Source organism: Shewanella sp. ALD9 (assembly GCF_002836315.1).
GTDB lineage: Bacteria > Pseudomonadota > Gammaproteobacteria > Enterobacterales > Shewanellaceae > Shewanella.
The window spans coordinates 1-57,671 of record NZ_PJCD01000005.1 but is presented as its reverse complement, the minus strand read 5'-3'; the positions used below and the strand labels follow the sequence as shown (position 1 = coordinate 57,671).

General features: G+C 41.6%; 50 protein-coding genes (1 of these 50 running past the window's edge). 30 read left to right on the top strand and 20 right to left on the bottom strand.

What is annotated here, in order from left to right; genetic code table 11:
- The 3 genes from yidC to CXF88_RS13560 form a co-directional block, all read left to right on the top strand.
- Positions 1-1,185, top strand: the 3' portion of a protein-coding gene (yidC, locus tag CXF88_RS13570) for a membrane protein insertase YidC (RefSeq protein ID WP_101087362.1). It extends 444 nt beyond the left edge of the window; the window shows 1,185 of its 1,629 coding nt (coding positions 445-1,629); its start codon lies beyond the left edge, outside the window; it ends in the stop codon at positions 1,183-1,185.
- Between the two features lie 81 nt (positions 1,186-1,266).
- On the top strand, positions 1,267-2,628 hold the full coding sequence (gene mnmE, locus CXF88_RS13565; protein ID WP_101087361.1) for a tRNA uridine-5-carboxymethylaminomethyl(34) synthesis GTPase MnmE: 1,362 nt from the start codon (positions 1,267-1,269) through the stop codon (positions 2,626-2,628).
- A gap of 25 nt (positions 2,629-2,653) precedes the next feature.
- Positions 2,654-3,268, top strand: a complete 615-nt coding sequence (locus tag CXF88_RS13560) for a 3'-5' exonuclease (protein ID WP_101087360.1) — start codon at positions 2,654-2,656, stop codon at positions 3,266-3,268.
- Here the strand turns inward: CXF88_RS13560 and CXF88_RS13555 are convergent, their stop codons facing one another.
- Entirely contained in the window at positions 3,269-4,135 is an 867-nt protein-coding gene (locus CXF88_RS13555; RefSeq protein WP_101087359.1) for a LysR substrate-binding domain-containing protein, read from the bottom strand.
- Positions 4,136-4,276: 141 nt separating this feature from the next.
- Here CXF88_RS13555 and CXF88_RS13550 point away from each other — a divergent pair, with 141 nt between their 5' ends.
- Positions 4,277-5,407: an S-(hydroxymethyl)glutathione dehydrogenase/class III alcohol dehydrogenase gene (locus CXF88_RS13550; RefSeq protein ID WP_011639464.1), complete on the top strand. Its 1,131-nt coding sequence runs from the start codon at positions 4,277-4,279 to the stop codon at positions 5,405-5,407.
- Between the two features lie 73 nt (positions 5,408-5,480).
- On the top strand, positions 5,481-6,329 hold the full coding sequence (gene fghA / locus CXF88_RS13545; RefSeq protein WP_101087358.1) for an S-formylglutathione hydrolase: 849 nt from the start codon (positions 5,481-5,483) through the stop codon (positions 6,327-6,329).
- Between the two features lie 103 nt (positions 6,330-6,432).
- Here fghA and CXF88_RS13540 read toward each other — a convergent pair whose 3' ends face one another.
- Positions 6,433-7,746: an alanine/glycine:cation symporter family protein gene (locus CXF88_RS13540; protein WP_242445161.1), complete on the bottom strand. Its 1,314-nt coding sequence runs from the start codon at positions 7,744-7,746 to the stop codon at positions 6,433-6,435.
- A gap of 169 nt (positions 7,747-7,915) precedes the next feature.
- On the opposite strand from CXF88_RS13540, the gene mioC reads away from it, so the two are divergent.
- From mioC to glmS, 17 genes are all read left to right on the top strand, one after another.
- Complete coding sequence (gene mioC, locus CXF88_RS13535) at positions 7,916-8,356, top strand: FMN-binding protein MioC (protein WP_101087356.1); 441 nt, start codon at positions 7,916-7,918, stop codon at positions 8,354-8,356.
- A 471-nt stretch (positions 8,357-8,827) separates the two neighbouring features.
- Positions 8,828-10,717, top strand: coding sequence for a tRNA uridine-5-carboxymethylaminomethyl(34) synthesis enzyme MnmG (gene mnmG / locus CXF88_RS13530; RefSeq protein WP_101087355.1), 1,890 nt, complete (start codon positions 8,828-8,830; stop codon positions 10,715-10,717).
- Between the two features lie 112 nt (positions 10,718-10,829).
- Complete coding sequence (gene rsmG, locus CXF88_RS13525) at positions 10,830-11,450, top strand: 16S rRNA (guanine(527)-N(7))-methyltransferase RsmG (RefSeq protein ID WP_101087354.1); 621 nt, start codon at positions 10,830-10,832, stop codon at positions 11,448-11,450.
- A 62-nt stretch (positions 11,451-11,512) separates the two neighbouring features.
- Positions 11,513-12,301 carry a ParA family protein gene (locus CXF88_RS13520; RefSeq protein ID WP_101087353.1) on the top strand — a complete coding sequence of 263 codons (789 nt, stop codon included), beginning with the start codon at positions 11,513-11,515 and terminating at the stop codon, positions 12,299-12,301.
- A 9-nt stretch (positions 12,302-12,310) separates the two neighbouring features.
- On the top strand, positions 12,311-13,192 hold the full coding sequence (locus CXF88_RS13515) for a ParB/RepB/Spo0J family partition protein (RefSeq protein WP_101087352.1): 882 nt from the start codon (positions 12,311-12,313) through the stop codon (positions 13,190-13,192).
- A 225-nt stretch (positions 13,193-13,417) separates the two neighbouring features.
- Positions 13,418-13,801 carry an ATP synthase subunit I gene (locus CXF88_RS13510; RefSeq protein ID WP_101087392.1) on the top strand — a complete coding sequence of 128 codons (384 nt, stop codon included), beginning with the start codon at positions 13,418-13,420 and terminating at the stop codon, positions 13,799-13,801.
- 12 nt (positions 13,802-13,813) lie between these two features.
- Positions 13,814-14,608 carry a F0F1 ATP synthase subunit A gene (gene atpB, locus CXF88_RS13505; protein WP_101087351.1) on the top strand — a complete coding sequence of 265 codons (795 nt, stop codon included), beginning with the start codon at positions 13,814-13,816 and terminating at the stop codon, positions 14,606-14,608.
- Between the two features lie 65 nt (positions 14,609-14,673).
- Positions 14,674-14,925 (top strand): F0F1 ATP synthase subunit C, encoded by a 252-nt coding sequence (gene atpE / locus CXF88_RS13500; protein ID WP_011639455.1) that lies wholly within the window; start codon positions 14,674-14,676, stop codon positions 14,923-14,925.
- 37 nt (positions 14,926-14,962) lie between these two features.
- Entirely contained in the window at positions 14,963-15,433 is a 471-nt protein-coding gene (gene atpF, locus CXF88_RS13495; RefSeq protein WP_101087350.1) for a F0F1 ATP synthase subunit B, read from the top strand.
- A 16-nt stretch (positions 15,434-15,449) separates the two neighbouring features.
- Positions 15,450-15,983 (top strand): F0F1 ATP synthase subunit delta, encoded by a 534-nt coding sequence (gene atpH, locus CXF88_RS13490; protein ID WP_101087349.1) that lies wholly within the window; start codon positions 15,450-15,452, stop codon positions 15,981-15,983.
- Between the two features lie 14 nt (positions 15,984-15,997).
- On the top strand, positions 15,998-17,539 hold the full coding sequence (gene atpA / locus CXF88_RS13485; protein WP_101087348.1) for a F0F1 ATP synthase subunit alpha: 1,542 nt from the start codon (positions 15,998-16,000) through the stop codon (positions 17,537-17,539).
- A 53-nt stretch (positions 17,540-17,592) separates the two neighbouring features.
- Positions 17,593-18,453, top strand: coding sequence for a F0F1 ATP synthase subunit gamma (gene atpG, locus CXF88_RS13480; protein ID WP_101087347.1), 861 nt, complete (start codon positions 17,593-17,595; stop codon positions 18,451-18,453).
- A 35-nt stretch (positions 18,454-18,488) separates the two neighbouring features.
- Positions 18,489-19,880, top strand: a complete 1,392-nt coding sequence (gene atpD, locus CXF88_RS13475; RefSeq protein WP_101087346.1) for a F0F1 ATP synthase subunit beta — start codon at positions 18,489-18,491, stop codon at positions 19,878-19,880.
- A 36-nt stretch (positions 19,881-19,916) separates the two neighbouring features.
- Entirely contained in the window at positions 19,917-20,345 is a 429-nt protein-coding gene (locus CXF88_RS13470; RefSeq protein WP_101087345.1) for a F0F1 ATP synthase subunit epsilon, read from the top strand.
- Between the two features lie 148 nt (positions 20,346-20,493).
- Positions 20,494-21,858, top strand: a complete 1,365-nt coding sequence (gene glmU / locus CXF88_RS13465) for a bifunctional UDP-N-acetylglucosamine diphosphorylase/glucosamine-1-phosphate N-acetyltransferase GlmU (protein WP_101087344.1) — start codon at positions 20,494-20,496, stop codon at positions 21,856-21,858.
- Between the two features lie 154 nt (positions 21,859-22,012).
- On the top strand, positions 22,013-22,783 hold the full coding sequence (locus tag CXF88_RS13460; RefSeq protein ID WP_101087343.1) for a DeoR family transcriptional regulator: 771 nt from the start codon (positions 22,013-22,015) through the stop codon (positions 22,781-22,783).
- A gap of 37 nt (positions 22,784-22,820) precedes the next feature.
- Positions 22,821-24,650: a glutamine--fructose-6-phosphate transaminase (isomerizing) gene (gene glmS / locus CXF88_RS13455; protein ID WP_101087342.1), complete on the top strand. Its 1,830-nt coding sequence runs from the start codon at positions 22,821-22,823 to the stop codon at positions 24,648-24,650.
- Positions 24,651-25,054: 404 nt separating this feature from the next.
- Here the strand turns inward: glmS and CXF88_RS13450 are convergent, their stop codons facing one another.
- Positions 25,055-25,552, bottom strand: a complete 498-nt coding sequence (locus tag CXF88_RS13450) for a fasciclin domain-containing protein (RefSeq protein WP_101087341.1) — start codon at positions 25,550-25,552, stop codon at positions 25,055-25,057.
- Positions 25,553-25,761: 209 nt separating this feature from the next.
- On the opposite strand from CXF88_RS13450, the gene CXF88_RS13445 reads away from it, so the two are divergent.
- Positions 25,762-26,007, top strand: coding sequence for a DUF805 domain-containing protein (locus tag CXF88_RS13445; protein WP_242445163.1), 246 nt, complete (start codon positions 25,762-25,764; stop codon positions 26,005-26,007).
- A 165-nt stretch (positions 26,008-26,172) separates the two neighbouring features.
- On the opposite strand, the gene CXF88_RS13440 is transcribed toward CXF88_RS13445, so the two are convergent.
- Both CXF88_RS13440 and CXF88_RS13435 read right to left on the bottom strand, forming a co-directional pair.
- Positions 26,173-27,366 (bottom strand): class I SAM-dependent methyltransferase, encoded by a 1,194-nt coding sequence (locus CXF88_RS13440; protein WP_101087339.1) that lies wholly within the window; start codon positions 27,364-27,366, stop codon positions 26,173-26,175.
- Between the two features lie 499 nt (positions 27,367-27,865).
- Positions 27,866-28,531 (bottom strand): methyltransferase domain-containing protein, encoded by a 666-nt coding sequence (locus tag CXF88_RS13435; RefSeq protein WP_101087338.1) that lies wholly within the window; start codon positions 28,529-28,531, stop codon positions 27,866-27,868.
- Between the two features lie 548 nt (positions 28,532-29,079).
- On the opposite strand from CXF88_RS13435, the gene CXF88_RS13430 reads away from it, so the two are divergent.
- The 3 genes from CXF88_RS13430 (at position 29,080) to CXF88_RS13420 (ending at position 31,700) form a co-directional block, all read left to right on the top strand.
- Positions 29,080-30,255, top strand: a complete 1,176-nt coding sequence (locus CXF88_RS13430; RefSeq protein ID WP_101087337.1) for a porin — start codon at positions 29,080-29,082, stop codon at positions 30,253-30,255.
- A gap of 114 nt (positions 30,256-30,369) precedes the next feature.
- Complete coding sequence (locus CXF88_RS13425; protein WP_101087336.1) at positions 30,370-30,900, top strand: FMN-binding protein; 531 nt, start codon at positions 30,370-30,372, stop codon at positions 30,898-30,900.
- Positions 30,858-31,700, top strand: a complete 843-nt coding sequence (locus CXF88_RS13420; RefSeq protein WP_347400440.1) for a PepSY-associated TM helix domain-containing protein — start codon at positions 30,858-30,860, stop codon at positions 31,698-31,700. The genes CXF88_RS13425 and CXF88_RS13420 overlap by 43 nt, the downstream gene beginning before the upstream one ends.
- Before the next feature lie 18 nt (positions 31,701-31,718).
- Here the strand turns inward: CXF88_RS13420 and CXF88_RS13415 are convergent, their stop codons facing one another.
- The 8 genes from CXF88_RS13415 to CXF88_RS13380 form a co-directional block, all read right to left on the bottom strand.
- Positions 31,719-33,320: a methyl-accepting chemotaxis protein gene (locus CXF88_RS13415; protein ID WP_101087334.1), complete on the bottom strand. Its 1,602-nt coding sequence runs from the start codon at positions 33,318-33,320 to the stop codon at positions 31,719-31,721.
- A 214-nt stretch (positions 33,321-33,534) separates the two neighbouring features.
- Positions 33,535-34,986 carry an SLC5 family protein gene (locus CXF88_RS13410; RefSeq protein WP_101087333.1) on the bottom strand — a complete coding sequence of 484 codons (1,452 nt, stop codon included), beginning with the start codon at positions 34,984-34,986 and terminating at the stop codon, positions 33,535-33,537.
- 35 nt (positions 34,987-35,021) lie between these two features.
- On the bottom strand, positions 35,022-35,786 hold the full coding sequence (locus CXF88_RS13405; protein WP_101087332.1) for a SapC family protein: 765 nt from the start codon (positions 35,784-35,786) through the stop codon (positions 35,022-35,024).
- Between the two features lie 9 nt (positions 35,787-35,795).
- Positions 35,796-37,319: a tryptophan halogenase family protein gene (locus CXF88_RS13400; protein ID WP_101087331.1), complete on the bottom strand. Its 1,524-nt coding sequence runs from the start codon at positions 37,317-37,319 to the stop codon at positions 35,796-35,798.
- A 130-nt stretch (positions 37,320-37,449) separates the two neighbouring features.
- Entirely contained in the window at positions 37,450-40,215 is a 2,766-nt protein-coding gene (locus CXF88_RS13395) for a TonB-dependent receptor (RefSeq protein WP_101087330.1), read from the bottom strand.
- A gap of 369 nt (positions 40,216-40,584) precedes the next feature.
- Positions 40,585-41,949, bottom strand: a complete 1,365-nt coding sequence (locus CXF88_RS13390) for an acetylhydrolase (protein WP_101087329.1) — start codon at positions 41,947-41,949, stop codon at positions 40,585-40,587.
- 124 nt (positions 41,950-42,073) lie between these two features.
- A complete protein-coding gene (gene galK / locus CXF88_RS13385; RefSeq protein ID WP_101087328.1) occupies positions 42,074-43,228 on the bottom strand; it encodes a galactokinase in 1,155 nt (384 codons plus the stop codon).
- Positions 43,221-44,273 (bottom strand): UDP-glucose--hexose-1-phosphate uridylyltransferase, encoded by a 1,053-nt coding sequence (locus CXF88_RS13380; RefSeq protein WP_101087327.1) that lies wholly within the window; start codon positions 44,271-44,273, stop codon positions 43,221-43,223. Before CXF88_RS13380 ends, galK begins: the two co-directional genes overlap by 8 nt.
- Before the next feature lie 252 nt (positions 44,274-44,525).
- On the opposite strand from CXF88_RS13380, the gene glpD reads away from it, so the two are divergent.
- Positions 44,526-46,049: a glycerol-3-phosphate dehydrogenase gene (gene glpD / locus CXF88_RS13375; protein WP_101087326.1), complete on the top strand. Its 1,524-nt coding sequence runs from the start codon at positions 44,526-44,528 to the stop codon at positions 46,047-46,049.
- 73 nt (positions 46,050-46,122) lie between these two features.
- Here glpD and CXF88_RS13370 read toward each other — a convergent pair whose 3' ends face one another.
- The 3 genes from CXF88_RS13370 to CXF88_RS13360 are packed head-to-tail and all read right to left on the bottom strand — an operon-like array spanning position 46,123 to position 48,773.
- The gene (locus tag CXF88_RS13370) at positions 46,123-47,049 is read right to left on the bottom strand and encodes an SMP-30/gluconolactonase/LRE family protein (protein WP_101087325.1); all 927 of its coding nucleotides are present in this window, start codon (positions 47,047-47,049) and stop codon (positions 46,123-46,125) included.
- Positions 47,042-48,004, bottom strand: a complete 963-nt coding sequence (locus CXF88_RS13365; RefSeq protein ID WP_101087324.1) for a 2-dehydro-3-deoxygalactonokinase — start codon at positions 48,002-48,004, stop codon at positions 47,042-47,044. The genes CXF88_RS13370 and CXF88_RS13365 overlap by 8 nt, the downstream gene beginning before the upstream one ends.
- 1 nt (position 48,005) lies before the next feature.
- Positions 48,006-48,773 (bottom strand): SDR family oxidoreductase, encoded by a 768-nt coding sequence (locus tag CXF88_RS13360; RefSeq protein ID WP_242445160.1) that lies wholly within the window; start codon positions 48,771-48,773, stop codon positions 48,006-48,008.
- Positions 48,774-48,968: 195 nt separating this feature from the next.
- Between CXF88_RS13360 and CXF88_RS13355 the strand changes: the two genes are divergently transcribed.
- Positions 48,969-49,667: a FadR/GntR family transcriptional regulator gene (locus CXF88_RS13355; RefSeq protein ID WP_101087323.1), complete on the top strand. Its 699-nt coding sequence runs from the start codon at positions 48,969-48,971 to the stop codon at positions 49,665-49,667.
- Between the two features lie 95 nt (positions 49,668-49,762).
- On the opposite strand, the gene CXF88_RS13350 is transcribed toward CXF88_RS13355, so the two are convergent.
- Positions 49,763-51,895: an alpha-galactosidase gene (locus CXF88_RS13350; protein WP_101087322.1), complete on the bottom strand. Its 2,133-nt coding sequence runs from the start codon at positions 51,893-51,895 to the stop codon at positions 49,763-49,765.
- Between the two features lie 277 nt (positions 51,896-52,172).
- Here CXF88_RS13350 and CXF88_RS13345 point away from each other — a divergent pair, with 277 nt between their 5' ends.
- Positions 52,173-54,137 (top strand): beta-galactosidase, encoded by a 1,965-nt coding sequence (locus tag CXF88_RS13345; RefSeq protein WP_101087321.1) that lies wholly within the window; start codon positions 52,173-52,175, stop codon positions 54,135-54,137.
- 53 nt (positions 54,138-54,190) lie between these two features.
- Here CXF88_RS13345 and CXF88_RS13340 read toward each other — a convergent pair whose 3' ends face one another.
- The 3 genes from CXF88_RS13340 to CXF88_RS13330 form a co-directional block, all read right to left on the bottom strand.
- Positions 54,191-54,412 (bottom strand): DUF2061 domain-containing protein, encoded by a 222-nt coding sequence (locus CXF88_RS13340; protein ID WP_101087320.1) that lies wholly within the window; start codon positions 54,410-54,412, stop codon positions 54,191-54,193.
- A 196-nt stretch (positions 54,413-54,608) separates the two neighbouring features.
- Positions 54,609-55,523 (bottom strand): 1,4-dihydroxy-2-naphthoyl-CoA synthase, encoded by a 915-nt coding sequence (locus CXF88_RS13335; RefSeq protein ID WP_101087319.1) that lies wholly within the window; start codon positions 55,521-55,523, stop codon positions 54,609-54,611.
- A gap of 99 nt (positions 55,524-55,622) precedes the next feature.
- Entirely contained in the window at positions 55,623-55,970 is a 348-nt protein-coding gene (locus tag CXF88_RS13330) for a hypothetical protein (protein ID WP_101087318.1), read from the bottom strand.
- Between the two features lie 76 nt (positions 55,971-56,046).
- Between CXF88_RS13330 and ccoG the strand changes: the two genes are divergently transcribed.
- Positions 56,047-57,474 (top strand): cytochrome c oxidase accessory protein CcoG, encoded by a 1,428-nt coding sequence (gene ccoG, locus CXF88_RS13325; RefSeq protein WP_101087317.1) that lies wholly within the window; start codon positions 56,047-56,049, stop codon positions 57,472-57,474.
- Positions 57,475-57,671: the final 197 nt, after the last annotated feature.

Here is a 57,671-nt window from a genome sequence, read left to right as displayed (position 1 = left end):
GAAGGTAAAGACACATTAACCGTGCCATTTACTTATACAGCAGACAACGGTGTCACCTACGTAAAAACCTTTACGTTCACCCGTGGTCAATATGATGTCGGCGTAGATTACAGCATCAACAATACTTCGGCTGCACCGTTACAAGTGCAAATGTATGGTCAAATTAAGCAAACGATTAAAGAATCTGAAAGCAGCATGATGATGCCAACCTATCGTGGTGGTGCTTTCTCGGCTCAAGATACTCGTTATGAGAAATATAACTTTGACGATATGGCTGACAAAAATCTTGCTAAAGTAACACAGGGTGGTTGGGCAGCAATGCTACAACATTACTTTGTGTCAGCTTGGGTGCCGCCAGCAACAGATTCAAACACCATTTTCTCAAGTATGAGTGCTGGTGGAATGGCTAATATTGGTTTCCGTGGTGCGGTATATGATATTGCTCCTGGCGCAACTCAAGAAATTAGCTCACAGTTTTATGTTGGCCCTAAAAACCAAAAAGAGCTTTCAGCTATTTCTGAAACCTTAAACTTGGTTGTTGATTACGGTTTCTTATGGTGGTTAGCGATTCCAATCCATTGGTTATTGATGTTCTATCAATCATTTGTGGGCAATTGGGGTGTGGCTATTATTTTGATCACTCTCACCGTCCGTGGTGGTCTATATCCGCTGACTAAAAAGCAATATACCTCTATGGCCAAAATGCGTAATCTACAGCCTAAATTGGCAGAGATGAAAGAACGCTTTGGTGATGACCGTCAAAAGATGGGTCAAGCTATGATGGAGCTGTATAAGAAAGAGAAAGTAAACCCTATGGGCGGTTGCTTACCTATTCTATTACAAATGCCAATCTTCATTGCACTATATTGGGTGCTACTAGAAAGCTATGAATTACGCCACGCGCCATTCATGCTTTGGATTAATGATTTATCGGTCCAAGATCCATACTATGTATTGCCATTGTTAATGGGCTTATCAATGTTCTTGATGCAGAAAATGCAACCGGTAGCGCCAACAATGGATCCAATGCAAGTAAAAATGATGCAGTGGATGCCAGTAATCTTTACCGTATTCTTCTTATGGTTCCCAGCAGGTCTAGTACTTTACTGGCTAGTGGGTAACTTAGTTGCAATCACACAGCAGAAAATTATTTATGCTGGCCTTGAGAAAAATGGCATAAAATAAGCCTAAGCTCAATGTTGTATAACTGATTAAAAAGGCGGCTGATTAGCCGCCTTTTCCTTTATCAATTTTATAGGTAATACCGTGACAACAGACACTATTGTGGCACAAGCCACCGCCCCTGGACGAGGTGGCGTAGGCATCATTCGTATTTCTGGTGATTTAGCCACTAATGTCGCGACAGCGATTATTGGCCACATACCCAAAACGCGTTACGCAGAATATTGTGACTTTAACAATGCTGACGGTCAGGTGATTGATCAAGGGATTGCACTATTTTTTAAAGGACCAAATTCATTTACCGGCGAAGATGTCCTAGAACTGCAAGGCCATGGCGGTCAAATAGTACTCGACATGCTAATTAAGCGAGTGATGGAAATAGACGGTATTCGTATTGCTAGACCAGGTGAATTTAGCGAACAAGCCTTTATGAACGATAAACTCGACTTAACTCAAGCAGAAGCGATTGCTGACTTAATTGACGCCACCAGTGAACAAGCAGCAAAAAGTGCCTTGCAATCACTACAAGGTGAATTCTCAAAAGAAGTTCATGAGCTTGTCGACCAAGTCACCAACCTGCGTTTATATGTGGAAGCCGCGATTGATTTCCCCGATGAGGAAGTCGACTTTCTATCCGATGGTAAAATTGCCAACGCCTTATATAAAATCATCGATAAGCTAGACACAGTGCAAGCCAGCGCCAAACAAGGTTCAATCATCCGTGAAGGAATGAAAGTTGTGATTGCCGGCCGTCCTAATGCTGGTAAATCAAGCTTACTCAATGCATTAGCCGGTAAAGAATCGGCAATTGTGACTGAAATAGCAGGCACAACTCGTGACGTATTGCGCGAGCACATCCACTTAGACGGTATGCCGCTGCACATTATCGATACGGCAGGGTTACGAGACACTCTAGACACTGTTGAACAAATCGGCATAGAACGCGCATGGGCAGAAATAGCCAGTGCCGATAGAGTCTTGTTTATGGTCGATGGCACCACAACTGACGCCATAGATCCGCACGAAATTTGGCCTGACTTTATCGACCGTCTACCAGCAAAGCTGGGAGTGACAGTGATACGTAATAAAGCTGACCTAACCGGTGAAACCTTAAATAACACCGAAGAGCAAGGTTACAGCGTTTATAGGATATCAGCTAAAACAGGTTTAGGGGTTGATGAGTTAAAGCAACACCTCAAATCATTAATGGGTTACCAAAGTAACTTAGAAGGTGGCTTTATTGCCCGCCGCCGCCATTTAGAAGCACTCGATCTTGCTGCAAATCATTTACAACTGGGTAAAGAACAACTTGAAGTGTATTTAGCTGGAGAGTTACTGGCAGAAGAACTGCGCATGACACAAATGGCCTTATCTGAGATCACCGGTAAATTCACCTCAGATGATCTATTGGGCAAGATTTTTGGCTCATTCTGTATTGGTAAATAGTGTATCGGTAAATAGGTGTAAATTGATGAAACTCGCCAATCACGTCGTGATACTCGACTTTGAAACCACAGGATTATCACCAGATAACGGTGACCGAGCCATAGAAATTGGTGCGGTTAAGTTAGTTAATGGTCAAATAGTCGATACTTTTCAGGAATTGATTAATCCTGGTCGGCGAGTCAATAGTTTTATTGAGCAATACACTGGTATTAGTAACGATATGCTTAAACATGCCCCTGCGTCCAAACAAGTCATGGGGCAGTTTGCTAAGTTTATTGATGGTTTTAATTTGGTGGCACACAATGCCAGCTTTGATAAAAAGTTTCTCGATGCTGAGTTTAGCCATAGCAAACTGTATTACACTGGTCAGTTTGCTTGCTCGTTATTATTATCAAGGCGGATAAGCCAAGATGCCCCCAACCATAAGCTTGGCACGCTTGTAGATCATCACCAGTTACCTAACGATGGTGTGTTTCACCGCGCTTTAGCCGATGCCACCATGACCAGCCATTTATGGTTACATCAAATAGATCTATTACAACTACAGCTGCCCAAGCAAGCGATTACCATTGATATGATCAATAAAATATCCAGCCTACCAAAAGCGCAAATTGCGCGTTATTTGCGAACGATGAGCTAGTTACAACTCTTGCGATAACTTATCGACCAGCAATCTCACTTTGGGTGATAAATGGCGATTATGCGGATACAAAGCCCAAATACCTTCTTTAGGTTGTTGAAAAGGTGCCAGCAATACCACTAACTCCCCTTCAGTAATAGCATCATTGACGTAATATCCCGGTAACTGCACAATCCCCAAACCACAAATAGCCGCATTTAATAAACTTAAACCACTACTACAGGCTAAAGATCCATGCACTTTTACCGTCTTGGGTTTACCTTGCTCAACAAAATGCCAATGAGACTGACTGCCAATTAAACAATTGTGCTGGCTCAACTCTGATAATGCATAAGGCGTACCGAATTTAGCGATATAACTCGGGGCTGCGCACACATATTGGCTGCGACTCGTAAGCCGCTTTGCCATCATGGTTGAATTTGTTAACCGCCCTAACCTAATAGCCAAATCATAACCACCATCCACCAAGTCAAGTTGCTGATTAGTCAGCTCACAAATCACTTCAATGTCAGGATATTGCTGCATAAAATCAATGACTATCGGCATGATAAACTTTTCACCGTAAGTCACTGGTGCAGTAATTCTAATCAGTCCTTGAGGCTTATCTTTTAAGCTTGAAATAGCACGTTCTGCTTCATCAAGACTGTTTAATACTTGGCGACAATGCTGATAATAAACCGTACCTTCTTCGGTTAACGATACTTTGCGGGTGGTGCGATAAAATAATTTGGTGTTTAAACGGTTTTCAAGCTGACTAATTTGTCGACTCACCTGCGCGGTAGAAATACTCAAACGCTTGCCAGCCACTGTAAAACTGTCAGTTTCGGCCACAGCCACAAATTCAAAAATGCCTTCCCACTTCATCATTATTACATTCTCGTAAAAGTCATTTGCAAAATAAGCTAATTATCATTCTATGATAAACAAATACAATGGCTAAATACACTACACTGTAGTAAAACCACTTAACCATGTTGACCATGGTCGTTAATGTTAAGGAAATCATTTATGTCAGCACAATTTATTAAATCCAAAGCCGCTATTGCTTGGGGACCTGGCCAACCACTATCGGTAGAAGAAGTCGACGTAATGTACCCAAAAGCGGGTGAAGTCATGGTACGTATTGTGGCATCTGGCGTTTGTCATACCGATGCTTTCACGCTTTCAGGTGATGATCCTGAAGGGGTATTCCCGGCGATTCTTGGTCATGAAGGCGGCGGTATTGTTCACATGGTCGGTGAAGGCGTTACTAGCGTACAAGTCGGCGATCATGTTATTCCGTTATACACAGCAGAATGTGGAGTATGTAAATTCTGTACTTCTGGTAAAACCAACCTTTGCAGCGCAGTGCGTGAAACTCAAGGTAAAGGGTTAATGCCAGACGGCACCACGCGTTTCTTTAAAGATGGTGAGCCAATTTTTCACTACATGGGTTGTTCAACATTTTCTGAGTACACAGTATTACCGGAAATATCATTAGCCAAAGTCAGTAAAGATGCGCCATTAGAAGAAGTATGTCTATTAGGCTGTGGTGTGACTACCGGTATGGGCGCTGTCTTGAAAACAGCTAAAGTTCAAAAAGGTGATACTGTCGCTATTTTTGGTTTAGGCGGTATTGGTCTATCGGCAATTATTGGTGCCACCATGGCTGGCGCCAGCCGAATTATTGGTATTGACCTTAACGAATCTAAATTCGAACTTGCCAAAAAGTTAGGGGCAACAGACTGCATTAACCCTAAAAACTTTGATAAGCCGATTCAAGAAGTGATTGTAGAAATGACCGACGGTGGTGTCGATTTCTCATTTGAATGTATTGGTAACGTCAATGTAATGCGCAGTGCATTAGAGTGCTGTCATAAAGGTTGGGGCGAGTCCGTCATTATTGGTGTAGCAGGTGCAGGCCAAGAAATATCAACCCGTCCATTCCAATTAGTTACTGGTCGCGTATGGCGTGGCAGTGCATTTGGTGGCGTTAAAGGACGTAGCGAGTTACCAGGTATTGTTGAACAATACTTAGCAGGCGAATTTAAACTTGACCACTTTATTACTCACACCATGGGTATTGAAGGTATTAACGATGCATTTGATTTAATGCACAAAGGTGAAAGTATTCGCAGCGTGATCCACTTTGCCAAATAACGCTTAATTTATCATGACAGATGCAGTTAAGTGTAAAACGACTTAGCTGCCTTCTGACAAATAAGGACACATAATGACCATTGAAAGTATCAGCAGTACCAAAGCATTTGGTGGTTGGCATAAACAATACAGTCATCAATCAAGTATGCTTAATTGCACCATGCGGTTTGCTATTTACTTACCGCCACAAGCCGAAAGCCAAAAAGTGCCGGTTTTATATTGGTTGTCAGGGCTCACCTGTACTGATGAAAACTTTATGCAAAAAGCAGGTGCACAACGCATAGCAGCAGAGTTAGGCATGGCTATTGTCGCACCCGATACCAGCCCTCGAGGTGAAGGTGTTGCAGATGATACCGACGGCGCTTATGACTTTGGTTTAGGTGCAGGCTTCTATCTAAATGCCACCAAACCACCCTTTAGTCAGCATTACCAAATGTATGATTACGTGGTAAACGAATTGCCAGCACTGATTGAAGCCCATTTCCCAGTAACAGAGCAACGCAGTATTAGCGGCCACTCAATGGGTGGACATGGCGCGTTAACCATAGGATTAAAAAATCCGCACAGATATAACAGCCTGTCAGCATTTAGTCCGATTTGTCACCCAATGGACTGCCCATGGGGCATCAAAGCATTCCGTGGTTATTTAGGTGATGATCAGCAGCAATGGCAACAATACGATAGCTGCGAGTTAATGGCCAATAGCCAACAATTTGTGCCCACGCTGGTGGATCAAGGCAGTAATGACAACTTTTTAGACGAGCAGTTAAAACCACAAGCCTTAGTTCAAGTAGCTAAAGACAAAGGTTATCCGCTTGAACTAAGAATGCAGCCAGGTTATGACCACAGCTATTATTTTATCGCAACGTTTATTGAAGACCATCTGCGTTTTCATGCTAAGCACTTAGCACTTAGCACTTAGCACTTAGCACTTAGCACTTAAATAAAATACAATATTTGATAGTTTTAATGAATCAATAAAAATGAAAACGAGCCATTTTGGCTCGTTTTTTTATACATTACAGTTAACGATTAGCATCTAACCGAGAGAAATAATCTTTTGCTGCAGCCCTAACTTTAGGAGCTAACAATAAAGCAGACGTCATCGTCGGTATCGCCATCAATGCATAAGCAGCATCAATAATATTAACAATTTCTTGCAAGCTGGCTGTCGCAGCAAACAAAATAGCTAATAAATAAAAGTACTGATAAAAACGAATACGTTTACGACCAAATAAAAAGGCAAAACATTGGCCACCATAAAATGCTTGAGTAAAAATGGTGCTAATACTAAAAAACACCACACATAAAATAAGCAAATATGGTCCAATACCTGGCATCGTAATTTCAAATGCCTGCGCCGATAAATTTACCCCTTCAGCATCAGTACCTTGCCACACACCCGAGATTAAAATAATCATCGCTGTTGCAGTGCAGACTAATAATGTATCAATAGCAGGGCCTAACATGGCCACTAAACCTTCTTTTACTGGTTCATTAGTTTTGGCACTGCCATGAGCCATAACCTCTGTACCAATTCCGGCCTCATTCGAAAATGCAGCTCGGCGAATACCAATTAACATTGTCCCTAAAATTCCGCCGCCAACCGAATTTAACGAAAATGCTTCACTGAAAATAAGACTAAAATAGCCAGGTACTTGCTCAATATTTGACACAATCACATAAGCGGCACAACTCATGTAAATTAAGATCATCATCGGCACAACTTTAGATGCTACGGTCGCAATACGCTTAATTCCACCAAGAATAACGCTTGCCACTATCACCATAACAACGATCCCTAAACTCAAATCAAGCCAAAAAGTCGATTGATCCGCCGGAAAATGACCCGGTTTAACAAATAACCACTCGCGGATTATCTGTACTAATTGATTTGAGTTAAACAGCGGGAAATTACCAATTAAGCCAACAACACAGAAAAATACCGCTAAAAAATGCCATTTTTTAGTTAACCCTTGAGTAATAATGTACATAGGGCCACCCTGTACATCACCATTTTCATCTTTACCACGATACATAATAGCCAAAGTACAAGTAAAAAACTTGGTCGCCATACCAACAATAGCGCTGATCCACATCCAGAAAATAGCTCCCGGACCACCGACCATAATAGCCACAGCAACACTACCAATATTTCCCATTCCCACGGTACCGGCCATAGCACTGGATAACGCCCCAGCATGGCTGATATGCCCTTCGGCGCCATCATCAGGATATTTACCTCTCACGACATTAATAGCGTGACCTATGTACCTAAAAGGCACAAAACGAGAATAAATAAGGAAGAATAAGCCACCGCCAACGAGTAAAATAAGCATGTGAGGACCCCATGCAAGGTCAGCTAGCTGTTTAGTAATATCAGCAAGATTCATTAAAACCTGTTGTTTTATTGTTAAATAGTAATTAAGAAAATACTGATATTACTCGCACAGCGCAATGAAAAATAAGCGTAAAATAGATGAATAAATTTAATAATTCGGAGTCAAGATGGCAAAAGTAGCATTATTAGTAGGCACAACATTAGGCGGTTCAGAATATGTTGCCGATGAAATGGCAGCTCAACTTGATGAGTTAAACCATCAAACAAAGGTATTTATTGAGCCTAATATAGATGAATTAGCAGATTTTTCAGTGTGGATCCTTGTATGTTCTACTCATGGAGCAGGCGATCTTCCCGACAACATAGTGCCATTTCATAAGCAATTAATGATCGAAGTGCCCGATCTTAACCATATAAAGTTCGCTTTATGTGCAATTGGTGACTCTAGTTACGATACTTTCTGCCAAGGGCCAGAAAAAATAACCGCACTACTTTTGCAAAATGGATCTAAAGCCATTGTGGATAAGATCCAAATCGATGTGCAACGAGACCCAATACCAGAAGAACCTGCTCTAGCGTGGTTATTGCAATGGCAACATCTTATCTAAGCATATAGATATCCGATCATTGTCTGCATAAATCGTGATCAACTCACAGATTAGATCATACTTATCCACAATATATTACTTATAAGTATAAGTTTGTGGATAAGCTATTATTTTTAGCGATCATAACTCTGTACTATTCACAGTCCGATCTGCTCAATGATCACCCTTGTGGATAACTACCCGATCTATCCCCATGTTATCTTGAGTTTGATCGCGATCAGATCACAGGTTAGTTTTAACTTTACCGTATGATTTTAAACAGAAATAAAAGTTATCAACAGAAAAGTCCGATCCTAATAATAAACATAATAAAAAGATCTATATAAAGATCTTAAGATCTATTAAGCAAACCGCATCTTGATCAATCAATGAAAAATGATCGTTCACGTTCAGACAAGCAAGTGCTAAAATGATCCAATCGAAAAAAGAATAAATTCGAATTTAACTTTCTTAGCTATCAAAGGTCAGATAATGCATTTTCATGAACGGTTTGATGTAATTGTTGTTGGTGGTGGTCATGCCGGAACTGAAGCAGCACTTGCAGCTGCAAGAATGGGCTCAAAAACATTATTGTTGACCCATAACATCGACACACTTGGCCAAATGTCTTGTAATCCTGCTATAGGCGGGATTGGTAAAGGCCACTTGGTAAAAGAAATTGACGCCTTAGGGGGAGCAATGGCAACCGCCACTGACTTTGCAGGTATTCAATTTAGAACATTAAATTCAAGCAAAGGTCCTGCCGTTCGTGCAACACGTGCCCAGGCAGACAGAGCGCTTTATCGTCAAAAAATCCAACATATATTACAAAACCAACCTAATTTACGTATATTCCAACAGGCTGTTGATGACCTAGTTGTTGAAAGCGATAAAGTTGTTGGTGTAGTAACACAAATGGGTTTAGCTTTCGAAGCACCAGCAATTGTGTTAACAACGGGTACATTCTTAAGTGGTAAAATCCATATTGGTATGCAGAATTACAGTGGTGGTCGCGCAGGTGATCCACCGGCAATTGCATTAGCGAATAGATTACGTGAATTAAATATCCGTGTTGGCCGTTTAAAAACTGGGACACCACCACGTATCGATGCTAATACCATTGATTTTACACAAATGACTGAGCAAAAAGGTGACACACCACTGCCAGTAATGTCATTTGTTGGTGATGTTAGTCAGCATCCAAGACAAGTTTCATGTTTTATCACTCATACCAATGAGAAAACCCACGACATTATTCGTGGAGGACTTGATCGTAGCCCTATGTATTCAGGTGTTATAGAAGGGATTGGACCGCGTTATTGTCCGTCTATCGAAGACAAGATCCACCGTTTTGCAGATAAATCATCACATCAGATATTTATTGAGCCTGAAGGCCTAAGCACGAATGAAATTTATCCAAACGGTATATCAACCAGTTTACCGTTTGACGTACAGTTAAATTTAGTCCGTTCAATTAAAGGCATGGAAAACGCTGAAATTATGCGTCCTGGCTATGCTATTGAATATGATTACTTTGATCCACGTGATCTTAAAAACTCATTAGAAACTAAAGCCATCGAAGGACTTTATTTCGCTGGTCAAATTAACGGTACGACTGGTTATGAAGAGGCCGGAGCTCAAGGTTTACTTGCTGGAATGAATGCATCACTGCAAGTTCAAGGCAAAGCAGCTTGGTGTCCTCGTCGTGATGAAGCTTATTTAGGTGTTTTAGTTGACGATTTATCAACCTTAGGTACAAAAGAACCATACCGCATGTTTACCAGCCGTGCGGAATATCGTTTATTACTTCGTGAAGATAATGCCGATTTACGTTTGACTGAAAAAGGCCGTGAATTAGGCTTAGTTGATGATAAGCGATGGGAATCATTTATTGCCAAAAGAGAATCGATCGAATTAGAACTTCAGCGCTTGCGCAGCCAATGGGTTCACCCAAATTCAGCTTTATTAGGGGTACTTAATCCACAATTAAACACCCCTATTTCACGTGAAGCATCATTTGAAGACTTGCTACGCCGTCCTGAAATGGATTATGCAAAGCTTATGTCATTAGAGGGTTTTGGTCCTGGACTTGAAGATCAACAAGCAGCTGAACAAGTACAAATTCAAGTTAAGTACTCTGGTTACATTCAGCGTCAGCAAGATGAAATTGATAAAGCTATCCGTCATGAAAACTCATTATTGCCACTTGATCTGGATTATCAAGAAGTGCCTGGTTTATCAAATGAAGTGATCGCAAAACTCAATAATCATAAACCTGACACTGTTGGACAAGCATCACGGATCTCAGGCATTACTCCTGCAGCGATCTCAATTTTGCTAGTACATTTGAAAAAACGAGGTTTATTGCGAAAAATCGCATAAATATAGTTATTTTTTCAACTCAATACCACAAGGGAAGCCATAAGGCTTCCCTTAGTGCTTTTACGGCTTCATAATAACTGCCGTCTTTATCATGCAACCTACGAGGCTTTCTGTGTTATCTGCCCAACTTAAAACCTATTTAGCTGAAATGAATATGTCGGCCACTGAATTACAACAAAAACAATTAATAGGTTTTGTTGAAATGCTTGATAAATGGAATAAGGCTTATAATCTCACCGCCGTTCGTGATCCTGAGCAAATGTTAATCCGTCATGTTATGGACAGTTTAACCGTTTCTCCTTATCTTGAAGGACAACGTTTTATCGATGTGGGAACTGGCCCTGGTTTACCCGGGATCCCATTAGCGATTATGAATCCAGATAAGCAGTTTGTGTTGTTAGACAGTTTAGGTAAACGGATCCGTTTTCAAAAACAGGTTCAATTTGAATTAAAAATTAATAATATTACCTCGGTAGAAAGCCGTGTTGAAGCTTATAACCCAGAGATTAAATTTGATGGTGTGTTAAGTCGAGCATTTGCATCTATTCAAGATATGCTCAGTTGGTGTCATCATTTACCGACTGAGAAAGGCACTTTTTATGCGTTAAAAGGCCAGTTAAATCAGCAAGAATTACAAGATATGCCAACAGGATTTTTGTTGGTAGAAACCATTGTATTGCATGTACCAACGTTAGATGAACAGCGACATTTATTAAAAATTGCTAAGCAATAACTCGCATTTCTTTCGCTAATTAAGCTAACCGGACATCAATAACTTTAAGACAGGATGACATTGTGGGTAAAATCATTGCCGTAGCCAACCAGAAAGGTGGCGTTGGAAAAACAACAACTTGCGTTAATTTAGCCGCATCACTTGCCGCCACAAAGCGTAAAGTGTTGTTGATCGATTTAGATCCTCAAGGTAATGCGACTATGGGCAGTGGTGTCGATAAATATGAAGTCGATAACACCGCTTATGAATTATTAGTTGAAGAAAAACCCTTTGCCGAAATAGTCATTAAAAATACCATAGGTAAATATGATTTGATCGCGGGTAATGGTGATGTCACTGCTGCTGAAATTAAATTAATGGAATTTTATGCGCGTGAGATCCGTTTACGCAACGCATTAGCACCGATCAAAGATGATTATGACTTTATCTTTATTGACTGCCCGCCATCACTCAATATGTTAACTGTAAATGCCATGTCGGCTGCTGATTCTGTACTTGTGCCAATGCAATGCGAATATTATGCCTTAGAAGGCTTAACGGCGTTAATTGACACTATTACCAAGCTAGGCGCCATGGTTAACCCTACATTAAGCATAGAAGGCATTTTGCGGACTATGTATGATCCGCGAAATCGTTTATCTAATGATGTATCTGATCAACTCAAACAGCATTTTGGTGAGAAAGTGTATCGCACTGTCATACCGCGAAATGTTCGTTTAGCTGAAGCACCTAGTTTTGGTGCACCTGCCATGTATTACGACAAATCAAGTGCCGGAGCTAAAGCCTATTTAGCCCTGGCAGGTGAAATAATCCGTCGTGCAGAACAGCAAACTCAACCAAAACAAGCGTAGGATACAAAAATGACCATAAAAAAACGCGGTTTAGGTAAAGGCTTGGATGCCTTATTAAGCCACAGTAATACTGCTAGTCGTAAAAATGATCAAGTAGAAGAGCAGCAATCTGCAACGTTAAATGACTTACTACACCTTGATCTTGATTTATTACAACCAGGTAAATATCAACCACGTAAAGATATGTCGCCAGAAGCACTAGAAGAGTTAGCTGAATCAATTCGTGCTCAAGGTGTTATACAACCTATTATTATTCGTAAAATATCTGCAACTAATTATGAAATTATTGCCGGTGAACGTCGTTGGCGTGCAGCTCAACTAGCCAAACTTGATAAAGTACCGTGTATTGTAAAGCAAGTGGCTGATGATGCTGCGGTCGCTATCGCGCTAATTGAGAATATTCAACGTGAAGATTTAAATGCAATGGAAGAAGCCATTGCCTTGCAACGATTATTAGAAGAATTTGAATTAACCCATCAACAAGTGGCTGATGCAGTTGGTAAATCCCGTGTTAGTGTGTCTAATTTATTGCGTTTAAATAGCCTTAATGAGCCTGTTAAACGTTTGTTGGAAAATGGTGATATCGACATGGGCCACGCGCGGGCTTTATTGGCGGTAGAAGGCGATGAACAGACTAATTTAGCTCGATTAGTGGCCTCAAAAGAAATGACTGTTCGAGAAACTGAACGATTAGTTAATAAAGCCCTAAATCCGGCTAAAGACGCCGAAACACCAGCTAAAGATCATGATGTTAGTCGTTTAGAACAAGAGTTAATTGAAAGACTCGGTGCCAAGGTTGCCATCAATCATGGCAGTAAAGGTAAAGGCAAAATTGTAATAAATTACCAGAATCTAGCTGAATTAGACGGAATTTTAAGTAAAATCCGCTGAAATGTGCAACAAACCAATTTCATTAGTAAGTTTGTGACATAGCTCTAATTTTAGTTTTTGATTATTTAGCGCTGAATCGTGCGTAAAATCGTTGTTTTACTATCATCAAAGTTGCAAACAAAGCGCGAAAAGGTATACTTTGCAGGCTTTTTGAATCTTAAGGCTAGTTTAATATATTAAATTTAACATTAGGACCGCGAAAGGCAATAATGCGGAGATATGAAGTTGGGTAATGTTTTAGCGCGTCGTGGCAGGTTAGCAGCCTATAAATTAGTGCTGGTACAAGCGACAGTCGCGTGTATTATTTCAACACTATTTTTCGTTATGTGGGGAGCACAGTATGGCCTATCTGCGCTAGCAGGTGGCGTAATTGCTGTACTTCCTAATTTTGTATTCGCAACCCTAGCTTTCTCACATAGTGGGGCAAGCTCTGCAGCAAAAGTGATTAAAAGCTTTTACTGGGGGGAAGCGGTAAAGATGCTATTAACCATTGCATTATTTTCGTTAGTGTTTATCAATATAAAAGTTGGATTTATGCCGCTTTTTACCTGTTACTCATTAGTGTTAGTTGTACATTGGATAGCACCTTTATATTTCAAGCAAAGTTAAGTGGGATGAATCATGTCTGCAACTGGTGAAGAAATGACACAGCAGAGCTATATCCAACATCACCTTACCAATCTAACAGTTGGTGAAGGATTTTGGACTTGGAACATTGATTCGTTGCTCTTTTCGGTTGGGCTTGGAATGTTGTTCTTATGGCTGTTTTACCGTGCCGGCAAAAAAGCGACCACAGGCGTTCCTGGCAAATTTCAATGTTTTGTCGAGATGATTGTTGAGTTCGTTGATAGCAGTGTGAAAGAAACTTTTCACGGCCGCAATCCTGTTATTGCGCCTTTAGCTCTGACAATTTTCGTCTGGATTTTCATGATGAACTTCATGGATATGATCCCAGTCGATTGGTTACCTTCACTGGCTTTATTAGCTGGTGTTCCATACCTAAAAGTTGTCCCGACTACAGACGTTAACATTACCTTCAGCTTAGCTCTTGGTGTGTTTGTGCTGATTATTTATTACAGCATTAAAGTCAAAGGTGTTTCAGGTTTTGTTAAAGAACTAACATTTCAGCCTTTTAACCATTGGGCAATGATACCAGTCAACTTATTATTAGAAACAGTAACTTTAGTTGCGAAGCCGATTTCATTGGCTCTACGACTATTTGGTAACTTGTACGCTGGTGAGTTGATATTTATCCTTATTGCATTGATGTACGGTTCTAACGTGGCGTTATCTGCTCTAGGTGTAGGATTACAACTAGGTTGGTTAATTTTCCATATTTTAGTTATTACTTTACAAGCATTTATTTTCATGATGTTGACCATTGTTTATTTAAGCATGGCGCATGAAGATCACTAAGGGTAACCGAAAATTTTTTTGACCTAAATCATTAATAACAACGATTTAGAATATTGGAGATAGATATGGAAACTGTATTAGGAATGACGGCAATTGCTGTTGCTCTACTCATTGGTATGGGTGCATTAGGAACAGCTATTGGTTTCGGCCTTTTAGGTGGAAAGTTTTTAGAAGGTGCAGCTCGTCAGCCAGAAATGGCGCCTATGTTACAAGTTAAAATGTTCATCGTAGCGGGTCTTCTAGATGCCGTAACTATGATTGGTGTAGGTATTGCGCTATTTATGCTATTTACTAACCCATTGGGTGCAATGCTTTAACTAACGCTTCTGTCTTTAATCTAACTAGGAGGCTGTTGTGAATTTCAACGCTACCCTATTCGGTCAGACGGTTGCCTTTATTCTCTTCGTGTGGTTTTGCATGAAGTTTGTATGGCCTCCGTTGATGAATGCCATCGAAGAACGCCAGAAGAAAATTGCTGATGGTCTGGCTGATGCCGGCCGTGCAGCAAAAGATCTAGAGTTAGCACAAATTAAAGCTACTGAGCAACTAAAAGAAGCAAAAGTAACTGCCAACGAAATTATTGAGCAAGCTAATAAGCGTAAGGCTCAAATCGTTGAAGAAGCTAAAGTTGAAGCGCAAACTGAGCGAGCTAAAATTATCGCTCAGGGTCAAGCAGAAATTGAAAACGAACGTAATCGCGTGAAAGATGATTTGCGTAAGCAAGTTGCTCTACTAGCTATCGCTGGTGCAGAGAAAATTCTTGAACGCGTGATAGATCCAGAAGCCCACAGTGACATAGTTAATAAACTTGTTGCTGAAATTTGATTAAGGGAGTTGAGTTATGGCTGAATTAAGCACCATCGCTCGCCCTTACGCAAAGGCAGCTTTTGATTTTGCTGTTGAGCATAAAGCAGTAGAAAGTTGGACAGAAATGTTAACTTTCGCTTCATTGGTAAGTGAAAACGAATCAATAAAGCCACTGCTTAATGGTACTCTCGCGAGTACACAACTTGCCTCACTTTTTATAAAAGTATGCGGTGAGCAAGTCAATGAGCAAGGTCAAAACCTGATAAAGGTAATGGCTGAAAACGGTCGTTTAGGGATACTGTCAACAGTATCGCTACTTTTTGCTGAATACCGTAATGAGTGGGCAAAAGAAGTTGAAGCCGATGTGGTTTCTGCTACTGAGCTAAGCTCTGAGCAACAGCAGCAAATTAGTGTTTCTTTAGAGAAACGTCTCGCACGCAAAGTTAAGCTGAATTGCAGCATCGACGCATCGCTTATTGGCGGTGTAATTATTAAATCAGGCGACCTAGTCATTGATGGCTCGGTAAGCGGTAAGTTATCGCGTTTGTCTGAAAAGCTGCAGTCGTAATTGGGAGTTTGAGCATGCAACTGAATTCCACTGAAATCAGCGATCTGATTAAGCAGCGGATCCAGCAGTTCGACGTCGTTAGTGAAGCTCGCAACGAAGGTACAATCGTTGCAGTAAGTGACGGCATCATTCGCATTAACGGCCTAGCCGATGTAATGCAAGGTGAAATGATCGAACTGCCTGGTGGCTGTTTTGCAATCGCGTTGAATTTAGAACGTGATTCTGTCGGCGCCGTAGTAATGGGGCCTTATGCTAATTTAGCAGAAGGCGATAAAGTAAGAACCACTGGTCGTATTCTTGAAGTACCGGTGGGTCGTGGTCTACTTGGCCGCGTTGTTAACACTCTAGGTGAGCCTATTGACGGAAAAGGACCTATCGACAACGATGGTTTCTCTCCTGTTGAAGTGATTGCCCCAGGTGTTATTGAACGTAAGTCAGTATCACAACCAATTCAAACTGGTTATAAAGCCGTTGATGCCATGATCCCTATTGGTCGTGGTCAACGTGAATTGATTATTGGTGACCGTCAGACTGGTAAAACAGCGATGGCAATCGATGCAATTATCAACCAGAAAGAGTCAGGCATTAAGTGTGTCTATGTAGCTATTGGTCAGAAAGCTTCTACCATCGCTAACGTAGTACGCAAGCTTGAAGAACATGGTGCATTAGCTAACACTATTGTTGTTGTTGCCTCAGCTTCTGAAGCTGCCGCACTACAATATTTAGCGCCATATTCTGGTTGTTCTATGGGTGAATACTTCCGTGACCGCGGTGAAGATTCTTTAATCGTATATGATGATTTGTCTAAGCAAGCAGTTGCTTATCGTCAAATTTCACTACTATTGAAGCGTCCACCAGGACGTGAAGCCTACCCAGGTGATGTTTTTTATCTACACTCTCGTTTATTAGAGCGTGCTTCACGCGTAAACGTGAATTATGTAGAAAAGTTCACTAAAGGTGCAGTAACAGGTAAAACCGGTTCGTTAACCGCTTTGCCTATTATTGAAACCCAAGCTGGTGATGTATCAGCGTTCGTACCGACTAACGTAATTTCTATTACAGATGGTCAAATCTTCCTTGAGACTGATTTGTTTAACTCTGGACTACGTCCAGCAGTTAACCCAGGTATTTCAGTATCTCGTGTTGGTGGTGCTGCGCAGACTAAAATCATCAAGAAACTGTCTGGCGGTATTCGTACTGCACTTGCACAGTATCGAGAGCTTGCTGCGTTCTCACAGTTTGCGTCTGATTTAGATGATGCAACTCGTGCTCAACTTGAGCATGGTGAGCGTGTAACCGAATTAATGAAGCAAAAGCAATATGCTCCTATGAGCGTTGCTGCCCAGTCTGTGTCTATTTTCGCAGCTGAAAAAGGCTACCTTAAAGGTGTTGCTTTAAATGAAATCGGTCGCTTCGAGGCCTCTCTGCTTTCATACATGAACAGTCAACATGCTGACCTAATGAACACCATCAATGCTACTGGCGATTATAACGCTGATATCGAAGGTGAGTTAAAGGCAGGCATGGACAAGTTCATTGAAACCCAAACCTGGTAATAATGAACACGGGGTGTCATTAGGCACCTCAGGTCCCAGATTGGAGAGTAGAGATGGCCAGCGCTAAAGAGATTAAAACCAAGATCGCGAGTGTTAAAAATACTCAGAAGATCACTTCCGCTATGGAAATGGTTGCCGCCAGCAAAATGCGCAGAGCGCAAGAACGCATGGCAGCTAGCCGTCCATATGCAGAAAATATGCGTAAGGTGATCGGTCACGTAGCGCAAGGTACTCTCGAGTATAAACACCCCTATTTAGAGGTGAGAGATGCCAAGCGGGTTGGTTACATTGTTGTAGCAACCGACCGTGGCCTTTGTGGTGGTTTGAACGTCAACCTCTTTAAAAAGGTTGTGTCAGACGTTAAAAAATGGAAAGAACAAGGTGCAGACGTTGAGTTTTGCCCAATTGGTGCCCGTTCTGTTCAGTTTTTTAAAAGCTTTGGTGGTGAAGTTTCCGCCCATGCATCAGGTTTAGGCGATGCGCCAAAACTTGTTGATTTGATTGGCACAGTACGTGTCATGTTAAAAGCTTACAACGAAGGTAAATTGGATCGTCTGTACATTGTGTTTAACAAGTTTGTTAATACAATGACCCAGACTCCGGTGATCGAACAGCTGCTACCTTTACCTAAGTCAGATGAAGAAGTAGCTAGTTATCCTTGGGATTATATTTACGAGCCAGATCCAAAAGAAGTTTTAGATCTATTGTTAACTCGTTATGTAGAGTCTCAAGTATATCAAGGTGTTGTTGAGAATATTGCCTCTGAACAAGCTGCCCGTATGGTAGCTATGAAGGCGGCAACAGACAACGCTGGCGAAATGATCGATGATTTGCAACTCGTCTATAACAAGGCCCGTCAGGCTGCGATTACGCAAGAACTGTCGGAAATTGTATCAGGCGCTGCAGCGGTTTAGGTTTAGGTAACGAAATCAAGTTTAGAGGATTAATCATGAGCACAGGTACTGTTGTCCAAGTAATTGGCGCGGTTGTGGACGTAGAGTTTCCACAAGATTCTGTACCTCGAGTATATGACGCTCTGAAGATCACTGGTGAAGGCGCCTGTAATGGTTTGGTGCTGGAAGTTCAGCAGCAACTAGGTGGTGGTGTTGTTCGTACCATCGCTATGGGTTCTTCTGATGGTCTGCGTCGTGGTCTAGAGGTAGCAAACTCAGGTTCACCAATTACTGTTCCGGTAGGGGTTGCAACCCTTGGCCGTATTATGAACGTATTGGGTGAGCCTATCGATGAAGCGGGTCCTATTGGTGAAGAAGAGCGTTATGTTATTCACCGTGCAGCCCCTTCATACGAAGATCAGTCAAATTCAACTGAGCTATTAGAGACGGGTATCAAGGTTATCGACCTTGTTTGTCCTTTCGCTAAAGGTGGTAAAGTCGGTCTGTTCGGTGGTGCTGGTGTTGGTAAAACAGTCAACATGATGGAACTGATTAACAACATCGCTAAAGCTCACTCTGGTCTTTCTGTTTTCGCTGGTGTTGGTGAGCGTACCCGTGAGGGTAACGACTTCTACTACGAGATGGAAGATTCAGGCGTATTAGACAAAGTAGCCATGGTTTATGGTCAGATGAACGAGCCTCCAGGTAACCGTTTACGCGTAGCGTTAACTGGCCTGAGTATCGCTGAAAAGTTCCGTGACGAAGGTCGTGACGTATTGTTGTTCGTGGACAACATTTACCGTTACACCTTAGCGGGTACTGAAGTATCTGCACTACTAGGTCGTATGCCTTCTGCAGTAGGTTATCAGCCAACACTAGCTGAAGAGATGGGTGTTCTTCAAGAACGTATCACTTCAACTAAGTCTGGTTCGATTACTTCTGTACAAGCAGTATATGTACCTGCGGATGACTTAACTGATCCGTCACCAGCAACAACCTTCGCTCACTTAGATGCGACTGTTGTATTGTCTCGTCAAATTGCATCTTTGGGTATTTACCCAGCGGTTGACCCATTGGATTCGACTTCACGTCAGTTAGATCCACAGGTTGTTGGCCAAGAGCATTATGATGTTGCAAACGGTGTACAAACTGTATTACAGCGTTATAAAGAGCTGAAAGACATTATTGCTATCTTGGGTATGGATGAATTGTCAGATGATGACAAAACCATGGTATTCCGAGCACGTAAGATTGAGCGTTTCTTATCTCAACCTTTCTTCGTAGCAGAAGTCTTCACTGGTTCTCCAGGTAAGTACGTTTCTCTTAAAGACACAATTCGTGGCTTCAAGGGTATCTTGGAAGGTGAGTTCGATCACATCCCAGAGCAAGCGTTCTACATGGTTGGCTCAATCGATGAAGCTGTCGAAAAAGCTAACAAAAAGAAATAACTAGGCCGTAAAGCTTAGTTCTTTAAGGAGAACTTGATGGCAGCCAAAACAGTCCAACTTGATATTGTTAGTGCCGAAAACAGCATCTTCCATGGCCAAGTTAGCTTTTTAGAAGTTAATGGTGCTGAAGGTGAGTTAGGTATTATGCCTAACCATGTTGCGTTACTGACAAAAATCAAGCCTGGTATGGCGCGCTTTATCAAGCAAGATGGCAGTGAAGAAGTGTTGTATTTATCAGGTGGTTTACTTGAAGTACAACCTACTGCAATTTCAGTGCTTGCTGATGTAGCATTACGTGCCGATGATATTGATGAGAAAGCTGCTTTAGAAGCCAAAGAACGTGCAGAGCAAGCAATTGCTAATGCCGGCACTGACTTCAATTATGAAGCTGCTGCAATCGAATTAGCCAAATCTATGGCTCAATTACGTGTTGTTGAATGCATCAAGAAAAATATCACCAGATAATCTGATTATTTGACGCTTAAAAGGCGACTCTTACGAGTCGCCTTTTTTATTGCCTATTACTGGCTAACTTAGCGCCTTTATTTTCACTTTGGTTCGTATTCCGCTAAAATGTCTGCAAATCTCTATCTGTTCATTAAAGGAATGCTCAATGTCGTTAAATGTTGTGATCTTAGCTGCAGGAAAAGGAACTCGGATGCGCTCAGATCTGCCTAAAGTGCTGCATCCCATTGCCCATAAAAGTATGGTGCAACACGTTATTGATACTGCCAATTCATTAGGCTCATCGGCTATTCAATTAGTATATGGCTATGGTGCAGATAAATTACAAGCGGCTTTAGGTGAGCAAGCATTAAATTGGGTATTGCAAGCAGAACAACTAGGTACTGGCCATGCCGTTGCCCAAGCTAATCCAAATATTAACGACGACGACACGGTATTAATTCTTTATGGTGATGTGCCGCTAATTCAACAATCGACCTTAGAAGCTTTATTGGCTGTTCGTCCTACTAATGGTCTTGCTATTTTGACTGTCAATTTACCTAACCCTACCGGTTATGGTCGTATCGTTCGTGAACAGGGTAAAGTAGTCGGAATTATTGAACAAAAAGATGCTAACGCTGAGCAGTTAGCTATTAACGAAGTGAACACCGGCATTATGGCGGTACCAGGTAAGCAGTTAAAAGCATGGTTAAATCGTTTATCTAATAATAATGCTCAAGGCGAATACTATTTAACTGACATTATCGCCATGGCTAATGCCGATGGTGTTGAAATTACTACCTCACAACCACAATCAGCTATTGAAGTTGAAGGTGCTAATAACCGCGTACAACTTGCGCAGTTAGAGCGAGCTTACCAAGCTCGAGCTGCTGAAAAAATGATGCTTGAAGGCGCTAATTTACGCGACCCTGCCCGTATTGATATTCGCGGTAACGTGACTGTTGGTATGGATGTGATGATTGATGTTAACGTTATTTTTCAAGGTCAAGTGACCTTAGGTAATAACGTCACAATTGGTGCTGGTGCTATTTTGATTGATTGCGACATTGCCGATAATGCCGAAATTAAACCTTATACTATCGTTGAAGGCGCTAAGCTTGGACAAGCTGCGAGCGCAGGACCTTTTGCTCGCTTACGCCCAGGGGCAGAGCTTAAAGAAGATGCTCATATAGGCAACTTTGTTGAAATTAAAAAGAGTGTATTAGGTAAAGGTTCAAAAGCAGGCCACTTGGCTTATTTAGGCGATGCACAAATTGGCGCAGGCGTTAATATCGGTGCTGGTACGATTACCTGTAACTATGACGGTGCCAATAAGTTTATTACTACTATTGAGGATGGTGTATTCGTCGGTAGTGATACCCAGTTAGTTGCGCCTGTTACCATAGGCAAAAATGCCACGTTAGGTGCCGGCTCAACTATAACCAAAGATGTTGCTGAAAATGAACTGGTGATTACACGCGTTAAACAGCGTCATATTACCGGTTGGCAACGTCCAGTTAAAATAAAAAAATAAGCTTTAATATTCTAAAATCTAAAAGCCTCTGCATATGTCAGAGGCTTTTTTTGTACTTTTATTTCAATTTTTGAGCGATAAGATCTAGATAAAGTTTCATTTGGTGCTAAAATATCTTTCGTTTCGAAACTTATATGAAAGATAGTTAATTTAAATGACTAAACGTAACACCCAGCAACGTCGCCATTCGATTATTAAATTGGTTAATGAACAAGGCGAAGTCAGTGTCGATGAGCTAGCAAATCTATTTGCCACTTCAGAAGTCACTATTCGCAAAGACTTAGCCATGCTTGAAACTCATGGGCTATTGTTACGACGTTATGGTGGGGCGGTGCCTGTACCTCAAGAAATGACTCAAATTACCAATGAAAAACTGTCTTTAAACAAGCAAGCTATTGCAGCTAAAGCCGCTGAGCTTATTCGTGATCATAACCGAATTATTATTGACAGCGGCAGTACGACTTCAGGTCTTGTGCAACAGCTAAATGACAAGCGCGGCTTGGTGGTGATGACTAATTCATTGCAATTGGCAAACGCCATTCATGAACTTGAAAATGAGCCGACATTATTGATGACCGGTGGCACCTGGGACCCTCACTCAGAGTCTTTTCAGGGCCAAGTGGCAGAGCAAGTATTACGTTCATATAACTTTGACCAACTTTTTATCGGTGCCGACGGCATCGATCTCGATCGTGGCACCACCACATTTAACGAACTAACCGGCTTAAGTAAAGTAATGGCTGAAATGTCTCGTGAAGTCGTGGTGTTATTAGAGTCGACTAAAATTGGCCGACGGATCCCTAATCTAGAATTACCTTGGGATGTGGTTAATGTCTTAGTTACCGACGACAACATCACCCAAGAAGCCGTTAACACTATTTCAGCGCATGGCGTCAGAGTCATACTCGCGCCATACACTAAGTAAAAAAAATTAAATTGAAACAGTAAAGGAAACAACAAACATGTGTGGAATCGTAGGCGCAGTGGCGCAAAGGGATGTTGCAGAAATTTTAGTAGAAGGCTTACGTCGTCTAGAATACCGTGGTTATGACTCAGCTGGCATTGCTGTTATCCATCAAGGTGAGTTAAGCCGTACTCGCCGCGTTGGTAAAGTACAAGAGTTGTCGTCCGCACTTGATGCCGCACCGTTAAGCGGCGGCACCGGTATTGCCCATACTCGTTGGGCAACTCATGGTGAGCCAAGCGAACGCAATGCACACCCACATTTATCTGAAGGTGATATTGCCGTTGTTCATAACGGTATTATTGAAAATCACGGTAAATTGCGCCAGATGTTAAAAGGTTTAGGTTATGTATTTTCATCAGACACCGATACCGAAGTTATTTGTCACCTTGTTCATCATGAACTAAAGACAGCAGCGACATTATTAGTGGCAGTGCAAGCGACAGTAAAACAGCTTGAAGGTGCCTATGGTACAGTTGTTATCGACCGTCGTGATAGCGAACGTATGGTTGTTGCCCGTAGCGGAAGCCCATTAGTGATTGGTTACGGCTTAGGTGAAAACTTTGTTGCCTCAGATCAATTAGCATTACTACCTGTAACACGTTCATTTGCCTTTTTAGAAGAAGGTGACGTTGCTGAAATTACGCGTCGTGAAGTTAACATTTTTGACGTTAATGGCAATGCCGTTCAGCGCGAAATGAAAGAATCGGAAGTGACTCATGATGCCGGTGACAAAGGTGAATACCGTCACTACATGCTGAAAGAGATTTACGAGCAACCAACCGCCATTGCACATACTCTAGAAGGTCGTATTGCGGGGGGTAAGGTTTTAGATTCAGCTTTTGGTGAAAATGCTGCTGAATTTTTAAAAGACATTAAACACGTGCAAATTATTGCCTGCGGTACCAGTTATCATGCAGGTATGGCCGCGCGTTACTGGTTAGAAGATTGGGCTGGCGTATCATGTAATGTCGAAATTGCATCTGAGTTCCGCTACCGCAAATCGCACCTGTTCCCAAATAGCTTGTTAGTGACTATTTCACAGTCTGGTGAAACAGCTGATACGTTAGCGGCAATGCGCCTAGCAAAAGAAATGGGCTACAAAGCCACCTTAACTATTTGTAACTCAGCTGGTTCATCGTTAGTACGTGAATCTGACATGGCTTACATGATGAAAGCTGGCGTAGAAATTGGTGTTGCATCAACTAAAGCCTTTACCGTTCAACTAGCTGGCTTGTTAATGTTAACAACGGTTATTGGCCGTCATAATGGCATGTCTAGCGACATGGAAGCGGCTATTACTCAAAGCTTGTTATCAATGCCAGCTAAAGTGGAACAAGCGCTTGGCTTAAATGATGCAATTGCAGAATTAGCAGAAGACTTTGCCGACAAGCAACATGCATTATTCTTAGGTCGTGGTGATCAATACCCAATCGCGATGGAAGGTGCATTAAAGCTAAAAGAGATTTCATATATTCACGCCGAAGCTTATGCATCTGGTGAGTTAAAGCACGGTCCATTAGCTTTGATTGATGCCGATATGCCAGTTATCGTGGTTGCGCCAAACAATGAATTACTCGAAAAGCTTAAATCAAACGTTGAAGAAGTGCGTGCTCGTGGCGGACTAATGTATGTGTTTGCCGATGTTGATGCTGAGTTTGAATCAGACGACACCATGAAAGTTATCCAGGTACCACATTGTGATCAGTTCATGGCACCGTTAATTTACACTATTCCATTACAGTTATTGTCATATCATGTGGCATTAATTAAAGGTACTGATGTAGACCAACCACGAAATTTGGCTAAATCAGTTACAGTTGAATAAGGTTTTGATTTAATTGTTAATTTTAATAAAAACGGTTTCTTAGGAAGCCGTTTTTATTGGGTGAAATAATATTATAGCGTAATGGGATAATTGACCATTAATAGTCTGGTTGTTAAATCTGTCTATTTCGATAGGGGCATTTTATTCCCGACGAAGATTACCGCCGCCCCAGTTTAAAATGGGGTTTAGCTAATTAAAGATACTATTGGAGTCGTTGAAGGCTATTGAGGATTGTTTAAATATGGTTATTAAGCTGTCTTGGCAGCCAGTTAACTAATTCATAAGTAAGGTATTATCAGTTACTCTTGTGTGCTGGCTTAAATCGTTCAGCACAACAGAATCGGGGGCGTGGAATGTATCCTATGCCCCCGACAGTAATTAATTGCTTAGTAATTGCTTAGTAATTAGTTAGGTAGTAGCACTGTGTCAATCACGTGGATGACGCCGTTGCTAGCGTTAACATCTGTCATGATAACTTTTGCATTGTTTACCATCACATTACCGTCTTTTACTTCAATGGTAACTGTTTGTCCTTCAACTGTTGTTGCGCTATCTAGCTTAACTACATCAGCAGCTAACACTTTGCCAGCTACAACATGATAAGTTAATACCGCGACAAGCTTATCTTTGTTCTCTGGTTTTAGTAGCATTTCTACAGTGCCTTCAGGCAACTTTGCAAATGCATCATCTGTTGGTGCAAATACCGTAAATGGACCTTCACCTTTCAGCGTTTCAACAAGTCCTGCCGCTTTAACTGCAGCTACGAGAGTGGTAAACGAGCCATTTTCAACCGCTACATCAACAATGTCTTTTTTCATACCATGATGTTCGGCATAAGAAACAGATGAGAACGCTAAACTAGCCACTACAAGAGTCAGTATCGTAGATATTTTCTTTAACATTTTATCTTCCTTTTAGGTGTGTACCATTTTGAGTTCAGCATTAGTTACGCAGTAGTTAATCAACTAGATCAATTTTGTTTCAATGAACTTGTGAGATGACGTTGTGTGCACTTAGGGGGTCAATATCACTAAAATAAGTCTAATTGCATAAAGCTGACAGGAAGATATAACGATGGTGATATTTATCATGGATTTTTTTACGGGTCGACATTCTGAATATTGTCTTAGCTGTACTTGGTTTAGATACCATTTCAGCGATAGTGAGTCTTGCGCTATTAGTTCCAAGTCTTAGTATTGCAGCTAGAAGGTTACATGACACTGGCCGCTCTGGCTGGTGGCAATTAATACAATTAATCCCAATTATTGGTTTAATTGTTCTGATTGTTTTCTTAGCTCAAGACAGCCATGATGTAAATGATTACGGTGTTAACCTTAAGTTGGGTGTTCCAACATAAAACCGATCAAGATATCGTGAGGCGGCTAATACTCATGTTGACTTAAACGCGTTTTGATTGCGTGACTGATATTATCGGCATAAGACTTCGTAGAGCTTACAGTGATTTTACCCAACAAAAAGGGAACAGATACTGTTCCCTTTTTGATTTGGTCAAACTTAGCTATTACCAAACACGAGCGACGAGTCCTTTCAGGTAATAACCTTCAGGGAATGCGCTGCTAATTGGGTGATCGCTGGCTTGGTGCATGCGTTCAATAAATTGCACTTCACGCTTAGCATCAAGTGCGGCATCGGCAACCACTTTTTGGAATAGGTCTGACTGCATTAAGCCTGAACACGAGAACGTCAGTAATATTCCACCTGGATTAAGTAATTGCATAGCAATCATATTGATGTCTTTATAACCGCGACATGCGCCATCGAGTTGCGACTTATTGTCGGCAAACTTAGGCGGGTCTAAAACAATAACATCAAAGGTTTTACCTTCATCTCGGTACTGGCGTAGTAATTTGAATACGTCAGCTTCGTTATAGCTTACATGGTCATCATTAAGGTTATTAATGGCCATATTATCGCGAGCAGTTTGTAGGGCTAAGGTTGATACATCGACGTTTTCAATACTCGCAGCGCCTGCTTTGGCGGCATATAAGCCAAAAGTACCGGTGTAACAGAAACAGTTAAGTACTGACTTACCTTTGACGAAACGAGCCGCCATAGCACGGTTGTCACGCTGATCCAGATAGAAACCTGTTTTATGACCTTTAACAACATCGACGGCAATCTTAATACCGTTTTCTTCGATGATGACGGGCATAGCAGGTAACTCCCCGTGTAGTAATCCTACAACCGGAGTCAGGCCTTCTTTCTTTCTAGAGTCGACATCTGAGCGCTCATAGACAGCGCAGTCCGGATATTGAAGAACCAGTTGCTCAACGATAGTGTCGCGCCATTTTTCAGCACCAGTGCTTAACAGTTGGCAAACCAATACGTTGGCATAACGGTCTATGGTAATACCGGGTAAACCGTCCGATTCAGCGGCGATTAAGCGATAACCCGTTAGACCTTGTTCGCGAATCAAATCATCACGTCCTGCTTGGGCTCTTTTTATGCGTCGGGCGAAGAAGTCGGCATCGATAGTTTCGTCTTTGTCGAAAGTCCATATCCGCACTTGGATTTGAGATTCTGGCGACCAGGCACCGCGTCCGAGCCAATGCCCGTCGTGCGCCACTACTTCAACAGTGTCACCAGCTTGCGGTTTTCCGCCATTGACGTTGTGAATTCCATTGGAAAATATCCAAGGGTGGCGACGCTCTAATGAACGTTCGCGGCCAGGTTTAAGTTTAATTCTGATAGCCATGGTATTGCCTAATGTAAAGTATAAAAGGGGTAAAAAGAGTTATCGCGCATCTAATAACGATGCCATATAAGCCTAATCGAAATTGAATATAGGCTTGGGGTAATGCCTCAATAATTGAGTGCATTAGCCAGGGGGCGACAAAATGGGATCATAGCCTGTTTTGAGCCTAAAAACCTGACAAATAATTAAATGGTTGGCTTAGTATGGTGTGGTTAATGTCTATTCTGGCGGTTGAGTCGGTAATTATTGCTTATTCCATCCAGCATTAAAGGTATTTTGTTGCGTTATAGCGAGGTTAAACGGTGCTGGTGGTTGATGCACAATCAAATATGCCTACAGACTTGTGATGATGTTTTTAGATCGAGTGATTAACGTGATGCTTTTGCTAACCGTCAAACACAACGCCACAAGCATTCGGTAGCAATTATACCAAGCGTTGCTGAATCGCAGTATTTGAACACACTGATTACTCGTACTCGATAATGGCAATAATACTTGATTAGGTAACGATATTACCACGTGAAAAAACCAGAATGTAGCCTTTAAAGGGTAGAGCTAAATAGTCGGTGTGTATTGGTTTAAAATGGCTGCTGATGAAACCGAACTCAGCTAATTTTACACTGAGTTTATTCTTTCTACCTCTACCGGGGTCTACAATGATGACGTCACATTTTTTACTGGCATGGTTTTTAATAAAATAAGCCAATAACTGCACATGCTCATCTTCATAGAGTAAATCGCTGCCAATGATGACGTCAAAAAGTCCCAGCTTACTGGTGTCATTGGCCCAATCTACTTGCTCAAAAGCAATGTTTTTACCATTGTTGAGTTTTGTATTTCGGTTAAGGAACTGCTCAACTTCTGGGTGATAGTCGGTTGCGGTAATATCGGCATGTTTTTCGTTGAGGAGTAAGCTTGATAATGCGATTCCACAGCCTATTTCTAGAATTCTTTTACCTTCGGTTTTGTAATCCAACATATAGTTTGCCAGCACTAAGCTTGATGGCCATACAATGCCAAAAATAGGCCAGCTTGCAGAGGATATTCCGAGTTTTTCAGCAACACCTGTAGGGTCATAAAATTCTTGATTATTACGTAAGGTGCATAGATGAACATCTATGTCACCAAATTCAACGGTTTGGTAGCTTAAGCGAAGAGCTGTCATTGCGCCGTCTCAAAAATTGAGCGCTCAGCCAGCTATCGAGGACAAATAAATGACAAAACGAAGAGGTTTTAGTTAGGTTATAGCAGTTCGTTAGAAAGGCAATGTATTTAACTAACTGTTAGGTTTTGTTAGACTTAGATCTTTGTTAAAAGTATTATAGTATTGTATTTTTACCTGCTCGATGGAACTCAGTTGGATTAATGTTCTGTGCAGATATTAACTCATCTATAACTGATAATGTCGGCGCGAAAAGTTGGTTTTTACTCACTCCGGCACCAGATTAGCACCTCTATTTGTATTTCAATAAAACCCCGTTTCTACCAATTTATAACATCATTCTGGCCCGTCATCAGTGTTAACTCTTTTTATCAATATTTGTATCTGTTGTGACATTTCACTGTTATTTGTGATTGTTAATAATGTGACATGCGTATCACAAACTTAATGATAATGGTTTGCATTAACATGTTCGTTATGTATAATTCACGAAAATTTACATTGGTTTACACAACACAGTAGTTGTTTACATTGTCTAATCGGGATGAGATATGAAAAAAACGTTAATTGCTGCAACACTATTTAGTCTTTTGGCTAGCAATCAAGCTATGGCTTCTGACGAAACGACTGAACTACGTCAGATTATTGAGCAGCAGCAGAAAGTGCTTAAAGATCTTGAAAAGCGTCTTGAGCAAACTGAAAAGCGTGTAGAAACTACTGCAGATGTAGTAGAAGCGAGCGCATCAAGTAAGTCGGCTACCACTATTGGTGGTTATGGTGAATTACACTATAACAATATTAGCAATAACCAAACCGGTACCGACAAAAAAGAATTCGATTTTCACCGTTTTGTATTGTTTGTGGGTCATGAGTTTAACAGCACCACTCGTTTTTTCTCTGAACTAGAAGTTGAGCACTCAATTGCCGGTGAGAGTCAAAATGGCGAAGTTGAGCTAGAGCAAGCTTATATCGAGCACGATTTTAATGAGATGCTTACCGCTAAAGCAGGTTTATTCTTAATGCCAGTAGGTATTATCAACGAAACTCACGAACCAACGGTATTTTACGGTGTTGAGCGTAACCCGGTAGAAAAAGATATTATTCCTGCGACATGGTGGGAAGGTGGTTTAAACCTTAATATTAAAGCCGCTCCAGGTTTAGCTTTTGACACTGCAGTGACTTCTGGTTTGTATTTGGACGAAAGCTCAGGCTATAAAATCCGTAACGGTCGTCAAAAAGTATCTGAAGCGAAAGGCGAAGATTTAGCTTATACCGGCCGCGTAAAATATACTGCAGTACCGGGTTTAGAATTAGCTGCCACGGTTCAGTATCAGTCTGACTTAACTCAGGGGACTGCTGGTGTTGATAGCGCTTCTGCTACATTGTTAACAGCACACGCTATTTACAGCATTGAAAATTTCACTGTTAAGGCATTATTCGCCCAGTGGGATATTGATGGTAAAGAAGCTGAAGCATTAGGTCGCGATAAGCAAAATGGTTTCTATATTGAGCCTTCTTACCGCATTAATGAACAGTTTGGTGTGTTTGCTCGTTATAACGAGTGGGACAACAATGCGGGTGATAGTGCCGATACTAAGAAAAAACAAACCAACGTGGGTGTTAACTACTGGTTACACGAAAACGTAGTGTTTAAAGCTGATTACGAAAACATTGGTGGCGCTGCAGATTCAGACGGTTTCAACCTAGGTGTTGGTTACCAGTTCTAATTGCTGAGCATTCAGTAAAAGCACGCATCGATGAAACAGATTATCGGTAAAATTTTGGGTGCCAACAGTGTATATTGTCGGCACCCTTATTTTTGTTCTTGGCTAAGGATTGATATGCAGGCAATATTACGATCATATTTGATGTTATTTATGATGGGGTTAGCTGTTTATTTTTCGGCATTTAGCGCTGTAGCAACACAGTATCAGTCAAATGACGCCTTTATTAGCCAAGCATTTAATGGCAATGCTGGCGAGTCTAAAGTGTTGTGGTTAGATGATGATCTCAAACAAGCCGTAGAAGCTATTTTAGCCCATCGTTTTAATAAAATGCGTATGCGTTACTGGCTACACAATGATGAAACCGTTTGGATAATGGACGAAATAGGCAAGGAATCGCCGATTACGGTGGCTATTCATATTAAAGACCATCAAATTATGCGGACTAAAGTGCTAATTTATCGTGAAAGTCGCGGTGACGAGGTTCGTCATGATTTTTTTACAGACCAATTTAAGCTGGCCAAGTTAGATGACCAACATCAGCTTGATAAGCATATAGACGGGATTACTGGTGCAACATTATCAGTAAGAGCGTTAACTAAGTTATCGCGCATTGCATTGTTACTTCATGCGCATGTGGTGCAATAAACCACGTTTCAATTCTAGCGGATCATTTCAAGCAGGTTAGTGTGACAAAAACATCTCGACGTAACCGTTTTAGACTTAAGATTTTGCGAGCCCTTCGTCCTTGGCACCGTCGCTTAGGATTAGCGAGTGCGTTATTTATCTTATTGTTAGTGCTGACTGGCGTAGCGATAAATCACAGTGATGATTTTGGTTTAGACCAAGCACCGGTTACCCAGTCGTGGTTGCTTGATTATTATGGTATTGCTCCTCCTTCTCATGTTGCTCAGTTTGGTGTTGCACCTACTGCATTATATATTACCGATAATCTATTGTGGCAAAACCAACATATGATTTTAGAGTCCAATGCGACCTTAATTAGTGCCAGCTATGTCGGTAACATGCTGGTGGCCATAGATGCACAGCAACTGTATTTATTTAATGATCTTGGTCAGTTACAAGAAACTCAAAATGCCAGCACTGGACTTCCGTCTGGTTTGTTAGCGCTAGCGATTGTTGATGGCCGGGTGTGGTTAAATACTGAAAATGGTGTATTTCAAGCAGATGAGCAACTCATCGATTGGCAAGCTATTGCGCCGTTAACAGTACCTGTTTGGCTGAGTGAAAGTAAATTTGTGGATAAAGAGGTTGTTAATCTTGCGCGCAGCGCTAACTTACATTGGCAACGCGTAATGCTAGATCTGCATAGTGGTCGCTTATTTGGATCATTAACGGTTTGGCTGTGGGACTTATTCGCGCTAGCATTACTAATGGTATCTCTCAGCGGCTTTTGGATTTGGTTAAAACAAAAACCACCGAGATAATCTATTCAATTACCATTTTTAGCGTTCAAACTGATCGACTGTGTCGGTTAGCTTATCGGCTAAATTACTCAACTTATTACCTGCCTCGCTAATTTGATGATTCCCCTCAGATACAGATTCACCTAATAGCGTAAAGTCTTGTACTTTAAGCTTAACGGTATGAGCCTGCTGCTGTGATGCTTGTGCTAGCATGGCTGATTCTTGGCTTACTGTGGCAAGAGACAAAATAAGTTGGCGGCTCTGTTCAAGTGTTACTACTAACTGATTTGCTAATGATACTGAGTGTTGTGCTTTTTGTTGGTTGGATGCCATATTGTCGACCGCAGATTGAATTGAATCAACGATATTAGCGAGCATTTTATTTATTTCTACAGTTGAATTATGTGTGCGTAAGGCTAACGTTCTAACCTCATCTGCAACTACCGCAAAACCTCTTCCTGTTTCACCGGCTCTAGCCGCTTCAATAGCTGCGTTCAATGACAATAAATTAGTTTGTGAGGCGATATCGGCAATGGTTTTTACCACGGTAGCCACTTGTTTACCTGAATTTTGCAGTGTGAGTAGCATGCTGGCAGTCGTTTCAATGTCTTGAGCTAATACGCTAATGCTGTCAGCTGTTTGTTTAACTTCTTTTTGCCCTTCAACCATGCTCTGCGCACCCTGTTGAGCAGAATCTGATGCACTTTGTGAATGTTCGACACTTTGCTCCATTTGCTGCTCAAGTTGCGACATCACATCTACTAAACTCACAATAGTGTGTTGAAGCTCATCCACAGAGGCTGATGATTTACCTGTTGTGTTACTTAACTGGGCAACGGTTTGGCTAATACTGGCGATGGCGTCATGTACTTCATTCATTCCTAAACGGAATACGTTAATTAAGCCATTAACACTGGTGGCCACATTACTAATTTCAACAATGCATTCATCAGACAGTTTGGCTTTTAAATTACGATTTTGCGCAATGCGGGTGAGGTCGTTTGACAGTTGCTGTATAGGAGTGGCTATTTGTTTTTGTGCTGCTAAGTAGGCCCCAACAGCAACAACCAACATGAGTCCAACTAATACAAAAATGAGCATAGTATTGTAGCCAAGTTCGCTTTGAATGTTCATTGCATTTTGGTTGGCTTGAGTCGAAATTTCTTCGGCGAGAATGTCTAGACGATCTTTTAGATCGTTAGCACTATCATTTAATGTACCTAAATGATTGCGGGCATTGTCCCAATCTACCGATGATTTACTCATGGTGTTTTCAAGTGCCGATAACGCCGCGTTAAGCGCGTCAATTTGCGGCATTAATTGGGTAGATGTTACGGTATTTAATTGTTGATACTGCTCGTTAAGACTTTTTTCTAGTTGAACTTTATTCTGGTTAAACTCTGTAACGTCGATGGTTGTACCGTATAAAGAATAACCCATTAATACCAGTTCTTTGGCAAGACTTTGTACCCGTGTAATGCTGTTAAGCGCAGGTAATGTGCCATCGACAAACCCGCCAACTTCTTGTTTTACGGTTTGGTTGCTGTTATTGAGTAAAACCGCCGCCACTAGAGTCATGAATAAAATAGCTGCATAGCCTAGTAGAATACGAGCTTTGATAGTATTAAAAGCGTTAAACATGGGTTAATACCTTAATCGGGTCATTTTTTGATCTCAGTGTAACTAAGACCGGAGACAAGAGAAGTTATATTCATTTTTTTCTAATGCTAATCATATCGGCACAGTACTAATATTCTTGATTAGTAAGGCCTAAATTATCATTAATTTAGATTTTTAGGGTAAAAAAAAAGAGCGAACATTTTGTCAATGTTCGCTCCGGTATCGATGTTACCTACTAAGCCGTTTCTATCTCGTCGCCTTTGGCAAATTGAATCGTGTTGCCAAACACAAAGCGGTTTGAGACTAACGCAAAGGTGATGCAGGCGGCTAATGTGACTGGCATTAAGTGAATGTAGTGCCAGCTTGAATAGAATGGGGAAAATTCAAATGTTAGTGAGGCATATAGCATTACTCCAAATATAACCGCACCGATCCCCGCTCTGGCATCTATATTTTTAAACACTAAGCCTACAATAAATATCGACAGAATAGGCATGCTGAGTAAACCATTTAACTGTTGTAATAAGTTGATGATACTTTCGGCTTGTTGATAAATAGGCACTAATGCAAGAGTTAAAATACTGAGTAATAATGTAACCCAACCGCTTAAGCGCACCACGTTAGGGTCTTTTTTAATATAGGCTTCGTGAATGTCACACACATACAGCGCCGTCGCTGAGTTTAGTAAACTGTTGTATGTCGATAATACTGCCGCAGCCATTGCGGCGGCAAATACACCCGTTAACCACGTTGGCATGAGGTCACCTACAATTCGCCCGTATGCAGCATCACCAATATCACCATACAGTTTGTATGAAACAATCCCAGGAATAACCACGATAGCCGGTACGATTAGAATACGAATACCTGCTGCAGCAAATACGCCTTTTTGAGCTTCTTTTAGTGTGGGTGCGGCCATGGCACGTTGAGTAATGGTTTGGTTGGTACCCCAATAGAACATTTGGATGAAAATCATTCCGGTTAGTAGGGTGTGCCAAGGTAAAGGCGAATCATCACCACCAATGAAGGTGAGTCGTTCTACCGGAATATCAGATAAGTCATAATTAATCGCATTTAGGGCTAGATACACCACAAAAATGGCCATGCCCAGTAATAATACTCCAGAGTAGGTGTCTGATACGGCTACCGCGCGTAACCCTCCGAAGAAAGCATAAACTGCGCCTAGTGTCGCAAATGCAACAGCAATATACATAAGTGGAATGTCGACATTAAACATGGTCTGCATAAACAGAGAGCCTGAATAAATCACTGCTGGCATGTAGATAAAAGCATTACCTAAAAAGAATATAGACCCAATAACGGCTCGTATATGCTTGTTATTGTATCTTTTTTCCAACAACTCAGTTGTGGTGGTACAGTTATACTTGTAATAAACGGGTAAGAATAATTTAGCCAGAATAATCAGGCCAATCACAGCAGAGAACTCCCACCATGCTAGCAGTGCCATTTGGTTACCGTTCATGCCCACCAGCTGATCAGTACTTAAATTTGTTAGGGTGATAGACCCTGCCACAAACACCCAACTTAAGCCGCCCCCAGCGAGAAAATATTCTTTATTTTGTGTGCTTTGTTGACGGTTGCTGCCACGACATTTTATGTACGTTAATAACCCAATCATTGCCGTTACAATGGTAAATACGGATATTTGAATAATATTTTCAGACATTATTGTTCCCTTTCCCAAGTTTTTATTGGGTATTGTTATGCCGCAGCTGAATTTTTACTGACTTCTAATTTGATGCTTTTTATTGGGTTCAAGCCTGGGGTTTTATTGTGCTTTTTGATCAGCGCATTGAGTTGAAATAATGACATTAGCATGGCTTGTAATGGCGCAAGATAACCTTTCTGGTGTAGCTCAAAGAGTGCTTCTTGGCTGAGGGCTTGTAGTTTGTCTTCATCAATAGTGAATAAACCCGACAAACTAGGTGTTGAGCCATCTTGATGCTGGATTAAAATACTAATTGGGCGTAGCAGGCCAAGTTGGCTAATATGCTGATTAAATGCTTGGGTCTGGAGATCATTGTTAATGTCAGATTCAAGCAAAGCTTTTACTCTAGATAAATGCAGCGATGCTTTGCCGTTGGTTTCAAAAATGGCTTGTCCTGTTGTGGCAGAAAACACCCCATGTTGTTCGTCAATACCAATGGTGTAACGTTGTGGGTCGTCAGGTGACATCATCAAAAAAAATGGAAAAGTTTGCATGTTAGTTGGCGTGTGTAGCGCGGTCCACTTACCTTGTTCGACAAATAGGTTGCTACCTTGCTCGAAGCTAGTAAATGCCGTTAATACCCATTGACCATTGTTACCATCACGGACATAAACAATTGGCATACTGCAAGCCGTTTGGCTGACTTCAGATACCCGCAGGTTCATGATGTTTTGTTGATGAGCAAATTGGATGGCGCTGTCGTTTGCTAATCGTAAGTTTTGGTGCTGTTGAGGCGTTAATTCTGTTAGTTTTTTCATATTTTTATTCTATTGTTGAGAATGAGTTAACCATTGTTCAATGAAGTCTCGATGAGGCGGCAATGTATTGAGCATCTGCTGCGTAAGCTGAACATTACGGTTAAGTATCTGAGTGGCTTGGGCCTGTTGTTGGTATAAGTGCGCATGTTGAGAATAGTCAGGGCTGAAACCCATACCATAAAGTACATATTGATAACTAGCGGCTGGAAATAACTCATTTGGGCCATTGAAGTCTTTGCTGGTGGGGCCTCGATAAGCCCAAATGCTTAAGTCTTCTTGTAAGCTCTGTGGAATAGAGTCGGGATGACAATGTGCTTGCCAATAGGGTTCGGGTCTTTTCGTCAGCATGTAATGTAGTTTTAAAAAATCAACAATACGTCCCCAGCGATATTCCATTTGTTGGTTAAACCGTTTGGCCGTTAATGCCATGATGGTATCGTTAACCGGTAGGTTGTCGGCAATGTAGCGTGCAGATATTTCGACTAGCATAATCGCAGTGGCTTCTAGTGGCTCAACAAATCCTGCTGCCATGCCAACAGCAACACAATTTTTTTGCCAATAGCGTTCACGATGACCACTTTGATAGCTGATTTTTTTTACGCTTAAACCTTCGGCTTGGGGGCCAATATAACGGCGTAAATTGGCTTCAGCCTGTTCGTCGGTCATATAACGGCTTGAATACACATGACCGACACCGCGGCGATGTGTTAAGCCAATATCCCAAATCCAACCTGAGTCCTGCGCTGTGGCGATGGTGTGCGATGCAATCGGGCTATGCTGATCTGTATAGGGCACTTGCATTGCAATGGCGCGGTCGTTAAATAGCACATGATCCAGTTTAACAAACGGCACATTAAGTGTTTTACCCAGTAATAAAGATGCAAAACCGCTGCAATCGATAAATAAATCACCGTCAATTGAACCTTGGTCAGCAAGTGAAATATGGCTGATGTTACCTTGGCTATCGACATGGGCTTGTTCTACTGTTCCGATGACATGCTCTACTGCTAGCTTGGCTTTACAATGCTGTTTTAATAAGTCGGCAAAGGCGCCAGCATCAAGATGGTAAGCATAATTGCAGCTGCCTTGATATTCGCCTTCTGCCATGCTGCGAGGAGCAAGGCCTGACTCACAAATAGCATGTTGGAAGTTGGTGTGTTTGGCATAGTCTTTGATGTTGTCGATATAAGGTGCTAAGTCGATACGACCATAACCTAATGGAACCGTAAATGGATGGTAGTAAAAGTCGCCATTTCCATGGACCCAGTTAACAAACTTGCCGCCTTGTTTAAACGTTGCGTGACAAGCCTTAAAGACTTCGCTTTCGCTTAAACCTATTTGTTGTAAGGTATTTTTCATGGTTGGCCAAGTGCCTTCACCAACACCGACCGTGGGAATGTCTGATGATTCCACTAAAATAATTGTTAAGTCATTACCTGTCTGGCTTTTATGATGCGATGCAATGATAGCTGCGGTTAACCAACCCGCTGTACCTCCACCCACAATGATTATTTTTTTAACTGCTTTTGCCATTGGGTTAACATCCTATTTGCAATGAAATGTGCTTAATTACCGGCGTAGTTAAACACTATCACAAGGTGTGTTTTATATATCATAAACAAAAAAGACAGGTGCTAAGCACCTGTCTTTTATTACTTATAATTTAAAACTTGCCTCTAACGCCTAGAGAATAGCGCGATCCGTTATCTTCAACCGAATAAATTTGGTTGGCGAAACGACCTGTTTGAACGAGCTCTTCTTCAGTGATGTTAATGCCTTCAACAAACACCGATACATGTTCAGTGATGTCATAGCTGGCGCTAATATCCCACTGGCCAAACGTTTCGGTATTGATTGGTTCACCATTAAAACCATTGTCTAGCTGACGTAAGAAGCCTTCGCGGTTGTTAAATGCAACACGGGCTTGGAAGTTATCTTGCTCATAGAACACGATTAGGTTTTGTGAATTACCTAAACCTTCAAGTGCGAAACTTTGAGTGCTGTTAGCATCTACTGTCACATTGCTATCAACCACAGTCGCGTTGGCGGTAACACCAAAGCCGTTGTCGAAGATATGAGTTAAGGCAACTTCATAACCAGTAATACGTGCTGATTCACCGTTACGAGGGCGGGTTACAGTGTACTGTTCTGACTGACCATTTAACTCTTCTGTTGTGCCAACAACTGGGTCAGAACATAAGTCTGAGTTAGCCGTGCTACAGTTAAAGTCTGGGCCAGTTCGGTCAGTCATTTGGTAAGTTTCATCACCCGTTAACGTCACGATAAAGTCGTCAACTTCTTTACTGAAAAATGCAAAGCTGAAGATGCTGGCGTCATCGTAATACCACTCGTAAGAGATATCCCAGTTTTCAGAACGGAACGGTTCAAGTGATGGATTACCACCGCTAGCTGTTAAGTTCTGACGACGTGGCTCGTTAAAGTTAGTCGCTGGAGATAGCTGTGACATGGTTGGACGGGTTAACGAGTCATACATGGCAAAACGTAGCACCATGTCGTCTTGTAGGTCTAACTTCACGTTTACGCTTGGCAACAAGTTTGAGTAAGTTGTGCCTTGAGTAATATTTGTCGCTGGACCGTATATGTTTTGGAACAATGTCGCATCACTGGTCGGTACTACGTCAGAAATATAACTCTGTACGGCACTGACTTCTACATCAGTCGTTGAGTAACGAGCCCCTAAATCAACCGTTAATGGCATATCACCTACGTCATACACAAACGTGAAGTTCATGTATAAGCTGCTGACATCTTCATTAATGGTATAGCGATTGTTTTGCAGTGTTGGGGTGATTGGATAACCTTCAGCGGCTAAATAATCGACCATAGCATCACCATCATAGGTGTAGAAGGTGTCGATTAAACCAGAGAAATAGTTATTCGCAGTATAGGGTCTGAAGTTAATGGCTTCATTGGGTGCAGGAGTACCATAACCACAGAATTGACACTGACTACCAAAAATCTGGTAACTGGATTTTTCACGCTCTTGACGGTATAGACCAAATTTCGCTTTCGTGAACACCAATGAATCAGGTGAATATTCGAAATCAGCTTTAAACTCAGTAATTTCATCTTCGTCAGTAAATTGATTACCTTTTTCGTTATAATGTAAACGAGAAAGGCCGGCATCAGGTAAGTTGCCATTTTCAAAACCACCATGGATAACGGTAGGGGTTCCACCCGTGCCATCAAATTCATAGCTGTTGGTCATACCGACAACGTTGAAACGGTCGCGGCCAGCACGATCGTTTTCAGCATTTGAGTTTGAAACATCAAAGTTAGCTTTTAATTGGTCTGTAATATCCCATTTAACATTTAAGCCGACACCGCTGTTTGTCACGTCGCGAGAGTTGCGAGTGTGCGACACAAAGTCAGTTGCTGGGTCGCCACTGCCTTGATGTAAACCCACATCTTGGCTAAAGGTTAATAAGGTGCCTGTTGCAGGGTCGATAGAGGCATTGCCAACGCGGTCTGGCTCAAACCATGATGCTAAATCGGTAACTTCAGAATCCACTTCAAATTTTGAAATAAAACCATCCAAGGTAATGCTGACGTCGTCAGACGGAGCATACTGGAATACTAAGCTACCGTTAGTACGAGTTCGGTCCTGTTGATCAACGATTTGGTCCCAGTTACGTGGAATATAAGCATTGGTAAACAACACGCCATCACGTGAATTGGAAATAGTTTGACCACCACGCCAACCGGCGGTGTTGATTTGGTTAATTTGAACTTGGCGCTCTTGATGGCTTACGGCAAGTAATACACCCATAGTTTCATCATTGAAGGTGTTACTGATCAAACCTGAGATAGAAGGTGAAATTTCTTCTGAAAGACTTTCATACATTCCTTTCACAGAACCGACAAGTTGGAAGCCTGAATAATCAAACGGACGCGCGGTAGTGACGTCGACCGTACCGCCTATACCACCTTCTTGCATGCTGGCACTGCTGGTTTTATAGACGTTAGCACCCGTAATTTGGTCAGCGGCTAAGATGTCGAAATTAAACTCACGACCAGCGCTATCTGTCGCTAATTGACGACCGTTAACCAATACTGTATTGAATTGTGGGCCAAAGCCACGAACCGTTACTGCCTGACCTTCACCACCACTTCGGTCAATCGATACACCAGTAATACGTTGTAATGATTCGGCTACGTTTAAATCTGGAAACTTACCTAAATCTTCGGCTGAAATACCATCCGACACAACCGAAGCAGATTTCTTATCGGCCATTGAATTTTTTAAACTGCTGCGTATCCCCTTTACAGCAATAACTTCTATTGTTTGTTCATTAGCTTGAGTTTCTGCTTCTGCTGCAGAGACGCCGTTAACACTTCCTAATGCCCCAGCAATGGCAAGTGCTATCGTTGTCCTCTTACCAAAAGTTGTGATTCCTTTTGTCGACATTTTTCTTCCCCCAGTTGATGTTGTTGCTTTTTTATAAAATCTTTATTTTTAATTAAAGCTTATTTATCTTATAAATATATTAATTGAGCTTAAATATCAACCTTTTCTTAACCAGTATGGTGTAATTTAATGATGAATTTTTAGACTAATCACTGACATCATGGTGATATACATTGCAATAAATAGTACCAAAACCTAAGGTTGTAAATGAATTTAGTCTTTGTAATTTAAAGATATTGCTGTCATCGCTCAATGTTTATTCAGACAGTAATCAGACTGTATTTTTTGTGTTTATTACACTTTGGTATAGTTCATTTCTTGTAAAAAAAAACAGTCTGATAACAATCAAAACAATTTCAAAATGGTTATTTATTGCGGTGCAGATTTCATATCCCATGACATGCCTGTGGCATAGCGGTGGGCAAAACCTTTCCAGGCTGTCGTTGGATTGCCTTGTTGATCTTGCTCATTAGACTGAGCGCTTAATTGTAGGTATGAACACTTATCTTGTTGATTTTTAACATGGCAATCCATCATAGCTAATGCAAAGTGTTTATTGATGGTATTAAGCTGTGTCGTATTCCAGGCGGGTTCAAAATAGTGGCCTAAATCTATTTCATTTTGGTAAGCCACTTTAGGTGCTGGATGTGGGGCAATATTATGGCGAGCATTATGATAGGTGAGCATATAGGTATGTTCACCGCCAGTTTGCTGGTATAGCGATTGAATGCTTTTATAACCAGAAATATCATCAAGATCGCCAGCAACATACAGTGTTGGGACGGTTATTTTTGCTAATGCTACTGGGTCAAATAGTTGATGATTGCCTCCCCAGGGGGCCATAGCAATCATGGCTTTCCATTTAGGATCTACCGTTACAGGGGCTGTTTGGCCACCAGCACAGGTGTTGAGTAAAGTAATGGCACCATTGATAACATTTTGGTCTTTGCTGCCGGTAAAGGTAGCGGCAGTTTGTGGGTTAAATTGATAACAGCCGCCCACAGTGTTGACCGCACCATAGCCGCCCATTGAATAGCCAATTAAGCCTGATCGTTTCGTGTCGATAATGCGACTGACAAAATTGTCGCTGCCGGTAAAATAATCAAGGGCAAATTGTTGATCACGCGAACGATTTAATAATGTGCTAAAAAAACCGCTAAACGGAGCATTAACCATATCGACATCAGCATTAGTAGAGTCGGTGTGATCCAGTGCCGCAACAATATATCCGTGTGACGCTAGATGCTCAGCTAAGTAAAACATAATGGTGCGATAGCCAGTATAACCATGGGATAACACGATGAGTGGAAATGGCTGATCCGTTAATGAGGCCACTTCTGCGTCACGAGTGGCATTGCCTTGCAGTGAAAATGGTAATCCTAAACGGGTTTCATCATTATAAACGGCATTTAATACTGCCGGTTGGTTTTGCTTGGTCGCGGCAGTTTTGTTACTTGGGTACCACACCTCAATGTTGAGTTTTCGGTCTTCAGCTATTTGGGTTTTGGGATTAAATTGATTTTTATGAATCAAGTTAACAGTTTTAACACCGACTTGATAAAGCCCTGTTTGCGCTAGCTCTGGCAACGCTTCCTTTGGCAGTGTGTTGGGGTAAAGCTGTTCGGCGACTAGAATGGTATTTTTTGTGTCACTGTCTGTTGCGTTTGCGGCAATGGCGCTTGAGTGGGTGCCTAAACATAACAACGCGATAGAAATAAGTGATTTGGTCATCATTAATGCTGTCCTTTTCAGTAATGCATGCTCTTCAGCATGGGCTGTAGTACTTGGTCATTTTTATTATGTAATGTGGGCGGGTCCTCAACCCACATCATTTTTTGTTATCGGCTCATTTACAGAGTTACTGCTGAAACGTTTCTACGGTTAATCCTTTGCCTGCGGTGCAAACATAAATGTCCGCTTGCAAATTAAACTGCGCAAAATAGTGTTGCTCAACCGCTTGCTGAATAGCGGCTACGTCTTCATTACGGCATAAACACACTATCGCGCCGCCAAATCCACCACCGGTCATGCGTACGGCGCCTCTGTCTGCTAAAGCTTGTTGGCAAATTTGCACTAAACCATCGGTGGCAGGTACGGTCACTTCAAAGTCATGCTTTAACGATTGATGTGATGCGGTCATTAAAATGCGCAGTTGTTCGATGTTATTACTGGCTAAGGCTTGGGTTGCGGCAATGACGCGGGCATTTTCGGTGATCACATGGTGAGCTCGGGAGAATTCATTCGCGCTCATTTGTGGCTTAGTTTGCATTAACAACGCTAAGTCAGCATCGCGCAGGGTGGTTAAGCCCATTTTACTGGCGGCTTGCTCGCAGTCGATACGGCGTTGGTTGTATTCGCTGTCGACTAACTTTCTAGGGTAGTTAGAGTTAACAATAACAATCGATAAGTCTGTTGGAATGGTCACCGATTTTGTGTGTAAATTTTGGCAATCGATTAATAACGCTTGGTCTTGTTGACCTTTAGCTGAAATTAACTGGTCCATTATGCCGCACTGGCAATCCATAAAATCATTCTCGGCTTGTTGACCGAATAAGGCGATTTGCTCTTCGGTTAAATTTAGGCCGCAAACATGATTAAACATCCCTGCAATCGCCACTTCTAGTGCCGCCGAAGATGACAAACCACTGCCTTGCGGCACATTACTTTCAATCAATAAATCAACACCTTGTAGCTGGTGGCCAGCACGGTTAAGCACAAATGCAACCGCACGGATGTAGTTGCCCCATTGTGACTGACCAGCACTAATTGGTTGATTAACGTCAAAGCTTTCTTGTTCATTCGGATACATGGTTGATAGTACATTAACCGTGTTGTCATTTCGTATATGGTAAAAAACTTGAGTGCGGAAAGTGAGTGCGCAAGGTAATACGAAACCTTGATTGTAGTCGGTGAATTCACCAATTAAATTAACCCTACCAGGAGCACTAACTACCCCTTGTGGTAATGATGAAAACTGCTGCTGATAGAATGCCTGTAGCGCGTCGTTATTCATTATTGTTTCCTTGAGAGTAATGGATGTCGCTGGCATTTTGTAAAATTTTTGCAGCTGTTTCTGGGCTTAAATCGCGTTGACTTTCGGCGAGCATCTCGTAGCCGACCATGTGTTTTTTTACGGTGGCTGAGCGTAATAGTGGTGGATAAAAATGGCCATGTAAGCGCCAGTGGCTATTGTCGTCAAGTTTGCTTGGTGCACTGTGCCAACCCATTGAGTACGGGAAGCTACAATTAAACACATTGTCGTATCGGGTGGTGAGTATCTTAATCGCTTGGGCTAAAGCAGTTGATTGCACATCGGTTAGCTCACCAAAATGGCGTACATCATCTTTGCATACGAGTAAGGTTTCAAAAGGCCATGCAGCCCAAAATGGTACAACCACAAGCCAGTGGTCATTTTGATAAACAACTCGCTCACCGTCGGCAATTTCATGTTTAACATAATCGCCGAGCAAATTGCCGCCATGATGTTGTTGGTAGTTACGCTGGTTGTCTTCTTCTAATTGTATTTCGGTCGATAAATGATTGTGGGCCCATACTTGTCCGTGGGGATGAGGTTGTGAACACCCCATGACTTCACCTTTGTTTTCAAAAATGTGTACACATGCATACTGAGCAGATAATTCGATGTAGTTCAGTTTCCAGGTATTAACTACATCATTGATCTCAGCCACGGATAATTCTGGTAAGGTTTTATTGTGCTTAGGTGAGAAACAAATCACTCGGCATTCACCCGTAGCCTGCTCTATTTCAAATAATGGATTGTCATGATTGAGCGCGGCGGAATGTTCGGTCACTTGTGACGTTAGTGCGCCAAAGTCGTTAGTAAACACAAAGGTTTTATCATAAGCAGGATTGATACTGTCGTTTGCACGATGATTGCCGGGGCATAAAGGGCATGTGTTATCGTACTCTGGTAAATTCGAAGGGGCATTTTTTTCTGTCGCACCTAACCAAGGACGATTATTTCGATGTGGCGACACTAGCACCCAATTACCTGTTAACGGATTTTTTCGTCTGTGGGTAAATTCAAACTGACTCATGGCAATCCCTTTCATCTATATGTGTCTGGAGCAATAACCAGAAAATGCATATTATTATCTCAATTGTACTGTTGATAAATGCTGCAAATTTAATTTATATGATAAATACTACTATTAAGTATTTTATTTAACAAGATGTAATCAATTTCGACAAGATCTTTCTAATTCAGCTTGTCAATTGACCGTCTGTCACTCTATGATGTTGCTAATATATATTATTTATCATATTTATTTTAGTGGTGGGATACGTAAATGGAAGCCGATAGAGAAATTGTTGATGTTGTCGTGATTGGTGGCGGCATAAACGGTGTTGGAATAGCGGCCGATGCAGTGGGGCGTGGTTTACGTGTCTTGCTGTGTGAACAGAATGACTTAGCGTCTGCAACCTCATCAAATAGCAGTAAACTGATCCATGGTGGACTTCGGTATTTAGAACATTATGAGTTCCGTTTGGTTAAAGAAGCATTAGCAGAGCGTGAAGTGTTGCTTAAAAAAGCCCCTCATTTGATCACTCCGTTGACATTTAGGCTTCCCCATCAGTCTCATTTACGTCCAGCGTGGATGATCCGTCTTGGGTTATTTTTATATGACAATTTAGCATCACGCGTCACTCTGAATGCGTCTAAAAAAATTAACTTCACACAAGATAGCCCATTAAAACCTGAAATTACTCAAGGGTTTGAATATTCTGATGCTTGGGTCGATGACTCTCGTTTAGTGGTATTAAATGCCCTTGCAGCGAAAGAGTTAGGGGCACAGATTTGTACTCAAACCCGCTGTATTACTGCCGAACGCGACAATGGTATCTGGAAACTCACCTTACAACATCAAGGGGACAAGTCATTACGTCAGGTGCATGCAAAAAGTATTGTTAACGCTTCTGGACCTTGGGTGTCGAGCTTATTTTCAAATGTATTAAAGCAGCCTTCACCACAAAAAATTCGTTTAGTAAAAGGTAGCCATATTGTGGTGCCTAAAATCCATCAACAGCCACACGCTTATATTTTGCAAAATGTCGATCAGCGGATTGTGTTTGTGATCCCATTTGAAGATGACTTTTCTCTGATTGGTACCACTGATGTTGATTTTACCGGCGACCCTAAAGATGTGCGTATCGACCAGCAAGAAATTGATTATCTGATTAGCATTACCAATCACTATTTTAAAAGCACTATTAGCGAACAAGATATTGTGCATACGTTCTCTGGGGTGAGACCATTAATGGATGACGAGTCAGATTCGGCGCAGTCGGTGACCCGTGATTACACCTTTATTGTCGACGCCCCTAAAGATAAGGCGCCGCTATTGTCAGTGTTTGGCGGCAAAATTACGACATATCGAAAACTGGCCGAAGCGGCAGTCAATCGATTAAAACCTTTCCATCCTCAAATGGGTAAACCTTGGACAGCAACTCAAACGCTACCTGGTGGTGATTTTACTGATTTAGGTGATCTTAACCGGATTTATCAGCAACAATATCCTTGGATAAATACACGATCTATTAATCGTTTATTACGAACTTACGGAACCCGTACCCAATCCATTTTAAATGATGCTGCGAGCCGCGAGGCATTGGGGATTGATTTTGGTCATGGTTTATATCAAGCGGAAGTCGATTATGTTATTGCCAATGAATGGGCCAGTTGCAGTGCAGATATTTTATGGCGACGGACTAAGCTAGGTTTGCATTTTACTGAGGAACAACAGCAAGTACTGAGTGATTATGTCGCCAGTAAACAGGAAGTTGCACCGGCGGTTGTTTCTGATGTGAGTTAACCTTAACGTGTTAACACTAGCACCCAAAATGATAAAAAGTTTTTGGGTGTGTTTTATCTGCCATTGCTGTGATTCATGCTTGGTTGATATTGATACTACAAGGTGTGTCGACGATCCCAGTAACGTGATGCAACTGATAAATAAACACGTTACCCGATAATGGATAATCAACGAGTTGCTGTTGAGTCAGTTCAATACGTGATGTTGTCACAATTAACCAATCTAAATTTGGGCCACCAATGGCGACACTAGAGGGTTGTACAGCAGGTAAGATTAACTTTTCGACGATATGACCATCTGGATGATAACGTACCACGCTATGATCGCCCCATTGGGCATTCCACATAAAGCCATGCGCATCAATAGTTGAACCATCAGGAAATACATGATCTTCGGTGGTCGCAAACAAGGTTTTATCCGTTAATGTTTTGTGTGTTGGGTTATAGCGATATTGATGGATGCAATGTTTTTCAGAGTCTGCGTGATACATAATGTTACCGTCAGGGCTCCAACACAAACCATTAGAGATCAAAATATCTTCAATGGTTTTATGGCATTCACCGTGGTTATCTATCCGGTACAAGTTGCCTTGTTGATGTTGATCATGACGGGTTTCAACCATGGTTCCCGCCCAAAAATGTCCACTGCGATCGGTGCGGCCATCATTAAAACGGTTACCTTTCTGTGCAACTTCAGGTTGGCTAAGCCATGTTAATGCATGTGTATCGAGATGATACAGTGCAAAACCTTGCTCAAAGGCGACAATTAACTGAAATGTTTGCTGTTCTGCTAAAAACGCAAAGCTGCCAATACGATAGGGTAAACTGTATTGATCGTGCAGCTGAGTCTCGACACTGTATTTGTGAATTTTTCCTTGTATGATATCGATCCAATAAATGGCTTGTTGTTGTGGGTGCCATAAAGCATTTTCACCCAAATCATTTTGTGATGGGATAACCTGTATAAGATCGCCGATGCTCTGGGTTAGTGTATTATTCATCTGTCGAATGATGTGCGTGTTGGTACACAACATTAAATCCTGCCAATGTCGCGTCTGTAACATCCCATAATGTTGTGTTGATATTACAGTGATGTAACACTTCAACAAAACATTGGCTTAAGTGAGGTGGACCAATAATCGCCACTGATTCTAATTCTGTTAATTGCCACTCTTGCGCGCTCATCGCTGCGCGAACATCACTTCCTATCAATAGTCCTGATAAATACGCATGTGCTTGTTTGGTTGAGAAATCCTCAAAAAGCTGTTTACTGCGGACGCTATATAATCCGTGATAAAAATTATCGTTAGTAGATGACAAGATAAAATCAGCACCGTCAATAAATGCGCCAAAATCAAATTCTAAATCTGATACTTTTTCTTGGATCAATACGCTGTTAGATGACAATAGGTCATACAGTTCACCGGTTAGCGCAGTTTTGAATAAAATGACTTTACCTTCTTCAATTAGCACCCATTTAGTATGGGTTCCAGGCAAGCATACAAGATGTCGACCAACTAGATGCTGTGGAGCCATCGCAAGCCAGCCCAGTAAATGAAATTCTTCTCCACGCATCGAGTCATGGAGTTGGTTATAAAGCTGGCAACTTAATCCTGGGAATATGGTGACTTGATGACCTTGACTGTCAAAGCGCGCCCCGGCAGAGATCACCTCTTGGGGCGAAATAGGACAAGCAAGATATTGGGTTTCTTTCCAGCCAATGCTTGAACCTATTTGACCTATCATCAATATAGGTAGTTTTCCAAAACGATTAGCCCAAGGCGCAATACTGTCCATTAGTGTGGTTTCAAAATCAGTTTGAATTTTCTTCACGCCGACATTATTGGCTTGTTCAAGCACGATTAATGGTTTACCGACTTCGGCTAAACATAGATAAGCACGTAAATGGCTTGTGCCCCAATCGACAGCAATAAAATGTTGATTTTTAGCAAGCAAGCTAAGCTCTCCCACCGTCAATATTGATACACTGACCGGTGATCAATTCACTATTGTTTGAGGCTAAAAACAGGGCGAGTTTGGCAACATCTTGAGGGGTGATTCGGCGTTTTAATGCCATCGCATCAGTCCATTTTTGCTCTTCTTGTTCTGTTAGCCAGCTGGCCAGCTGCTTTTCGGTGGCGACCCAACCGGGCAAAATGGCATTGACACGAATACCAGATTCTCCAAACTCACGCGACAATGAGCGTGTCATACCAATTAAGCCTGCTTTTGCTGTCACGTAGCCGGTCATTTGTTGTGAGCCTAATAACGCGGTGATTGAACTGAAATTAATAATGCTACCGGAATGCTGCAGCTTCATTAAAATATAAGCCGCTTGAGATGCAAAAAAAGCAGGGTCTAAATTAATTTGCATGCACTTATGCCAATCATGGGCTGAAATCGTTTCGACATCTTGGCGCGCATCATTAGCGACATTATTTATCAGTACGTCAAAGCGGCCAAAGTGTTGACCAACATCTCTAATGGCTTGTTGTAATGATTCGGAATCGGTGGCATCGACAGCGCGAAACCAAATTGATGAAGCATCAATTTTGGCCATTTTGCTAAGTAGATTGGCTGCTGTTTTATGATCGATATCAATAAAAGCCACTTTAGCTTGTTGATGTATGAAGGCTTCGACCATAGATGCGCCAATACCACTGGCGCCGCCGGTAATAAAGATGACTTTGTCTTTCAAGTCTTGATATTGGGTTAACAAACTCACTTATAACGCTCCAAACCTACTTTTTATGATTATGGTTAACTAGCGGTATTTATTGGATTTAATGATTAATCCGAAAAATAATGATGATTATTATGTCTATTTCTAACATTAACACCACTGAAAACAAAGTTATATCGTAATTGCGTTTAAATATGATATAACAGATTTATGTACTGAATATTGGACAGTAAAAGCATGAATAATTCTCCACGTCAAAATTTAACACATCAATTAACTCACGATTTGGGCATTGCCATTGTAAAAGGGGTTTACCCTGTTGGCGAAGGTTTACCCTCTGAAGCTGATTTGTGTATTGAATACGATGTTAGCCGTAGCTCAACGCGTGAAGCGGTAAAAATGCTGTCTGCAAAAGGCCTTATTTCATCTCGGCCTAAACAAGGTATTCGGGTGTTGCCTGAAAGCAATTGGAACATGTTTGATACCGACGTATTAAAATGGATTTTAAGCAGTAAACCGTCATTGTCTTTACTGAAAGAGTTTACTCAAGTGAGGGTTGCGCTAGAACCGCAAGCGGCGGCACTTGCAGCAATGAACGCATCTGATGAGCAATTAGCGTCTATCGAGAAGGCACTCGAACGTATGGTTGAAGCTGAACAAGGTTTAGATGACCCGTTAGAAGCTGATATTGCATTTCATACCAGCATCCTAATCGCCAGTGGTAACCGTTTTTTTGTGCAATTAACCGAGTTTATTGGTACCGCACTCAGGGTGAGCATTCGTTACACCAACAAGATAAAAGGCGTGCCGGGTGCGGATGTGAAAAAGCATGCCGAAATTTTTAATGCGATTAAAGCGCGCAATCCTGAATTATCTAAAGCAGCTGTTTCAATGATTTTAGATGAAGCACTTGAGCTGATTGAGTTGAAGTTGTAGTCGGTCGAAACAATCATAAAAAGAGCACCTAAAGGGTGCTCTTTTGCTTAATGGGGATAAATAATGTGCGCTATAAAGAGGCGCGCGATAAAGTATTATTTCACTTCATTTAACTCAAAAATCAACGACGTTTGTGGGAAAGTAATCGGCAACTGCATGCCAAAGGTCATTAATGCTTCACCACTAAAGGTTTGATTGTCTGTCATGGCTAATACAGACGGTGAGTAGAATGAAAATCCGGCCGGCCAAATTAGTGATAGTTGATAATCTCTGTCGGCATCTAATCCTGCAAAATGATATTTTGGCGGATTAGTTCGTTGGGTCTCTTTGACGCTGTTGTAAGCAAACAAAGCTTGGGTTTGGTTTGTATTAACAATACCAAAGTTGATTGAGTCGCCATCGCTGTTTAATCGTACCAACTTGCCACTGTGAATTAACTGACGATGCTGTTTGTGCAGTTTGATTATTTGCTGTAACTGCTCACGTTCATCATGGGTTAACTCTCGAGGATCCATTTCAATCCCCATGTGACCAAAGAAAGCGACCGCGGCTCGCATGGCAATATTGATGTGTCGCCCGGTAATGTGACAATCGCGCGGGCCAACATGCGCCCCCATCACTTCTGCTGGGAAAAAGAATGAACAACCACGTTGAATGGTGAGTCGATCTAATGCGTCATTTGAATCTGAAGTCCATACTCGATCAGTGTGTTGTAATACACCGTAATCAACTCGCGCACCACCAGATGAACAACTTTCAATTTCAATGTGTGGATGACTATCTTTAAGGCGCTTGATTAAAGCATAAGCGGCTTTAGTTTGTTGATGTACTGCCGGCTTACCCAATAAATTACCTGCATGATTGAGATCGCGGTTCATGTCCCATTTGAGGTAGAGAATTTGTGGGTATTCAACCAAGATATCGTTAATCGCATTAAACAGATAGTCAGTCACGTCTGGGTTCGTCATGTCTAGCACTAGCTGTTTTCTAAATTGCAGCTGCTCGTTACCTTGGGTTTGCAGCGCCCATTCAGGGTGGTTGCGATATAAATCGCTGTCTGGATTAACCATTTCAGGTTCAAACCATAAACCAAATTCCATGCCCACGTTATTAACATGATCAATCAGTGGTTGCAGTCCGTCTGGGTAAATTTCACGATCAACAGTCCAGTCACCTAAACCGGCAAAGTCACCACGGCGACCTTTAAACCAGCCGTCATCGAGTACAAATCGTTCTGCGCCAATGTCAGCCGCTTGGGTCGCTAATGATTGTAAAACAGCAACATCATGGTCAAAGTAAATTCCTTCCCAAGTGTTGTAGTGCACTGGGCGTGGCTTTAGGCGTACCTTTTCAGTGATAAGTGATTGACGAACATACTGATGGAAGCAATGAGATAAGCCACTAAAACCGTCATTAGAATAGGCTGTATATAACGTTGGGCTGACATAAGACTCGTTAGGCGCGAGTATCATTTCACCAGGCATTAATAATTCACCTAATTGGGCATAACTGCGGCCTTCTGCAAGTAACTCCGCTCGCATTTTATGGTTGCCACTCCAACCTAAATGAAAACCATAACACTCACCGCCTTGTTCATGGGTGAGTTTGTTGTGCATTACCATGCCTGGGAAATTGTCGTGTGAGGTTTTACCTTTACGGTTTTCACGCACAAAGCTGCCTAAGAAGGTATCAAAAGACTTGCGTTGGAATTCGTTCGACCAACGGCCTTCAAACGACATTACTTGGTCAATATGCAGAGGCATCGGAATGGTTGGCGCTGCACACCAATTCACATTAACTGAGGTTTGGCCTAAATTGGTTAATTCTGTTGTCGCACTGAGTACGTCACTGCGTGGGTTAAGCTGTAAGTGATGCTTAACGCTTAGCTGACGTAGTGTATCAACTGACTCGAAATACACTTCGTTTTCATTCGGTTGGTTCACTTGTGTTAGTGCACCACCAATTGACCATGCAATGTTGTTATCAAAAATTTCAATGCCAGGTGCACCGGTAAAACCTTCACCCATTAACGGCGATAATGAAATAGGCGCTTCAACAACAACTGAGCATTTAGCTTCTTGTCTGGTGCTTAACCGTTTCATCATGTCAAAGCTGGTCTTTTCAGATAACTTTTTACCAAAATACAAAATGGCAGGAGTCTTGTTTAAGCAATCAACGATCAAGCTAGTATGTTGGCCATTAAGCAAAACGAACTGGGGATGTGACATGATATTGTCCTTGATTGACGTTTTTGTGTTTATACACACTGATTAAGCATACATATTCGAATGTGTTGGATTGAGCCAGCAACATTCTGCAGTGTGTTAATGATGTATTCGGATTATTTTAAAATACTATATATCATATAAATACTAGGTTAGTATATTGATCGTCATTAAAAATTGGTTAAATAACCCCGTAATTTTGCTTGTGACGGTAGGGTATAACCTTAACTATATCCTAGTATGAGCCAACGGTTTTACGCACTATATATTGGAGATTAACATGTTAGGAGTTTGCTACTACCCTGAGCATTGGCCTGAATCTATGTGGCAACAAGACGCAAAAGAAATGCGTCAGCTTGGATTACAGTATGTGCGTATTGGCGAGTTTGCGTGGTCTAGAATTGAGACCGGTGATGGTGAGTATTCTTTTGAGTGGCTGGATCGTGCCATTGAAACGTTAGCTAACGAAGGGCTGCAAGTGATTATGTGCACGCCAACGGCTACGCCTCCTAAATGGTTAATCGACAAATACCCAGACATTTTACCTGTCGATATTAAAACAGGTACTACCCGTGGCTTTGGTTCGCGCCGTCATTATGATTTTTCAAGTGATAACTACTTTCGTGAAGCAATGCGTATCTCTAGCGTTATTGCACAACGCTATGGTCAACATCCTGGCATCTGTGGCTGGCAAACGGACAACGAGATTGCTTGTCACGATACTACTCATAGTGGCTCATTGGTGGCTAAGTCAGCATTTCAACAGTGGTGCAAAGCCTATTATCACAACGATATTGAAAAGCTCAATACTGCCTGGGGTAATGTTTTCTGGTCGATGGAATATCAAGATTTTGAACAAATCGAATTACCTATTCTAGCGGTAACTGAAACCAATCCTGCTCATCAACTGGCTTACCGTCGTTTTAGTTCTGACCAAGTGGTGAAATTTCATGATGCAATGGTTGAGATCATTCGTGCTCATGCGCCAAATCGTTTTGTAACCCATAACTTTATCCCGTTAGTCGATACTCAAGCCGATAACTTTGCATTAGCCAAAAACCTCGATTTTGTCAGTTACGACAATTACCCGCTCGGTCGTTCAGATATGTTTTTTAAACATATGCCAGCAGAACAATTTAAACCGTACATGCGTACCGGACACCCTGACTTTTCAAGTTACTCGTTTGACCAAAGCCGTGGTGTGAGTAATAAAAACTTTTGGGTAATGGAGCAGCAACCTGGTCCAGTAAATTGGGCGCATCACAACCCTCGTCCTGAAAAAGGCATGGTTAGACTGTGGTCATGGCAGGCGTTTGCCCACGGTGCAGATTGCGTGTGTTACTTCCGTTGGCGCCAAGTGCCATTTGCGCAAGAGCAAATGCATGCAGGCATTAAACGTAACGATAATTCGAAAGCTGCAGCTTGGGCTGAAGTTGAGCAAATGCGTGACGAGTTGGCCAAAGTCGATTTTACCATTAGCGATCCAGTACAAGCGAAAGTGGCTATCGTGACAGGTGCTAACAGTCAGTGGGTGACCGAGATTGAACGCCAAGGTGACAGTTACAATCATCAACGCGTTGAGTTTGCTTATTACTCGGCATTACGTCAGTTAGGGTTAGCTGTAGATTTTGTCTCTGTAGATCATGATTTGACACAGTATGCTTTAGTTGTCGCACCGTGTTTACCGATTGTGCCGCAAGCCTTTGTTGATAAATGTCAGCAAGCCAACGTACATTTGGTTATCGGTCCTCGCTCAGGCAGCAAAACGGATGAATTGTCATTAGTGTCTACGTTAGCACCGGGAGCATTCCAAGTTTTAGTTCCTGTAAGAGTATTATCAACTGAAACCATTCGTCCAGACTGCAGTGAAGTATTGCATTTTAATGGGGTTGAGTTTGAAAGCCAGTGCTGGCGAGAAGAGCTAGAACTCGGCGATGGTGTTGATGTGGTGGCGACGTATCATGATGGTAGTCCTGCTGTGGCTCGTCATCAAAATACTAGCTATGTAGCGACATTGACCTGTGATGGATTCTTACTCGAGTACTTTAAAATACTAGCAGTAGAGTTAGGGTTAACCATATTAGCGTTACCTAATGATATGCGTGTGGTTAAGCGTGGTCAGTATGCTTACTTGTTTAACTATGCCGGTTATCCGCAAACTGTGCCTAGTGAGTTACAAGGGCAATACGTTTTAGGCAGTGCAAACCTTGCTGCTTACGATGTTGCTATCATGAAACTCGCATAGTGTAGCAACAAGTATATGTTAGTAAGATTATGGCCATCAATCTGGCCATAATCTTAGCTCACAAGCTGAATTGACTCTGTTGTTATCTCAGCTTGTTGCATCTTTTTCAACTCAATGTTTTTCCACACCTTGTCATGAAAGTAGAACACAACTGTATTAACGGCAGGTTCAAGCAGGGCAATGGTACCACCGATAATAATGCTACCGGTTAATAGGTAGGTAATCGTAAAAGCGACACTGAAGTGTAAAATGGCAAAGCTAATAGTCTTTTTCATGATGAATCCCCTGTTTGATTTGTTTAAATGATAACAGTTATCATTATCAAGTAAAGAGGGTTAATTCGATTATTGCAAATGAAAATTTCGATTACGTTTATTATTTTTAATCTTGAAAAAAATAAAGACCCTAAGTAGGGTCTTTCATAAAGTTAATCACATGAATAAATGCAGTCTATAACATCAGGTGTTGAGATTAGTAATGCCAAGGAAAACGTGAAAAGTCTTGATCTCGTTTTTCTAAAAAGGCATCGCGACCTTCTTGAGCTTCTTCACTCGCATAGGCTAAGCGTGTTGCTTCACCAGCAAACAGTTGTTGGCCTACTAAACCATCATCAGCCATATTGAAGCCATATTTAAGCATACGCATTGCAGTGGGGGATTTAGAGTTAATCTCTTTGGCCCAAGCTAAGGCTTCAGTTTCTAGTTCGGCATGTGGAATGGCACGATTTACCATACCCATGTTAAATGCCTCTTCTGCAGAGTAATTAAACCCAAGAAAGAAGATTTCGCGGGCTCGCTTCTGACCAATCATCTTGGCTAAATAAGCACTGCCATATCCGGAGTCAAAGCTACCTACATCAGGGTCGGTTTGCTTAAAAACAGCGTGTTCTTTTGACGCCAATGTTAAATCACAAACCACATGTAAACTATGTCCACCACCCACAGCCCAGCCAGGTACAACCGCAATGACCACTTTAGGCATGAAGCGGATCATTCGCTGCACTTCTAATATATGTAGGCGCCCCATTCGAGCTACATCAGGAGTACCTTCTTCAGCACCTTCATATTTATAGCCATCTTTACCACGAATACGCTGATCGCCACCTGCGCAAAATGAGTATTGACCTTTTGCTGATGGTCCATTTCCTGTAATAAGTACACAACCTACATCGGACCATTGTCTAGCGTGGTCTAGAGCCATATAGAGTTCATCTACTGTTTTAGGACGAAATGAGTTAAGGCAATCAGGCCTGTTTATTGCGATACGCACCGTGCCTTGGGATTTTGCCCGGTGGTAAGTGATGTCTTCAAAATTGAATCCTTCGACAAGATTCCATAACTCAGGGTCAAAGATGTCAGATACTGATTCAGTTTGTGATGGTGTCATAAAAAAACCTAGCCCCTATTGCAGATATTACACAAAGGCTAGGCTTATTTGATACTTAGGTCAATTCGTTAGCATAAAATCGTTAACGAGCACAAGTTATTAGATTTTATCGCAAATAAATTGCAAATTTTCTGTTGAAAAAACAGGGTGGCGAGCACTACTATGGCAGTATTCGATTTTAAACTCACTAATGGCTTCGTTACTGGTAAATACACCATCTAATTCACGAATTTCAATTGTCGATAAACGCTTATAAATTTCCTCTTTAACTTGTGGAATGTGCTTATCGATTTTAATGATTTTTGTACCCGTCATCGAATCAAGCTTTTTATCTGCCTTAGTAAACATCGTTTTAATGTCATTAATTGGCTTATCAAGCTTGTCTGTTTCTGTCGCGAAATAATAAATAATCCCCGCGATTATTGCTAATCCTATCCAGCCTCTCATCTTTTTATCCAATAATGTGTTATTACCTATATAATAAGCTAGTTATCGTTCAATATTAAAGCAGTAAGGCTGTAACATGACGACAGAATCCAACTCCAAGGACTTTTCCAAACAACAACGTATTCAAATCCATCAACCTGATGCTAGTAAAGCAGACAGCTTCAATCCGCGCAACCGTATTTACGTAAGAGCTGTCGATGGCTTATGGACAACCTTACGACGTTATATGGGTTGGATAGCCATGTTATTTTTCTTACTTCTGCCTTGGTTACCCTGGGGAGACCGTCAAGCCGTTTGGTTTAATCTTGCTGAGCAAAAATTTCACGTCTTTGGTTTAACTATTTGGCCACAAGATCTCACCTTGCTTGCCGCACTCTTTATGATAGCCGCATTTGGGCTGTTTTTCGTTACCACTTATCTCGGTCGAGTGTGGTGTGGCTATACTTGCCCACAAACCGTGTGGACCTTCATCTTTATCTGGTTTGAAGAAAAATTTGAAGGCGCGCGTAATAAACGTATCAAGCTTGACCAAATGCCGTGGAGTGTCAATAAACTCTGGCGTAAAACAGCAAAACATACTTCTTGGTTATTAATATCACTATTAACAGCCACTACGTTTGTATCCTATTTTGTTCCAAGTCGTGAACTCTATATTGACTTCTTTACCCTTAATGCTGGTGGCGGGATATATTTTTGGGTGGTTTTCTTCACTATTGCTACTTACGGTAATGCCGGATGGATGCGTGAGATCATGTGTATTCACATGTGTCCCTATGCCCGCTTCCAAGCTGCCATGTTTGATAAGAATACCTATATAGTAGGCTACGACACCCAACGCGGTGAAACCCGTGGTCCTCGTACACGTAAACAAGATCCTAAAGAGATGGGTTTAGGCGACTGTATTGACTGTGACTTGTGTGTACAAGTGTGCCCAACTGGAATCGATATTCGTAATGGTCTGCAATATGAATGTATTAACTGTGGTGCTTGTATCGATGCATGCGATAACACAATGGAACGCATGGGATACGACAAAGGGTTAATCAGTTACACAACAGAAAACAAACTTGATGGTGTGCAAGAAAAGGTATTGCGACCTAAGTTAGTGGGTTACGGTGTGGTACTCACGGTGATGATATTAATATTCATATATGCCAGCGCAACGATTGCACCTGTTCGTATGGATGTTATTAGAGATAGAAACTCACTTTATCGAGAAAACAACCAAGGCAATACAGAGAATACCTTTACGATTAAAATTCTCAATAAAACAGAACAGCCGCAAGAATATGAGCTAAGCGTCGAAGGATTGCCTAATGCCAGATGGATTGGCCCACAGCATGTATCGATAGAAGCGGGTGAAGTATTAACCTTACCAATTAGTATTGCTGTTGATCCTATTGAGTTGAAGAGAAGTATCACCAAAATCGATATCAAAATAACTGCGCAAATAGATGGCAGCCCAATAGAAATAAAACAGGAAACTCGATTCTTTGGTGATTAGAACTGAGTGAAATAGCCGAAAAAGGGACGGATAGTCCCTTTTTTGTTCTTTTCGATTGAAAAAGCACCTCTCGGTCATGTTTTTGCAATATTTAGCCTATTTATGCTTGCACAAATAATTAAGCTCCCTATAATGCGCAACCACTGACACGGCATACGTCGCTGGCAGGTTGTAAGGTTCAAATTGAAGTTTACAAC

Bases quoted from the DNA above. Each gene is read 5' to 3' on its own strand.
- CXF88_RS13435 (WP_101087338.1), bottom strand. From the start codon at position 28,531: ATGACAGCTCTTCGCTTAAGCTACCAAACCGTTGAATTTGGTGACATA.
- CXF88_RS13550 (WP_011639464.1), top strand. From the start codon at position 4,277: ATGTCAGCACAATTTATTAAATCCAAAGCCGCTATTGCTTGGGGACCT.
- CXF88_RS13330 (WP_101087318.1), bottom strand. From the start codon at position 55,970: ATGAGAGGCTGGATAGGATTAGCAATAATCGCGGGGATTATTTATTAT.
- CXF88_RS13440 (WP_101087339.1), bottom strand. From the start codon at position 27,366: ATGGCTATCAGAATTAAACTTAAACCTGGCCGCGAACGTTCATTAGAG.
- CXF88_RS13395 (WP_101087330.1), bottom strand. From the start codon at position 40,215: ATGTCGACAAAAGGAATCACAACTTTTGGTAAGAGGACAACGATAGCA.
- CXF88_RS13415 (WP_101087334.1), bottom strand. From the start codon at position 33,320: ATGTTTAACGCTTTTAATACTATCAAAGCTCGTATTCTACTAGGCTAT.
- CXF88_RS13410 (WP_101087333.1), bottom strand. From the start codon at position 34,986: ATGTCTGAAAATATTATTCAAATATCCGTATTTACCATTGTAACGGCA.
- atpD (WP_101087346.1), top strand. From the start codon at position 18,489: ATGAGCACAGGTACTGTTGTCCAAGTAATTGGCGCGGTTGTGGACGTA.
- atpA (WP_101087348.1), top strand. From the start codon at position 15,998: ATGCAACTGAATTCCACTGAAATCAGCGATCTGATTAAGCAGCGGATC.
- CXF88_RS13470 (WP_101087345.1), top strand. From the start codon at position 19,917: ATGGCAGCCAAAACAGTCCAACTTGATATTGTTAGTGCCGAAAACAGC.
- CXF88_RS13350 (WP_101087322.1), bottom strand. From the start codon at position 51,895: ATGTCACATCCCCAGTTCGTTTTGCTTAATGGCCAACATACTAGCTTG.
- CXF88_RS13380 (WP_101087327.1), bottom strand. From the start codon at position 44,273: ATGAGTCAGTTTGAATTTACCCACAGACGAAAAAATCCGTTAACAGGT.
- glpD (WP_101087326.1), top strand. From the start codon at position 44,526: ATGGAAGCCGATAGAGAAATTGTTGATGTTGTCGTGATTGGTGGCGGC.
- mioC (WP_101087356.1), top strand. From the start codon at position 7,916: ATGGCAAAAGTAGCATTATTAGTAGGCACAACATTAGGCGGTTCAGAA.
- CXF88_RS13335 (WP_101087319.1), bottom strand. From the start codon at position 55,523: ATGACACCATCACAAACTGAATCAGTATCTGACATCTTTGACCCTGAG.
- CXF88_RS13400 (WP_101087331.1), bottom strand. From the start codon at position 37,319: ATGGCAAAAGCAGTTAAAAAAATAATCATTGTGGGTGGAGGTACAGCG.
- ccoG (WP_101087317.1), top strand. From the start codon at position 56,047: ATGACGACAGAATCCAACTCCAAGGACTTTTCCAAACAACAACGTATT.
- CXF88_RS13345 (WP_101087321.1), top strand. From the start codon at position 52,173: ATGTTAGGAGTTTGCTACTACCCTGAGCATTGGCCTGAATCTATGTGG.
- glmS (WP_101087342.1), top strand. From the start codon at position 22,821: ATGTGTGGAATCGTAGGCGCAGTGGCGCAAAGGGATGTTGCAGAAATT.
- CXF88_RS13340 (WP_101087320.1), bottom strand. From the start codon at position 54,412: ATGAAAAAGACTATTAGCTTTGCCATTTTACACTTCAGTGTCGCTTTT.
- galK (WP_101087328.1), bottom strand. From the start codon at position 43,228: ATGAATAACGACGCGCTACAGGCATTCTATCAGCAGCAGTTTTCATCA.
- CXF88_RS13355 (WP_101087323.1), top strand. From the start codon at position 48,969: ATGAATAATTCTCCACGTCAAAATTTAACACATCAATTAACTCACGAT.
- CXF88_RS13450 (WP_101087341.1), bottom strand. From the start codon at position 25,552: ATGTTAAAGAAAATATCTACGATACTGACTCTTGTAGTGGCTAGTTTA.
- CXF88_RS13515 (WP_101087352.1), top strand. From the start codon at position 12,311: ATGACCATAAAAAAACGCGGTTTAGGTAAAGGCTTGGATGCCTTATTA.
- glmU (WP_101087344.1), top strand. From the start codon at position 20,494: ATGTCGTTAAATGTTGTGATCTTAGCTGCAGGAAAAGGAACTCGGATG.
- CXF88_RS13425 (WP_101087336.1), top strand. From the start codon at position 30,370: ATGCAGGCAATATTACGATCATATTTGATGTTATTTATGATGGGGTTA.
- mnmG (WP_101087355.1), top strand. From the start codon at position 8,828: ATGCATTTTCATGAACGGTTTGATGTAATTGTTGTTGGTGGTGGTCAT.
- CXF88_RS13370 (WP_101087325.1), bottom strand. From the start codon at position 47,049: ATGAATAATACACTAACCCAGAGCATCGGCGATCTTATACAGGTTATC.
- atpH (WP_101087349.1), top strand. From the start codon at position 15,450: ATGGCTGAATTAAGCACCATCGCTCGCCCTTACGCAAAGGCAGCTTTT.
- CXF88_RS13430 (WP_101087337.1), top strand. From the start codon at position 29,080: ATGAAAAAAACGTTAATTGCTGCAACACTATTTAGTCTTTTGGCTAGC.
- CXF88_RS13460 (WP_101087343.1), top strand. From the start codon at position 22,013: ATGACTAAACGTAACACCCAGCAACGTCGCCATTCGATTATTAAATTG.
- CXF88_RS13555 (WP_101087359.1), bottom strand. From the start codon at position 4,135: ATGATGAAGTGGGAAGGCATTTTTGAATTTGTGGCTGTGGCCGAAACT.
- CXF88_RS13560 (WP_101087360.1), top strand. From the start codon at position 2,654: ATGAAACTCGCCAATCACGTCGTGATACTCGACTTTGAAACCACAGGA.
- CXF88_RS13540 (WP_242445161.1), bottom strand. From the start codon at position 7,746: ATGCTTATTTTACTCGTTGGCGGTGGCTTATTCTTCCTTATTTATTCT.
- atpB (WP_101087351.1), top strand. From the start codon at position 13,814: ATGTCTGCAACTGGTGAAGAAATGACACAGCAGAGCTATATCCAACAT.
- fghA (WP_101087358.1), top strand. From the start codon at position 5,481: ATGACCATTGAAAGTATCAGCAGTACCAAAGCATTTGGTGGTTGGCAT.
- atpG (WP_101087347.1), top strand. From the start codon at position 17,593: ATGGCCAGCGCTAAAGAGATTAAAACCAAGATCGCGAGTGTTAAAAAT.
- CXF88_RS13390 (WP_101087329.1), bottom strand. From the start codon at position 41,949: ATGATGACCAAATCACTTATTTCTATCGCGTTGTTATGTTTAGGCACC.
- CXF88_RS13405 (WP_101087332.1), bottom strand. From the start codon at position 35,786: ATGAAAAAACTAACAGAATTAACGCCTCAACAGCACCAAAACTTACGA.
- atpE (WP_011639455.1), top strand. From the start codon at position 14,674: ATGGAAACTGTATTAGGAATGACGGCAATTGCTGTTGCTCTACTCATT.